The sequence below is a fragment of the Streptomyces beihaiensis genome (assembly GCF_026274175.1).
GTDB classification, from domain to species: Bacteria; Actinomycetota; Actinomycetes; order Streptomycetales; family Streptomycetaceae; genus Streptomyces; species Streptomyces beihaiensis.
Window position 1 is genome coordinate 1 of the sequence record NZ_JAPHNL010000135.1, and the last position, 56,854, is coordinate 56,854.

The window sequence follows — 56,854 nt, forward strand, 5'->3', positions numbered from 1 at the left end:
GTCCTTCGCGGTCACGTGCATGATGCCGTTGGCGTCGATGTCGAAGGAGACCTCGATCTGCGGGACGCCGCGCGGCGGAGAACGTCGACGCCCCGGTCCAGCAGCGGGCGACCGCGTCCCACCGCTCGCCGCTGTTGGGGTAGACGACGACCGGTCTGCCGGTGACCCGGGCCGCGACCCGCACCGCCTCGTCCGCGTCGTCCGGGGCACAGCAGTTGACGCCCACCGCGACGATCTCGTCGGCGTCGGCGACCGCCGCGAACGCCTCCTCAAGCGGCTGCCCGGCCCGCGTGCGCCCGCCCGCGACGGAGTACGACAGCCACGCCGGGACGCCGAGCCCGCGCACCGCCCGCAGCAGCGCCCGCGCCTCGTCGGCGTCCGGCACGGTCTCCAGGGCGAGGATGTCGGGCCGCGCGGCAGCGAGCACCTCGAGGCGCGGCCGGTGGAACGCCTCCAGGTCGGCGACGCTCAGTCCGTACCGGCCCCGGTACTCGGAGCCGTCCGCGAGCACCGCCCCGTACGGCCCCGCGGACGCGGCCACCCACAGTGGCCGCCGCACCGCGGCCGCGCGCGCCGCCTCCCGCGCCAGATCGACGCTCAGGGCCATGAGCCGGGCCGCCCGCTCCCGGGACGCGCCACGGCGCGCGAATCCCTCGAAGCCGGCCTGGTAGCTCGCCGTGATGGCCACGCTCGCACCGGCCTCGTAGTACGCCCGGTGCGCCGCGACGATCGCGGCGGGGTCCTCGTCGAGCAGGCGCGCCGACCACAGCGCGTCGCTCAGGTCGTACCCGGCGGACTCCAGCTGGTTGGACAGGCCGCCGTCGAGCACGACGGGCCCGGCGGCGATGGCGTCGAGGAGAGTGCTCATGCGCTGACGCTAGTCGACGGACTGTCCTGGCAGACGTGTTGACCTCCCCGTGACGCGCCCTTACGTTCTCGATGTTCGTCATCACAGATAGTGACCGAAATCTCGAACATCACGTGTCGAGCATCGAACGCCGTGGACCCCTGGAGGTCTCCCGTGAGCCGCCCCACCCCCGCGTCCCCCGAACTGTCCTCCCGCAGAGCCCTGTTCAAGGGCGCCATGGCCGCCGGAGCGCTCGCCGCGCTCCCCTGCCTCGCCCTGCCGGGCAGCGCCGACGCCGCGACGGGCGGCGGACTCGGCGGCCCCCGCTCCGCCGCCTACCGCAACCCGATCGTCGAACGGCGCGCCGACCCGCACATCCACCGGCACACCGACGGCTTCTACTACTTCACGGCCACCGTGCCCGAGTACGACCGCATCGTGCTGCGCCGCTCACGTACGCTCCAAGGGCTGTCCAGGGCCGAGGAGTCGGTGATCTGGCGCAAGCACGCCACGGGAGTCATGGGGGCGCACATCTGGGCGCCGGAGATCCACCGCATCGGCGGCAAGTGGTACATCTACTTCGCCTCCGCGCCCGCCGAGAGCGTCTGGGACATCCGGATCTGGGTCCTGGAGAACGGCAACCGCGATCCGTTCCAGGGGAGTTGGACGGAGAGGGGGCAGATCAAGACGGCCTGGGAGACGTTCTCGCTCGACGCCACCACGTTCACGCACCGGGGCGAGCGTTATCTCGCCTGGGCGCAGCACGAGCCCGGCATGGACAACAACACGGGCCTCTTCCTCTCCCGCATGGCGAACCCCTGGACCCTGACAGGCCCTCAGATACGCCTGTCCACACCGGAGTACGACTGGGAGTGCGTCGGCTACAAGGTCAACGAGGGGCCCTACGCGATCCGGCGGAACGGCCGCGTCTTCCTCTCCTACTCGGCCAGCGCCACGGACTACCACTACTGCATCGGTCTGCTGACCGCCGACGCGGACCGCGACCTGATGGACCCGTCCAACTGGTCCAAGTCCGCCGAGCCCGTCTTCACCAGCGACGACACGTCCAAACAGTACGGCCCCGGCCACAACTGCTTCACCGTCGCCGAGGACGGCCGCACCGACGTGCTGGTCTACCACGCCCGCCCGTACAAGGAGATAGAGGGCGACCCGCTGCACGACCCCAACCGCCACACGCGCGTCCAGCGCCTGGGCTGGCACGCGGACGGCACCCCGGACTTCGGCGTCCCGGTCGCCGACGCGACGCGGCAAAACGAAGGAGCCTGAGATGAGACGCGCCTACGCGATCCTGCTGGCCCTCTGCCTGTCCCTGGCCGGTGCCCTGCTCGGCGCGGGAACCGCCCAGGCCGCCCCGGAGAGCATCCTCAACGGCATCCGGTTCACCGACACGTCCGGCGGCCCCGTGCACGCGCACGGCGGCGGCGTGATCAAGGTCGGCCAGTACTACTACTGGTTCGGCGAGGACCGCAACAGCGACAACACCTTCCGGTCCGTCGACGCCTACCGCTCCACCGACCTGACGCACTGGGAGTTCCGCAACCACGTCCTGACCCAGAGCTCCGCCGCCGAGCTGGCCACCGCCGACATCGAGCGGCCCAAGGTCATCTACAACGCGGCCACCGGCGAGTTCGTGATGTGGATGCACAAGGAGAACGGCAGCGACTACACCGAGGCCCGTGCGGCCGTAGCCGTCTCGGACACGGTCGACGGGACCTACGCCTACAAGGGCAGCTTCCGCCCGCTCGGCCAGTACATGTCCCGTGACATCACCGCCTTCGTCGACTCCGACGGCACCGGCTACATGGTCTCGGCTGCCAAGAACAACTACGACCTGCACATCTACAAGCTCACCGCCGACTACACCGGCATCGCGAGTCTGGCCGCCAACCCCTGGGCGGGCGCCCACCGGGAGGCTCCGGCCCTCTTCGAGCGCGACGGCGTCTACTTCATGCTCACCTCCGGCTCGACCGGCTGGAACCCCAACCAGCAGCAGTACGCGACCGCCACCAGCGTCACCGGCCCCTGGACCGCCATGAAGAACGTCGGCGACTCCACCGCCTTCGGGTCCCAGACCGCGTACGTGCTGCCCGTCCAGGGCGCCTCCGGCACCTCGTACCTGTACATGGGCGACCGGTGGGGCAACTCCTTCGGCGGGACCGTCAACGACTCCCGGTACGTGTGGCTGCCGCTGGCCTTCCCGACCTCCACCTCGCTGTCGATGTCCTGGTCGCCGGAGATCACCGTCGACACGGCCGCCGGGACCGTCACCGGCACCGCGGCCACGTACGACACGCTCGTCGCCCGGCACAGCGGCAAGTGCGCCGACGTCACCAGCCGGTCGCTGTGGCAGGGCACCCGGATCAAGCAGTACGACTGCAACGGCGGCGCCAACCAGAAGTACTGGTTCAGGCCCGTCGGCAGCGGCTACTACCAGCTCGTCGTCGAGAACAGTTCCCTGTGCGTGCGGGAGAACGCGAGCGACGTCACCCAGGAGGACTGCGACACGTCCGATCCCGCCCAGCAGTGGGCGCCCGCCACGGCCACCGGCACCTACCTGAACATCACGTCCCGCGCGAGCGGCGAGTGCCTGGACGTGTCCGGCGCCTCCACCGCCAACGGCGCCGCCGTCATCACCTACAGCTGCAACGGCGGCACCAACCAGCAGTGGAAACTCGGGGCATGACGCTACATCAGCCGGTCATTCCAGCAGGTCGATCGCGTCGATCGCCGTGCCCGCGCTGAGGTAGGAGGTCGTACCGGAGCCGCTGACCACATAGATCCTCAGCGTGTTGTACGCACTGGCGTCCGTCTGCCAGGCGGACGCCGGGACGCTGTACGTGAACGTGTGGTTGTTGCCCCGGTACGACCCCACCGTCAGGGAGCGGGTGCTCGGCTGCGCCGGCGGGGAGGGGATCGCCGAGGTCCAGGAGTCGTTGACGACGACCTGCGGGCGGCCGTTCGCGTACGCGGTCGTCACGCCGATGCGCAGGGTGTGCGCCGCCGCCAGCTGCGCGGCGGTGAGCCGGAAGTAGACGATGATGCCGCTGTTGACGTCCTTCCACAGGTAGCAGGGGAACGCCGACGTCTCGCTTCCGCTGCCGATGACGACGTTGCCCTTCCAGGGCGCGGCGCGCACGTCGGACGGGTGGGCGTACGTCATCAGCTCCGCGTTCTTGAAGCCGCCCGGCGTGCCGTCCCAGTCGTTGATCCGCCAGATCGCGCTCGCGTTGGAGGGATCGTTCGAGGACGGGACCGTGATGGTGTGGAGCGTGGTCGTGCCGCCCGCCGTGACCGTCACCGAGCCGGTGTGCACGGCCAGTTCGCCCTTGTACACGGTGAGCGTGTAGGTGCCCGGCAGAACGCGTGTGATCGAGAAGTAGCCGTCCGAGTCGCGCGCCGAACCCCAGTACTGCGCGGCCGAGTTGGCCAGCCCGACCGTGTACGGGTACGACGTGTCACGGCCCGCGATCCCCACGCCTGCCACGCGCCCGCGCCCGCCCGCCGCGACATACCCCGAGATGCCGAGCGAGTCCGCCCAGGAGGTGTCGATGTTCGCGTGGTGGAGCGAGGACGAGGGCGCGCCGCCGTCCGTGAAGGCGATGACGTACGGGCCCTGGAGCCCGAACCGCTCGGCCTCCGTCTGGTTCTCCCCGTAGTAGAGGATCTCGTAGATGCCGCCGCCGTCCGCGCTCTGGTGGCGAAGCAGCGAGCGGTAGAACGGGCCGCCGGACGCCTTCTCGTGGTTGGAGCGCACCATGTACAGACCGACGCCGCCCGCGCTCCAGCCGATGTAGTCGTAGTCGATGACGCGCAGCTTCGAGTAGTGCTTCGACCTGGTCTGGCCGTCCGACTTCTCGAAGACGTCCTTGGCCTCGATCAGGGTGGGCGCGTAGGTGTACGAGTCGGGCTGGTCGTTGAGGAACTTGCCCGCCTGGACGCGGACGATGTAGCGCGTGGCGCTGACCGTGCCGTCGGCCTTGTTCGTCCAGATGTAGACGTTGTTCTCGCCGCTGCGGGCCGCGTAGTACAGCCTCAGCGTCTTGTACGTGACCGAGATCAGGATCGTCGGACCGGACTGCCTGATCGTGACCGTGGAGGCGCCGAGGCCCGACTCGATGTGCGAGTTCTTGCCGCCGTAGCCCTGGTACTCGGTGCCCTTGTAGACGAGCGAGGACAGGTCGCCGTTGGCCTTGCTGACCTTGAAGACGAGGCTCGCGCCGGTGTTCACCACGTAGTGCGAGCCGTCGTCGCCGTAGCCGAAGGCCGCCGCGGAGGCGGGAAGGGAGAGCGGCCCGGCGACGGCCGCCGCGGCGGCGGCCGAGGCCGCGGACGCCATGAGGGTGCGACGGCGCACGGTGTTCTCGGGCATGACGGTGCCCTTCTGTGTGGGGTGGTGGTGCGGGTGGTTCGGGAGCGTGACAGTCGAACGGCGTTCGCGAAACCCCCCGCTCAGAAAGGGAGTTGGGAAATCGGCCCATTTACTTGAATCGTTGCAAGAGGTCTAGAAAGCGCTTGCCCCCTCGGCTATGGTCCTGCGCCGGTGCCTGCCCGGGCGCCGTCGGCACTCGTGAGGAGCCCACAGTGAGACCGAGACGACGTCCCGCCGTCGCGTCCATGTCCGTGTCCCTGGCCACCGTCGCCGCCGTCGCCGCGATCGCCGCCGCGGGCGCGCTGACGCCCGTCCGTGCCGCCCCGGGGGCGGCCGCCGCCCGAGGGCTCCGCCACTGCACCGGAACCGCCCCCGTGACCTGCCACTTCGACGTGCCGCCCGGCGACTACGACGTACGCGTCGAACTGGGCGGCGACGCGGCGGGCAGCACCTCGGTCAGCGGCGAGACCCGGCGCGCCCTGCTCGCCGAGACGCCCACCGCGCCGGGGCGTACGGTCCACGGCTCCTTCACGGTGGACGTCCGCACCCCTGAAGGCGAGCCGACCGGTCCCGAGGGCAGCGACGGGCTCGACCTCACCTTCGCCGGAACCGCCCCCGAGCTTGCATCGATTCAGGTCAGGCCCGCCCGCCCCACCACACCGAAGATCTACGTCATCGGCGACTCCACCGTGTGCGACCAGCCCGCCGCCCCGTACACCGGCTGGGCGCAGGAGCTGCCCCAGTACTTCAAGCGGGGCGTGTCCGTCGCCAACTACGCCGACTCGGGCGAGAGCACGGTCACCTACCTCGCCGACCCGAGGCTCTTCGCCACCGTGAAGCCGCTGATCCGGCCGGGCGACCTCGCCCTGATCCAGCTCGCCCACAACGACAAGACGACCGACGAGGCCACCTACCGGGCCAACCTGGAGAAGCTGGTGGCCGGGGTGCGCGTGCAGGGCGGCAGGCCGGTCCTGGTGACACCGATCGTGCGCCGCTGGTTCAACAGGGACGGCACGCTCGACAACGGCATCGCGCTCATCGTCAACGGCCTCGGCGTCGACCTGCCCGGGGTCATGCGCCAGGTGGCGGCCGCCGAACGTGTGCCGCTGATCGACCTGACCGCGCGCACCAAGGCGGCCGTGGAGGCGCTCGGCCCCGAGGCGTCCAAGGGCCTGTACCTCTACGACGAGAAACGTGACAACACCCACACATCGGTCCGGGGCGCGACCGAATACGCCGGTTTCGTCCGGGACGCGCTGCGTGACCAGGGGCTCGTGGCGCGCCGGGTCGTGCGCTGAGCGCGCACGCGCTCCGGAGCCAACACGCCGTGCCGCAATGCCCGTTGCGCCCGGGTGCCGTCCTCGCTTCCGCGCGCTACGGTTGGCGGGTGGACTCCCCTCCCGAAAACCGGCTCGCCGCCGCGGTGGTCACGCTCGGCGGGCGCGTTCTGCTGGTCAGACGCAGTGAGACCGAGCGGTTCCTGCCGCGCGTGTGGGGCGTTCCCTGCGGAAAGCTCGAACCGGGGGAGCGTCCCGAGGACGGTGTGCTGCGTGAGCTCAAGGAGGAGACCGGGCTGCTCGGCGCGGTCGTGCGCAAGGTCGGCGAATCCTCCTTCGTCAGCCGATACCGAGGCCGAGAGGTGAAGAACCGGCAGGACAACTTCCTCGTCTACCCGCTCACCACCGACATCGCGCTGCCACTCGCCGACCAGGCCGCGGCGTGGCTGTGGCCCCACGAACTCGACACCGTGGAGGTCGACGACTACAACCGGGAGATCGTGGCGCAGGCCGGGCCGTATCTGCGTGATCCGCGTGACCACGCCTGACGCCGGTTGGCTCAAACCCGCTCACGGGCGCCTCACCCACGCGTGAGAAGAGCCGCCAGCGCCTCCAGTTCCGTCACGTACTCCGTGGCGTCCAGCGGCGTCTTCGCCACCTCGGCCGCGTGCGGGTCGGCGTCCGCGGCGAGGAAGACATCCGTGTGGCGGCGACGGCCCGCGCCCGTCTCCAGGAACAGCGTGACCGTCGGGGCCGCGGCCGTCGTCCGGACCCGGTGCAGGGTGTGGGACGGCAGGGCGTAACTGCTGCCCGCCGGGTACTCGGCGACGTGCGCCAGATCAAGGCGCGCCGCGCCGGCCGGTTCCAGGAGCCAGTCCGCGGCACCGTCCGACAGGGACTCGCGGTAGCGGGCCGCCGCCCGGCCGGCTCGCGGGTCGGTCGCGGGAGCGAAAAGCTCCATGCGCAGCGAGCCGCGCACCACGGACGAGGCGAGCGGTGAGCGGTGGTTGTGGATGTCCTCCGGCGCCCGCGCGCCCGGCCGCCACACGTGGGCGCGGAGCATGTGGTGCGGGCCGCCGTCGATGAGCAGCAGCTTGTCGAAGCCCAGGACGTGCCGGTACGAGAGCCGGGCGCGGCGCGCCGTGTCGTCGCCGCCCGCCGCGCCGTCCGCCGCGAGGTCCCGTACGAGACCGGCCAGCCGCTCCGGCGTGCCCAGGCGCGCGACCACGTCACGGGCCGCGCGGGTCAGATCCGCCTCGGGGGCCGCCACGTCCAGGGCCTCGCCGAGCAGCCGCCGCGCCGAAGCCACCAGTCGACCACCCGCCATACGCCCTCCCGGTACCGCCGCCTTATGGTTCATACATCCATAAGGCATGCGCACGCAGCGCCGAAAGACCTTGATAGGTCATCCATATCGGCCGTCTCAGCTGCGTGGAACCGTCCCTGACCCAGGTCCAGATCCCGTCCGTCTGCCCCCGCCACACGGCCGCGGCGGCGCCGGTGACGAGGCGGCGGCGCACCCGCTCGGTGCCGTCCGCGTGCGCCACCTCCCGCGCCCCCGGGGTCAGCAGCGCCCGCGTCACCCAACTCGACGCGAAGTGACGGACGTTGAGCACCTCCGTGTGGAAGGGCTCGTCGGTGCGCGGGCGGCGGATCTCCTCGCGGCTGTTGGTCAGGTCGGGGCAGTTGTCGTGGTGCACGCCCGGACAGGCGAGCAGCCAGCGCACCCCGCCCTCGCGGGCGGTACGCGCCTCGTCGGTCTCGCCCAGGACGTGCGCCGCGCGGTCGAGCGCCACCACGGCCTGCGCCGTGTACAGGGCGGACGGCGGGCCGTTCGGCGTGGTCAGGCGGTTGCCCCAGCGCGGGTGTCCCGCCCGGTCCGGGTCGGGCACGGCCCCGGCCACGAGCACGTCGCGCAGCGTGCTCAGCCGCTCGTGGTCGTCCGGCGCCGCGCGCAGCAGGCCGCGCAGCACCGTCGTCACGACATGCGTCAACTCATACCCGGTACGGTCGAGTTCGCGGGTGAAGCCGGATGTGCACAGGTCGGCCTCCGCCGCGATCCGGTCGGGGTCCGCGCCCGCCCTGGCCAGCGCGCCGAGGACGAGCGCGGTCACCTCGGGCCGCGCCTGCGTGCCCTGCGAGCGCGCCGACCAGCCGCCGTCCGCAAGACGCAGCGCCCACAGGGTGCGGGCCAGCTCACCGGCGCTCAGCCGCCCGTCGGGCATGCCGAGATCGAGCACGAGATGCAGGCCGTAGGCGGTGCCGACCGGCGTCGGCCGGTTCCGGCCCGGCTCGCCCAGTGAGTGCGTCCAGCCGGTCAGACGCCTGCCGGTGGCCGGGTCGTCCACCGTGCACAGCTCGTCCACCAGCGTCGCGTACGTCGCCGACACCAGCGCCGTCAGCCGCCCCGGATCGTCCGGCGGGAGCGGGGAACGGCCCGATCGCGCCGCCTGTTCGGCCTGCCGGGCCCGCAGCAGGGCCGCCGCCAGCCACACCACGGCGCCCGCCCCGACACCGCCGACCGTCGCCACCGCGTACCGCGCCGCCTCGGCGGACAGTCCGCTCGGCAACAGCCCGTACAGCCCCTGGAAGACGGCGTAGGCCGCGGCCAGCGCGCCGAATCCGCCCAGCCAGCCCACGAGTCGCTGCGGCGCCGATCCCCGCCGGGCGGGCGGTCGCGGCGCGGGGCGCTGCCGAGGCGGATTCCGGTTGAGCTGCTGCTGCGTCACGGCGGGCGGCCTCCCCCCAGGACATCACGTGGATCACGGACGACTCAAGTCCCTCCAGTCTACGTCCGGTTGACCCGCTGTACGCAGCCGATGACCGGCCGTTCAGTCCATGGTGAGGACCAGCTTCCCGGTGACGTGACCGGTCTCGCCCTCCGCGTGCGCCCGTGTCGCCTCGGCGAGCGGGTACGTGCCGGACACGTGGACGCGCAGCCGCCCGGACGCGACGAGGTCCGCGACGGCCGCCATCCCCGCCTGATCGTGCTCGACCAGCATGAACGTGGAGCGCACCCCCGACTTCGCGGCCTTCAGGGCCACTTCGCCGCTCATGTCGGGAAGGAGGGAGACGAGGATCGCGCCGGGCCGCAGCACGTCCAGGGAGCGCAGGCAGTTCTCGGTGCCCATGGGGTCGAGCACCACGTCCAGGTCGCCGGTCTCCCGAGTGAAATCGGCCGTCCGGTAGTCGATGACCTCGTCGGCGCCCAGGCTCCGCACCAGCTCGTGCTTGGCGGCGCTGGCCGTGGCCACGACATGGGCGCCCCGCGCCTTGGCGATCTGCACGGCGACATGCCCGACGCCGCCCGCCGCCGCGTGCACGAGCACCCGCTGTCCCGGCTCGACGCCCGCGGTGTCGACGAGGGCCTGCCAGGCGGTCAGGGCGGCCAGCGGCAGCGCCCCCGCCTCGATGTGGCTCAGCCCCATCGGCTTGGGCACGAACGCGCGGGCGGGCCCCGTCACGTACGCGGCGTGCGAACCGGCCCCGTGCGGGTAGGGCAGCATGCCGAAGACCTCGTCGCCGGGCCGGAACAAGGACACGCCCATCCCCACGGCCTCGACGACGCCCGACACGTCCCAGCCCAGCGTGTACGGCGGCTCGCCGAGGAAGATCGCCATCGCCCGGTGCTTCCAGTCGGTCGGGTTGACGCCCGCCGCGCGCACGGCGACGAGGATCTCGCCGACACCGGGCGCCGGACGCGGGACATCGACGAGTTCAAGGACTTCGGGCCCGCCGAACGCGCTCTGACGGACGGCCTTCATGGTGTTCTCGCTCATGGCCCCAAGCCTGCTGCACCCGTCCGGACCAGGACAGTGGCAAGGTCGCCACTCACCGATAGAATCCTGCCATGGCCGATCAGCACACCGCCCCGCACCGCGTCGTCGTGCTCGCCCTCGACGGTGTCTACCCGTTCGAACTGGGCATCCCCAACCGGGTGTTCGCCATGCTCCCCGACGCGTACGAGGTGGTGACCTGCACGGCGAGCGACGACCGCACCGTCACCACCGACGCCGACTTCACCGTCACGGTCGCGCATGGCCCCGAGGCGCTCGACGGCGCGGACACGGTGATCGTGCCCCCGTACGACATGGAACGGATCGCCGAGCCGCTGCCCGACGCGGTGCGCGCCGCGCTCGCCCGTATCCGGCCCGGCACCCGGCTCGTCTCCATCTGCACGGGCGCCTTCGCGCTCGCCGCCGCCGGGCTGCTCGACGGGCGGCCCGCGACGACCCACTGGGCCATGGCAGACGTCTTCCGCCGCCTGTACCCCCAAGTCGACCTGGACCCAGGAGTGTTGTTCGTCGACGACGGCGCCGTGCTGACCTCGGCGGGCGCCGCCTCGGGACTCGACGTCTGCCTGCACCTGGTCCGTGCCGACCACGGTGGTGAGGCCGCCAACTTCGTCGCCCGCTGCTGCGTCGTACCGCCGTGGCGGGACGGGGGCCAGGCCCAGTACATCAAGCAGCCGGTCCCCGAGGAGGGCTCCACCGGCACCGCCGCCACCCGCGCCTGGGCCCTGGAGCGCCTGGACCGCCCGCTGGCCCTGCGTGAACTGGCCGCGCACGCCCGGATGAGCGAGCGGACCTTCGCCCGCCGCTTCCAGGAGGAGACCGGTACGAGTCCGGGCCGCTGGCTCGTCCAGCAACGTGTGCACCGGGCCCGCGACCTGCTGGAGTCCAGCGACCTGCCGGTCGACCGGATCGCGGCCGAGGTCGGCTTCGCCACGGGCGCGTCACTTCGCCAGCACCTGCACGCGGCGATCGGGGTGTCACCGGCGGCGTACCGCAGGACCTTTCGGGCGGGGGAGCGGGTGACGGCCCGGGCAGGCGCGGGGGCGCCGGGCTAGGCCCTGTCTTCAAACTCCCGCCTGCCCGGCCTTGTCCTGCGGGCTCTGCGGCCACTCCCACCGCTCCAGATCCCGCAGCCACGCGCGGGCGTTGCCGTCGGACGGGGCGCGCCAGTCGCCGCGCGGCGAGAGCGAACCACCCGCCGACACCTTCGGCCCGTTCGGCATCGCGGACCGCTTGAACTGCGCGAACGCGAAGAAGCGACGGCAGAAGTACTCCAGCCAGTGCCGGATCTCGCCCAGGTCGTAGGCGACCCGCTTCGCGCCGGGGAACTCCGGAGGCCACGAACCGCCGTCCGCGTCCCGCCACGCGTGCCACGCCAGGAACGCGATCTTCGACGGCCGGAACCCGTGCCGCAGCACGTGGTACAGGGTGAAGTCGTGCAGCGCGTACGGCCCGATCTTCGACTCGGTGGACTGGAGTTCCTCGCCCGGCACCAGCTCGGGGCTGATCTCGGTGTCGAGGATCGCGGTGAGCGTCCGGCCGGTCTCGGCGCCGAACTGGTCGCTGCTGACGACCCAGCGGATCAGGTGCTGGATGAGCGTCTTCGGCACACCGGAGTTGACGTTGTAGTGGCTCATCTGGTCGCCGACGCCGTACGTGCACCAGCCGAGCGCCAGCTCCGACAGGTCGCCGGTGCCCAGCACGATGCCGCCGTGCTGGTTGGCGAGCCGGAACAGGTAGTCGGTGCGCAGACCCGCCTGTACGTTCTCGAACGTGACGTCGTAGACCGGCTCGCCCGCCGAGAACGGGTGGCCCATCTCCCGCAGCATCAGCCGAGCCGTCGCCGTGATGTCCAGCTCGTGCGCGGTGACGCCGAGCGCGTTCATCAGCTTGTGCGCGTTGGACTTGGTGTGGTCGCCGGTGGCGAAGCCGGGCAGCGTGTACGCGAGGATGTCGCTGCGCGGACGGCCCGCGCGGTCCATCGCCCGCGCCGCGACGATGAGCGCGTGCGTCGAGTCCAGCCCGCCCGACACCCCGATGACCACCTTCGGGTCACCGATCGCCGCGAGCCGCTGCTGCAACCCGGCGACCTGGATGTTGTACGCCTCGTAGCAGTCCTGGGCGAGCCGGTCGGCGTCGGCCGGGACGAACGGGAACCGCTCGACCCGGCGGCGCAGGCCCAGATCGCCGTCGGGCGCGCCGAGCCGGAAACCGACGCGCCGGAAGCCTGCCGTCCGCGCGGCGTGCGTGCGGCGGTTGTCGTCGAACGTGCCCATGCGGCGCCGCTCCTGCTGGAGCAGGTCGAGGTCGACGTCGGCCACGGCGTACCGGTCACCCCGCGGGAACCGCTCGGTCTCGGCGAGCAGCGACCCGTTCTCGTAGATCATCGTCTGGCCGTCCCACGACAGGTCCGTCGTGGACTCGCCGGCCCCGGCCGCCGCGTACACGTAGGCGGCGAGGCAGCGCGTGGACGCCGAGCGGCACAGCAGCGCGCGGTCCTCGGCCCGGCCGACGGTGATCGGGCTGCCGGAGAGGTTCAGCAGGACCGTCGCTCCGGCGAGGGCGGCCTCCGCGCTCGGCGGCACCGGCACCCACATGTCCTCGCAGATCTCGGTGTGCAGGACCAGACCGGGCACGTCGTCGGCGGCGAACAGCAGATCCGTACCGAACGGCACGTCCGTGCCGCCCACGCGGATGGTGCCGCCGCGCTCGTCGTCGCCGGGGGCGAGCTGGCGGCGCTCGTAGAACTCCCGGTAGTTCGGCAGGTACGACTTGGGCGCGACGCCCAGGACCCGGCCGCGGTGGACGAGGACCGCGCAGTTGTAGACGCGGTTGCGGTGGCGCAGCGGGGCGCCGATCGCGAGCACCGTCATGAGATCCTGCGACCCGGCCACGACGGTCGCGAGCGCCCCCTCGACGCCGTCGAGCAGCGCGTCCTGAAGGAGCAGGTCCTCGATCGAGTAGCCGGTCAGGCACAGCTCGGGGAAGACGGCGACGGCGACCCCGTCCTCGGCGCAGCGGCGCGCCTGGCGCAGGACCGCCTCCGCGTTGGCGGGCGGGTCGGCGATGGCGGCGTGGCCGGTGCAGGCCGCGACCCGGGCGAAACCGTGGCTGTAGATCGAGCGGAAGTTCACGTCCACATCATGTCAACCGCGCCGCTCCGTCGCCTGCCCGGGTACCCGGGCAGCGGGTGCCCGCCCGCCGCGCCAGGTGGGCGGGCGGCTCGATGCCCTTGTCCAGCAGTGGATCCGCTTCGAGCGCGCCCCACGCGGTGCGCAGCGGCAGCACGCCCGCCCACAGGCCGAGCTCGGCGTCAGGTCCTTCGCCGTCCTCGGGGGCGCCGGTGCGGATCTTGACGGAGACCTCGTCGAGCGGCAGGGCGAGCAGTGCCGTCGCGGCGAGTTCCTTGCGGCTGGGGCGGCGCGCGTAGTCCCACTGTCCCGGCGTGGACTGTTCGGTCAGGCAGCGGAGCCCAGCGAGTTTCTCGTCGGGGTCGCCGACGTGCCGGGGTGTGCCGAAGACCATGGCGCTGCGGTAGTTGACGCCGTGTTCGAAGACCGATCTGGCCAGCACCAGCCCGTCCACGTGGGTCACCGTCACGCAGACCTGGGTGCCGGGCGCGGCGGCCAGGCTGCGGCTGGCGACCGAGCCGTGGAAGTACAGCGTGGTCCCGTCGCAGCCGTAGACGGTCGGGACCACCAGGAGGTCTCCGTCGACCTGCACGCCGAGGTGGCAGACGAACCCGGCGCCGAGGATCGCGTCGAGCGCGTCCCGGTCGAGGCTGCCCTGCTCGCGCAGGCGGCGGTGCCGGGTCCGCTCGGTGACGGTCAGCGAGGCCATGAGGTCCCTCCTGGTGCGGCGCGTACGACATCGACCGCCCGACAGTACTAATTTCGTCGCCAGAGCGCCACTGCCCAGAGGAAACCAATAGTGATCAGCGTCCACCTCGACGAATTCCGCGCGACGGTGGTCTGGGTGACGGTCTGCGTGGCGCTCTGCGTCATGGCCTCGCCGCCCGGAACGTGAACGCGAACTCGGCGGGCGCCGCCGTCAGCCGGTAGCACGGCAGCGGACCGGGGCCGCAGGACTGGGAGCCGATGCCCTGCTGGCCGTGGTCGAGGTGGACCCACACCGTGCGGTCGGCGGCTCCGGCGGCTCCGGCGGCTCCGGCGGCTTCGGCGGTTCCGGCGGCAAGGTCGTTCAGGTGCTCGGCCGCGTCGAGCTGTTCGCTGGTCCAGCGGCGCGCCGTGAACCAGAACTCCGGCTCGCCCTCGATCCGCAGGCCCCCGATCTCGGCCCACCGGACGTCGGCCCGCGCCCCGTTCTCCTGCGGGCGCACATACGGGGTCTGCATCGCGTCCACGTCCGAGTGCCACACCGCGATCCGCGACGCGGCCCTGGTGTCCGGGTACGCCTCGCCGGGCCCGCCGCCGAACCAGCGGGTGGCGTCCGCGCCACCGGGCAGGCCGAGTCGTACACCGAGCCGCGGCAGCGGGACGCGCCAGTCACCCTCCGGGACCACCGACACCGCCAGCCGCACCCGCTCGGCGTCGGCCGTCCAGCGGTACACCGTCCGCAGCCCGATGTCACGGCCCGCCGGCGCGACCCGCGTCCGCACGGTCAGCGCGTCACCACTCAACTCCACACCGTCCAGCCGGTGTCGCATGCGGTGCAGCCCCACCGCGCGCCACGCGAACCCGAGTCGCTCGTCGCCCTGCCAGCTCGCCCCGTCGTCGTTGTCGGTGGTCGCCCGCCACACGTCCAGACGCGGGCCGACCACGTCCACGCCGCCGACCGTCCGCAGGGCGCCGGTGCGCGCGTCGAACGCGGCCGGACCGAACGTGATCAGCTGCCGCCCGCGCACCGGCTGGTCGGCCCGGCGCGGTCCCCGTCGGGGCGCGGGAAGCGCAGCCGACTGGGCCGACTGCCCCCACGCCACCTCATGGTCGTCGGCGTCGAGCGCCCGCACGGTCCAGCTCGTCGGCGCGCCCCGCCCGTCCTCGGGCGGCGCGGGCAGCTTCACCTCGCCGCACTCGCCGGGGCCGAGCGGCGGCACGGTGAGCGCGCCCGACCGCACCGTCTCCCCCTCCACCTGGAACGACCACTCGAACGACAGGTGCGACAGGTCACGGAAGTCATAGCGGTTGGTGACACGGACCGTGCCGGGTGCCCCGGCCGCCCCGAACGCGCCGGCCGTCCCGGTCCCACCGGCCGGAGCGTCCACGTCGATGCGGACCGGCTCGATCACCTTCTTGAACTCGGCGAGACCCGGCGACGGCGTCCGGTCGGGCAGGAGCAGCCCGTCACAGACGAAGTTCCCGTCGTGCAACTCCTCACCGAAGTCACCGCCGTACGCGTATCCGTACCGCTCGTCCGCGATCCCGTGGTCGATCCACTCCCACACGAACCCGCCCTGGATCCGCTCGTACGCCTCGAACAGTCTCTGGTAGTCGGCGAGCCCACCGGGCCCGTTGCCCATGGCGTGCGCGTACTCGCACAGGATGACCGGCAGTTCGCGCCGCCGGGCCGGGCCTCCGTCGAGCCGGGCGCCGAGCCGCTCGACCTCGGCGTGCTCGGCGTACATGCGCGAGTACACGTCGGTGTCACGGCAGTTCACGTCGCCCTCGTAGTGGACGAGCCGGTCCGGGTCGCGTTCGCGGATCCACTCCGCCATCGCGGTGAGGCCGCGCCCGGTCCCGGCCTCGTTGCCCAGCGACCACATCACCACCGACGGGTGGTTCTTGTCCCGCTCGACCGTGCGGGCGGCGCGGTCGAGCAGAGCCGGTGTCCACCGGTCGTCGTCGGACGGGTTGTCGTGCCAGCCCTGCTCGATGAATCCGTGGGTCTCCAGGTCGCACTCGTCGATCACCCACAGGCCGTACTCGTCGCACAGGTCCAGGAAGGCGGGGTGCGGCGGATAGTGGGAGGTGCGGACCGCGTTGATGTTGTGACGCTTCATCAGCTCGACGTCACGCCGCATGGTCGCCAGGTCCAGCGCACGACCGTGCTCCGGATGCCATTCGTGGCGGTTGACACCACGGAAGAGCACCGGCGTACCGTTGACCTTGATCAGGCCGCCCTCGACGGCGACCGTGCGGAACCCGATGCGCAGCGGCACCCGCTCCCCCTCGGTGGCCAGCTCCCCGTCGTACAGGCGCGGTGTCTCGGCGGTCCACGGCTCGACGGGCACGGTGACCGACATGCCCGTGGGCACGTCGATGCCGAGGTCCGGGACGGTCACCCGGCCGTCCACCTCACTGTCGACGCGCAGCGTCCCGTCGCCGGTCGTGTGGTCGTACGAGGCGTGCGTGAACCAGTCGCCGACGCAGCCCTCCGGGCGGTGCAGCAGCGTCACGTCGCGGAAGATGCCGGGCAGCCACCACTGGTCCTGGTCCTCCAGGTACGAGCCGGACGACCACTGGTGGACGCGGACCGCCAGGACGTTCCCGGCGGCCCGCAGGAGCGGGCCGACCGCGAACTCGTGCGGCAGCCTGCTGCCCTTGAACGTGCCGAGTTCGGTGCCGTTGAGCCACACCCGGGCGCACGACTCCACGCCGTCGAAGCGGAGCGTGGCCGAACCGTCGGCGAGCCAGTCGGCGGGCAGGTCGAAGGCGCGCAGATGGTCGCCCGTCGGGTTCTCGGTCGGCACGTGCGGAGGGTCGACCGGGAACGGGTAGAGGTGGTTCGTGTAGATCGGCTCGCCATGGCCCTGGAGCACCCAGTGGCCGGGCACGGTCACCTCGGCCCAGTCGTCGGTGTCGTACCCGTCCGGAGTGAGGGCGGAGGCGGAGGCGGAGGCGAAGGCGGAGTCGTGGGCGTCGGCGGTCGGCGACACACGCAGGCGCCAACTGCCGTTGAGCGAGAAGGAGGTGGCTGACGACCTGGCGTACCAGGCGCGGGGCGGGAGCGCTCCCGTGCCGGGCAGGACGTCTTCGACGTACGAGGTGTGATCCGAGGAGGACATACGGCTCCTAGGGCATCGGGCTGTGGGCTGATGGGCAGTGAGTTCTGAGTTCTGAGTTCTGGGCTCAGGGCTCAGGGCTCAGGGCTCAGGGTTCTGGCGGAGTCAGGCCGTCGTGCGGACGTGGCCCGCCGAGGCGAGCGCGCCCTCCAGGGCGAACGTGGCGGCGCCCAGGCTCACCGGATCGCTGGGGATCGGCGACAGCACGATCCGCGTCGCGGCGAGCGGGCCCGCGAGGGCGTGCCGGGCGACGGCCCGGCGGACCTCGGTCAGGAGAGGCCCGCCGAGCCGGCTCGCGACCCAGCTGCTGAGCACCACGACCTCGGGATTGAGCAGATTGACGAGGTCGGCTATCGCCGGGCCGAGCAGACGGGCGGTCTCCCGCACGACGTCGAGGGCGTCGGGCGCTCCCTCGGCGGCGGCGCGGGCGAGCGCCTCGATGGTGGCGGTCTGGTCGTCGGGGTGCAGGAGCGCGGAGCCGGGGCGCAGCTCCGCCAGCGTGCGCAGGATGCCGGGCGCCCCGACGTACGCCTCCACGCAGCCCCGGTTGCCGCAGTGGCAGGGGCGGCCGTCGAGCACGAGCGTCGTGTGACCCCACTCGCCCGCGCTGTTGGTCACGCCCCGGTGCAGCGCGCCGCCCAGGGCGAGGCCCGCGCCGACGCCGGTGCCGAGGTTGACCACGACCGCGTCGTCGGCGCCGCGCGCCGCGCCCGACCAGAGCTCGGCGACGGTGCAGGCGCGCAGCGGGTTGTCCAGGTACAACGGGTGGGCGACGTGCTCGGCCAGCAGCGACCGCAGGGGCCCGTCGCGGCGGCCAGCTCGCGGCGGGAGACGGCGGGGCGGGACAGGGCGCGGCGCAGCACTTCGTGGCGGTTGGCGGTCCTGATGTCACGCGAGGTACGACGCATCGACGACCGCCTCCTCGCCGCGGCTCGGCACCCTTGGCCCTGCCAGGCTAGGGACTTGGGAAACGGGTTGGAAGAAGGGGTGAGAAAAGTCCAACAGGCCGTACCGAAAGTCCTGTCGGCACTCAGAGGTGGAAGACGTCCCGCAGGAACCGGTTGGTGAACTTCCCCTCCGGGTCGAGGCGCCGCACCAGATCCACGTAATCGGGGGCCTTCGGGTAACGCGCGGCGATCCGGCCCGGGTCCGTGGTGATGACCTTGCCCCAGTGCGGCCGGGGGTCGAAGGGCCGAAGCCGGTCCTCGACGAGCGCCGCGACGGGCAGCGCGCGCCGCTTGTCCGCCACCCACGTGAAGTGGAAGGCGACGCTGTCGCGCCCGTGGGCGGGGCTGAGCCACTGGAGGTCGGCGGCGACGGTGCGCACCTCACACACCTGCAGCACGGGGGCGATCGACTCCCGCACGGAGTCGAGCGCGTGCAACGCGGCCACGGCGTGCTCGCGCGGCAGCAGAAGCTCCGACTGCAGCTCGTCGCCGTTGCTGGGGGTGAACTCGGGGCGGAAGTGCGGCAGCCGCTCGTGCCAGGGCCCGGGCTCGCCGAACTGCCGGGTGCAGTGGACAGCGGGCATGCCGGGCACGGGGTGCCGCGCCTCTCCCGCAGGTTCGGCCCACGGGAAGTCGACCGGCTCCGGGCAGCGCTGCTTGACCCACACCTGGTCGAAGCGCGGACCCAGCCACCGCGTGAACAGGCTGACGCTGTAAGCGGACCCGGACACGGCAGCGAAGTCGAGTCCGGCGAAGGGAAGTTCACCGAACACGTGCTGCGCCACGTCGAACGTCGGCCGCACGTCGAGGGTCAGCGACAGGACGACGCCGAGCCCGCCGAGCGAGACGACGGCTCCCTCGAACCCGGCGTCGCCGCGCGACAGGGTGACGAGGTCCCCGCCCGCGGTGACCAGTTCAACGGACCGTACGTGCTCGGCGAGCGAGCGGTTTCGCACCCCCGACCCGTGCGTACCGGTCGCCACCGATCCGGCGACCGAAATGTGCGGCAGGGAGGCCATGTTGGGCAGGGCGAACCCGTGCGCGTGCAGCGCGGCCGCCAGCTCCGCGTACCGCACCCCGCCGCCGACCCGCACGGTCCGTGCGTCCCGGTCGACGTCGATGCCACCGGGCATCGCGCCCAGCGACACGAGCACGCCGCCGCGCTCGGCGTCCACGTCGGCGACGGTGTTGAACGAGTGCCCGCTGCCGAGCACCCGTATGTGCGCGCTCGCGCGGACCAGTGCCCGCAGCTCGTCGAGCGACCCGGGCCGCTGGACCTCGCCGACGGAAAACGTGATGTTGCGGGCCCAGTTGGTGGGCACGCCGGACTGAACCTCGACCATGAAGGCTGCCTTTCGGAAGCTGTGTCAGTGCGGTTGCGGCCCGATTCGATCACGCGCAAGCCGTTTCGACCCGCCCTACTGCCAGGTAGCGGTGAGGGACGGGCGGCCCGCCGCGGCCGCGGACGCCGGCCGAACCCCTGTGCGGACTCCCGCCGCACCAACTCCGTGGGCAGTATCACGGCAGCGGGCGCCTCGCCCCCGATCTGCGCGAGCAGGACCCGGACCATCTCGGAGCTGATCCGGTCCCACGGCTGCCGCACCGTCGTGAGGCCCGGCTGACTCGAAAGCGCCGCGGGCGAGTCGTCGAAACCACCCACCGCGACGTCCTGCGGCACACGGCGCCCTGCCGCCCGCAGCGCGGCGAGCACTCCTTGCGCCATGAGGTCGGACGCCACGAACACGGCGTCGAAGTCGGGCGCCCCTCTGCGACCTCCAGGCCGATCTCGACGACCTGGCGCCGTGCTACGGCAAGCAGCTGTACGTCGCCGAGACCGCGTACCCCTTCACGCTCGCCGACGACGACGGCTGGGAGAACACGATCAACACCGAGGCCAAGCTGCTCGCCGGGTACGCGGCCACCCAGGCCGGGCAGGCGGCATGGTGGCGGGACCTGCTGAGCGTCGTCGAGACGGTGCCGGAGGGGCTCGGGCTCGGCGCGTTCTGGTGGGACGCCGCCTGGACCGCCGTCAAGGGCAACGGCTGGGACCCGGCCGACCCGAGCAGCAAAAACGCCTGGGAGAACCAGGTGATGTTCGACTACGACGGGGTTCCCACCCACGCCCAGACGTGGTTCGCCCACCCCTGACACCCAGGACCGGGACCCGGCGTCGGGCACGGGACATCCGGGGGCATACCGTGAGAGGCCGAAGCACGGCCCGGCAGCGAGCGAGGAGTGGATCGGGATGAGCACAGGCGACGGGGCGGGAAGCCGCACGGCACTGGTCGAGGACCTGATGGAGCGCTTCCCGCACGTGCCGAAGGAAGCGGTCTTCAAGGAGGACCTGCTGCGCGGCGGCATCGCCTTCGACGAGTCGGCGCTCACCGACACGGCGAACGAGGCGTCCGGCGAGGTCAAGCCGAAGTCGTACTTCATCTTCTCCTTCGACCACGGCACGCTGCCGGAGCTCGGCGAGGCCGCGCTGCGTCGCCCGCCCGAGGAGATCGTCCTCACCGGCGGCCCCTACGGCCTGCGCCGCACGGTCGTCTCGGTCCGTGTGAACCCCAACTCGCCGTACCGGGTGGCGGCGGGCGACGACGGCCTGCTCGGCCTCTACCTCGGCGGCAGGCGCATCGCCGACGTCGGCCTGCCGCCCATGCCCGACTACTACCGGCACAAGCTCGCCAACGGAAAGTCGGTCATGGAGGTGGCCCCCACCATCCAGTGGGGCTACCTCATCTATCTCACGGTCTTCCGCGTCTGCCAGTACTTCGGCGCCAAGGAGGAGTGCCAGTACTGCGACATCAACCACAACTGGCGCCAGCACAAGGCGGCCGGCCGCCCGTACACCGGCGTCAAGGACGTCGAGGAGGTCCTGGAGGCCCTCGACATCATCGACCGCTACGACACGGCGAAGGCGTCGACGGCGTACACCCTCACCGGCGGCTCCATCACCTCCCAGGTGCAGGGCCGCGACGAGGCCGACTTCTACGGGCACTACGCCAAGGCCATCGAGGAGCGCTTCCCGGACCGCTGGATCGGCAAGGTGGTGGCCCAGGCCCTGCCGCTCGACGACGTGAAGCGGTTCCACGACTACGGCGTGAAGATCTACCACCCCAACTACGAGGTGTGGGACCGGCGCCTGTTCGAGCTGTACTGCCCCGGCAAGGAGCGCTACGTCGGCCGCGACGAGTGGCACAAGCGCATCCTCGACTCGGCGGAGGTCTTCGGGCCGCGCAACGTCATCCCGAACTTCGTGGCTGGCGTCGAGATGGCCGAGCCGTTCGGTTTCACGTCGGTGGACGAGGCGATCGCCTCCACCACGGAGGGCCTGCGCTTCTTCATGTCGCAGGGCATCACGCCGCGCTTCACCACGTGGTGCCCCGAGCCGACGACGCCGCTCGGCAAGGCGAATCCGCTGGGCGCTCCGCTGGAGTACCACATCCGGCTGCTCGACGCCTACCGGTCGACCATGGACGAGTTCGGGCTCTCGTCGCCGCCCGGATACGGCCCGGCCGGGGCGGGCCGGGCCGTGTTCTCGGTGAGCTCGTTCATGGACAGCCTCGCGCCCGATGAAGAGGCCGTCGAGGCGTAGGCGCGACGGCGGGTTTCAGCGACGCGTCCCCGCAAGCCGCTCCGGCGTCAGCAGCTCCGCCAACTGATCAGGCGGCAACAGGCCCTTCTCAAGGGCCAGTTCCGCCACCCCGCGCCCGGTGGCGAGGGCTTCCTTCGCCACCGCGGTCGCGGCCTCGTACCCGATGTGCGGGTTGAGGGCCGTGACCAGGCCGATGGAGTTCTCCACGCTCGCGCGCAGCGCGGCCTCGTTGGCGGTGATGCCCGACACGCAGCGCTCGGCGAGCGTGCGGCACGCGGCGCTCAGCGACGTGATGCCGCGCGAGAGGGCGTGCAGGATCACCGGCTCGAACGCGTTGAGCTGGAGCTGGCCCGCCTCCGCCGCCATGGTGATGGTGACGTCGCTGCCGATCACCTCGAAGGCGACCTGGTTGACGACCTCCGGGATCACCGGGTTGACCTTGCCCGGCATGATCGACGAACCCGCCTGCACCGGCGGCAGGTTGATCTCGCCGAGACCGGCGCGCGGCCCGGACGAGAGCAGTCGCAGGTCGTTGCAGGTCTTCGAGAGCTTGACCGCGATCCGCTTGAGCACGCCGGACAGTTGCACGAACGCGCCGCAGTCCTGCGTGGCCTCGACCAGGTTCACCGACGTCACCAGCGGCAGGCCGGTGATGGCCGCGAGGTGGCGGCGGGCCGCCTCCGCGTAACCGGCGGGCGCGTTGAGCCCCGTGCCGATCGCCGTGGCACCGAGGTTGATCTCGTGGATCAGCTCGACCGCCTCCGCGAGCCGGCCCCGGTCCTCCTCCAGCATCACGGCGTACGTGGAGAACTCCTGGCCGAGCGTCATCGGCACGGCGTCCTGGAGCTGGGTGCGGCCCATCTTCAGGACCGATCGGAACTCGACGGCCTTCGCCGCGAACGCGTCCTGCAGCACCGCCATCGCCCGCAGCAGCCCGCGGGCCGACTCGATGGTGGCGATGCGCAGCGCGGTCGGGTAGGCGTCGTTGGTGGACTGGCCGAGGTTGACGTCCTCGTTGGGGTGCAGGTGCTGGTAGGAGCCCTTGGGGTGGCCGAGCAGTTCGAGGGCGCGGTTGGCGACGACCTCGTTGGCGTTCATGTTCGTCGACGTGCCCGCGCCGCCCTGCACGACGTCCACGACGAACTGGTCGTGCAGCTTGCCGGAACGGATCTCGCGGCAGGCCGTCACGATGGCCTCCGCCTTGGCCGGGGTCAGCAGGCCCAGCTCCTCGTTGGCCAGGGCCGCGGCCTCCTTCACGGCGGCGAGCGCGTCGATCAGGCGCGGGTGGACCGAGATCGGCGTGCCGGTGATGGGGAAGTTCTCCACGGCGCGCAGCGTGTGCACGCCCCAGTACGCGTCGGCCGGTACGTCGCGCTCGCCGAGCAGGTCGTGCTCGCGGCGGAAGGCGGGACCGGCAGGGGAGACAGCGGTGGCAGGGGAGGCCGGGGCGGCATTCGTCGTCATGCTGCGGTCTTCTCGTCGGTCTCGGCAGGAGTGTGGGCGGGGCTGTCGGCAGGGGCGTCGGCCACGTCGGCGGCCGGGCCGTGGGCGGCGTCCTCGGCGGGCGCGTCGATGAGGCGGCGCAGCAGCTGCGTGCGCTCGGCGCGGGTGGCGTCGGCGCTCGCGAGCAGGGCGGACAGGACGGCGATGCGCGCCTGGCCCGCGCGCAGGGTCCCGCTGAGCACGGCGCCCGCCGCGACGAGGTCGACGGCGCCGCCGCCGGTGTAGATCTCGGCGAGCGGGCCCGCGGGCACCCGCGTAGTGACGACGACGAGGATGCCGCGTGCGGCGGCGGCGCGGACCGCCTCGACGAACGCCGGGGTGGCGTTGCCCGCGCCGGTGGCGACGAGCACGATGCCGCGTGCCCCGGCGGCGACGGCCGCCTCGAACAGGGCCGGGTCGGCGTCGCTGTGGTGCATGACGATGTCGACGCGCGGCACGGCGGCGTCGGCGCCCGGCACGGGCAGCGGGGCCGGGCGGCGCGGGGCGCGGCGGACGTCGGCGCGGCCGAAGCCGAGGCGGCCCAGCGGCTCGACGGCCGACGGGTCGTCGAACGCGTTCGGGGCGAGGGTCTGCGTCTTCACGGTGCCGCGGGCGGCGTGCACGGTGCCGTTGAAGACGACGAGCACGCCCAGGCCGCGCACGGTCGCGGCGGCCTGGATCGCGTCGTGCATGTTGCCGGGGCCGTCGCCGTCGGCCGCGCCGAGCGGGAGCTGGGCGCCGGTGAAGACCACCGGGCGGGGGTCGTCGTGGTGGAGGTCCACCAGGAACGCCGACTCCTCCAGGGTGTCCGTGCCGTGCGTGACGACGATGCCGTCCACGTCCGGGTCGGCGAGCACGTCGCGCACGGTGCGGACGAGGGCCAGCTGGAGATCGCTGGTCATCCGGGAGCTGTTCACGTTGAACAGGTCGAGCACCCGCACCTCGACGCCCGCCGGCACGGCGGCGCTGGCCAGGACGGTGTCTCCGGCGGCGTCGGCGGCGTAACCGGTGCCCTGCCAGCGGCTGGCTATGGTGCCGCCGGTGCTGATGAGGGTGATGCGCCGCGGCTTGTCGGGCCGGATGCGTTCCATGGGGCCGCCTCGGGGGGAATCGGGCCGTCCGGTACCCGGGGTGGTGGGTGCCGGGCGGCGCAAGGGTGTTCGATGCCTCGCAAGGATAGGCGGAATCGCCCGCAATCGGATTGCCACTTCTGCTCGCGAGAGGGCGTCGCCGGGGCGCACAATTGCGTCATGGACGGGATTGACCTCAGTATCTTGCGCGAGCTTCAGAACGACGGTCGGCTGAGCAACCAGGAACTGGCCCATCGGGTGGGCCTGAGCCCCTCCCCGTGCCTGCGCCGGGTGCGGCAGCTGGAGAAGGACGGTGTCATCCAGGGGTACCGCGCGGTCGTCGACCCGGAGGCGGTCGGACGCGGCTTCGAGGTGCTGGTCTCCATCGAGGTGCGGCGCGACCGGGCCTGTGTCGAGGCGTTCGAGCATGCCCTGCAGGACATCCCCGACGTGATCGAGGCGTACCGCCTCTTCGGCAGTCCCGGCTGCCTGCTGCGGATCGCGGTCGCCGACCTCGCCGCGTACGAGCGCCTGTGGATCGAACGGCTCACCGCGCTCGAAGGGGTGACCGAGGTGAACTCACAGATCATCATGAAGCGGGTGAAGGAGCCGCGGGGGCTTCCCGTGTGAGGCGCCCCCCGCGGGCGGTGGTCCGCCGGACCGCCTCAGCTCCTCGCGGCGGGCGCCCGGCGGCCGCTCAGTGCCATCCGGTTCCACGTGTGACGGCGACCGCGGATCGCCACCGAGTACGCGTAGAGCAGCTCAGGGTCGCAGACGCCCGGAATGTAGGAGTCGCCGAAGTGGTGCGCGTCGATGCCCACTTCCTTCGCGTTCAGGGCGAGTTGGGCCACCACGTTGCGGTGTGAGCCCTCCTGGCTGGTGCCGATGGCGCCCATCACGACCGCGCCCGCGTCCTGTACGGCGGCGACGGCCTCGGCGGCGAGCTCCTTGGTGACACCGGGCAGGGTGCCCGGCAGCGGCATCACGACACCGTCGGCACCGGCGGCCGCCAGGTTCGTCAGCCGCTCGACGGTCACCCGCTCCGGGTGCCCGGCGTGGTGCATCTTGCCGGACCACAGCGCCGCGTCGTCGCCGAGTCCGGCCCGCAGTTCCTCGGTCACCCGCGCCATGCCGTCGAACGAACCGCCGGTGCCGGGGTTGGCGGTGATGCACAGCATGGCCGCCCCCCTGTCGATCAGGCGCTTGGCGTACTCCGGCTCGGCGCGCCGGATCTCGGGTACGTCGCCGGGCTCCAGATTGACGCCGACCGGCCGCCCGACGGCCTCGGCCAGCTCCGTGAACGTACGGAACGTGCCCAGGCCCGGCAGGTGGAGCCGGTCGCCGTCCCAGGCCCGCTCGATCAGGTTGAGCACCACGATGTCGGCGCCGAACGCCGCCACCAGCTCGGCGTTGTGCACGCCGCGCCCGTCCGGGTGCGGGGAGAGCGCGGCACGCTCGGCGAAGACCTCGCCGACCATGGTGCGGCCCTCGGCGGCGGCGACGGACGCGGTCAGGGCGCGGCCGCGCAGTGCGGCGAGGCCGTCGCGGTCGAGGTCGAGGATGCGCGTGGTCATGGGGAACCTTTCGCAGTGCGGTGGGGGTGGGGGTGTCGCGCGTCGGCGCGGTCACTTGGTGACCGAGTCGACCTCTTCCTCCGGTTCGCGGCCGGGCGTCGGGATGTCGAACTTCATGATGAGGAAGCGGAACAGCACGTAGTAGAGGACCGCGAAGGCGAGACCGATCGGGATGATCATCCAGGGGTTGGTGGCGAGCTTCCAGTTGAGCGCGTAGTCGATCAGACCCGCCGAGAACCCGAAGCCGTCCCTCACCCCGAGCGCCCAGGTCACCGCCATCGAGACACCGGTGAGCACGGCGTGGACCGCGTACAGGGCGGGCGCGATGAACAGGAAGGTGAACTCGATCGGCTCGGTGATGCCGGTCACCAGCGAGGTCAGGGCCAGGGAGAGCATCATCCCCATGGTGGCCTTGCGGCGGTGCGGCTCGGCGGCGTGCGCGATGGCGATGGCCGCGGCGGGCAGGCCGAACATCATGATCGGGAAGAAGCCGGTCAGGAACTGGCCCGCGGTCGGGTCGCCGTGGAAGAAGCGGGGGATCTCGCCGTGCCACACGTTGCCCGCGGCGTCGGTGAACGAGCCGACCTGCTGCTGGAAGAACGTGTTGAGGAACTGGTGCATGCCGACCGGGATGAGCCCGCGGTTGAAGACGCCGTAGAGGCCCGAGCCGAAGGCGCCCAGGCCGGTCAGCCAGTCGCTGAAGTGGCCCAGCGCGTCACCGATGGGCTGCCAGGCCAGGCCGAAGAAGACGCCGAAGACCACGCCGATGAAGGCCATGATGATCGGCACGAGTCGTCGTCCGTTGAAGAAGCCCAGCCAGTCGACCAGTCTGGTGCGGTGGTAGCGCTGCCAGACGACGGCGCTGACGAGCCCGAGGACGATGCCGCCGAGCACTCCGGGGTCCTGCGGCGTGCCCTTGGGCAGTGCCTCGGTGACCGACCCGGCGACGGGGAAGGCGGTCAGGACGTTCTTGTAGACGAGGAAGCCGACGAGCGCGGCGAGCGCCGTGGAGCCGTCGGCCTTCTTCGCGTAGCCGATGGCCACGCCGACACAGAACAGCAGCGGCAGGTTCTGGAATATCGCGCCGCCCGCGGCGTCGAAGACCGCGGCCACCTTGTGCCAGCCGAGTCCGTCGTCGCCGAACACGTCGGGCTGGCCGAGCCGGAGCAGGATCGCCGCGGCCGGCATGGCGGCGACGGGCAGTTGCAGACTGCGGCCGATCTTCTGCAGGGACGCCATCACGCCGGAGCGTCTGGTGCCGCCGGCCTCGGGCGGCGCGGTGGTGGCCGTGGTCATCGCAAGCTCCTCCTGGGGTGGTCTAAACCAGTGCCGGGGTTACTAGATGTAGCACGGCAAATCGACCAAAAACCCTGTATCACCCAGGATGGGAAACATTCGCCGCATATCAGTGACCAAGCTCCTTCGTGGTCACGGCGATCGGGGGACGTTGGTCCCTCCCGCTCGCGACCGAGGCCCTGAAACCGCCTCACGTGCCCGCTGCCCGTCCCACGCGTCGAACACGTCCTCTCCCTCGGCCCGGAACACGCCCCGGCGTGCGTAACCCGCGCACGCCCGGGGGAGATAGACGAGGGTGACCACCTCTGAGCCCACCGAGCCGATCCCCGCGCCGACCTTCTCTCGCCGACGGCTGTTCACGCTCGGCGCGGGAGCCGCACTCACCGCGGCCCTCGCCGCCTGCGGCTCCAACACCGGCCGTGGCAGCGGCAGTTCGGGCGGACACGGCGCTCCCGTCCTGTCCCAGTGGTACCACCAGTACGGAGAGGCCGGGACCGAACAAGCCGTCAAGCGTTACGCCGCCGCGTACACCGAGGCGAGGGTCTCCGTGCAGTGGCGCCCCGGCGACTACGACCGGCAGACCGCCGCCGCGCTCCTCACCGACGCGGGACCTGACGTCTTCGAGGTCAACGGCCCCACCCTCGACCAGATCCAGGGCCACCAGGTCGTCGACCTCACCCACGAGATCGCGGCCGTCCGCCCCGACTTCAACGCCGCGGTCCTCGCACCCAAGACCTACCGCGGCAAGGTGTACGGCATCCCGCAGACCATCGACATGCAGATGCTCTACTACCGCAAGAGCCTGCTGACCGCGGCGGGTGTCCGGCCACCGCGCACCCTCCACGAGCTGGTCGACGCCGCCCACCGCCTCACCACCAGGAACGTCAAGGGCCTCTTCCTCGGCAACGACGGCGGCGCCGGAGTCCTCGGCGGCACACCGCTGTTCGCCGCCGGTCTCGAACTCGTCACCGCCGACGGGCGCGTCGGCTTCGACGACCCCGCCGCGGCCGCCGCCCTCGCCGGACTGCACACCCTGTACGCGAACAAGTCCCTGCTGCTCGGCGCCCCCGCCGACTGGGCCGACCCGTCCGCGTTCACCCAGGGCCTCACCGCCATGCAGTGGACCGGACTGTGGGCGATGCCGCAGATCAAGAAGGCGCTCGGCGACGACTTCGGCGTGCTCCCGTTCCCCGCCGCCGGGAACCACGGCCGACCCGCCGTGCCGGTCGGCGCCTACGCCACCGCCGTCAGCGCCCGCAGCAAGCACGTCGACGCGGCCAAGGCGTACGCGAAGTGGCTGTGGGTCGACCGCACCGACGACCAACAGGACTTCGCGCTCTCCTACGGCTTCCACATCCCCGCGCGCGTCTCGCTGGCGAAGAAGGCCGCCAAGCTGCGCACGGGCCCCGCCGCCGACGCCGTCGGCTTCGCCACCGACCACGGCCACGCCAGCCCGCTGCTGTGGACCCCCAAGTCCCAGACGGCGCTCCAGGACGCCCTGACCAGGATCATCCAGGGCGGCGCCGACCCCTCGGCGCAACTCAAGTCGGTGGTGAGCACGGTCGGTTCGGAACTGAGCCGCGTACTGAAGAAGAGCGGGAAGGGCTGAGGAGGGCGGTGCCGTCCAGACTGCTCGGACCGCAGAACAGGTATCTGTGGTTCTGGGTCTTCACCGGCCCGTTCGTCGTCGGCCTCGGGGTCTTCGTCTACGTCCCGCTCCTGTGGAGCCTCGCCCTCAGCTTCTTCGACGCGCGCAACACCGTCACGCCCACGCACTTCGTCGGCCTGTCCAACTACACGTCGGTCCTGGGCGATTCGGCCTTCACCTCCAGCCTCGCCACATTCGCCGTCTTCTGCCTCTTCATCGTCCCGGCCACGTACGCCCTCTCGCTCGCCCTCGCCCTGATGGTGAACCGGCTGCGCCTCGCCCGCGCCTTCTTCCGGTCCGTGTTCTTCCTGCCGACCGCCTGCAGCTACGTCGTGGCGTCGGTGATCTGGAAACTCTCCCTGTTCAACGGAGTCCGCTTCGGCCTCGCCAACACGGTCCTGCGCTGGTTCGGCCAGGACCCGGTGGCATGGCTGTCGACGAGCCACCCGCCGTGGTACTGGCTGGTCATCGTCACCGTACGGCTGTGGCTGCAGGCCGGTTTCTACATGGTGCTCATCCTGGCCGGACTGCAACGCATCCCCCGCGCCCTGTACGAGGCCGCGGCCGTCGACGGCGCCCGCCCCGGCTGGCAGGTCTTCCGCCACATCACCTTCCCGCAGCTGCGCGCGACCTCCGTCGCCGTCGTCCTGCTCCTGGTGATCAACGCCTTCCAGGCGTTCGACGAGTTCTACAACCTGCTGTCCACCGCGCGCGGCTACCCGCCCTACGCCCGCCCGCCGCTGGTCTACCTGTACTACGTGGCGCTGGGCCAGGGGCAGGACCTCGGCATCGGCAGCGCGGGCGCCGTGGTCCTCGCGCTGATCATCGCCCTGGTCACGGTGGTGCAGGCCCGGTGGTTCGGCCTCGGCCGGAAGGAGGAGTGAGGAAACGTGAGGAAGAACGGCGAGGCGACGATCCAAGACGCCCATGTGCGGCTCGGAAGGGCGCTGCGCGCGGTGATCATCGGCGCGCTGGCGGTGCTCTTCCTGGTGCCGTTCTACCTGCTGGTGCGGGGCGGCCTGTCGAGCGAGTCCGACCTCACCTCGCCCGGCTGGACCTTCTTCCCCCGCACCCTGCGGTGGAGCAACGTGCGCGAACTGTTCGACGACCCGTCCGTACCGATGCTGCACGCCCTGTGGAACTCCACCCAGATCGCGGTCCTGACCACACTCGGCACGCTGCTCCTGGCGTCGCTGGCCGGGTACGGGCTGGCCCGCATCCCCTACCCGTACGCCAACCACGTCTTCTACGCGATCCTCGGCACGCTCATGATCCCGTCGGCGGTCACCTTCGTGCCGAGTTTCGTGCTCGTCTCCACCCTCGGCTGGATCTCCACGCTGCGCGGCCTGATCGTGCCGACGCTCTTCAGCGGCTTCGCCGCGTTCGTCTTCCGCCAGTACTTCCTCGGGTTCCCTAAGGAACTGGAGGACGCGGCCCGCGTCGACGGCCTGGGCCACTGGCGCACCTACTGGCGCGTCGTCGTGCCCAACTCGCGGCCCGTCTTCGCCGCGGTCGGCGCCATCGTCTTCATCGGTTCGTGGAACGCGTTCCTGTGGCCACTGGTCATCGGGCAGGACCAGCAGGCGTGGACGGTACAGGTCGCGCTCGCCACGTTCACCACCGCACAGGTCGTCAACCTGCACGAACTGTTCGTCGCCGCCGCCGTCTCGATCCTCCCGCTGGTCGTCGTGTTCGTGGTGCTGCAGCGGTACATCGTCGCCGGAGTGGAGCGGTCCGGCATCGACTGAACGGCGGCGCCGGTGGCTACGTGGCCGAGGGGCGGCGGGAGGCCCGCCGGTTCGCGCCGCCCCGTCGGTTCGAACCTCCGCGCCGGCTCGCGCTTCGGCCGCCGCCCGTACCGGCGGCGGGCTTGCGGCTCTGGCGGCTCGCGGCCGGCGCCGCCGCCCCGGGGACCTCGAGAGTGACGGGCACGCCCGACGGCTCGCGCGCCCCGGTGATGGTGGCCAGCTCCGCGTCGCCGGAGCGGACGCGGGCCGTGCGCGGGCGGATGCCCGCGTCCGCCATGAGCCGGGTGACGTCCCGCTTCTGCTCGGGCAGGACCAGCGTGACCACGCTGCCCGAACCACCGGCACGGGCCGTGCGGCCGCCCCGGTGCAGGTAGTCCTTGTGGTCGGCCGGGGGATCGACGTTCACCACCAGATCGAGGTCGTCCACGTGTATGCCGCGGGCCGCGACGTTCGTCGCCACCAAAGCGGTGACCTGGCCGTTCTTGAACTGCTCCAGGGTGCGGTTGCGCTGTGGCTGGGAGCGCCCGCCGTGCAGCGCCGCCGCGCGGACACCGGAGGCGAGGAGCCGCTTGGCGAGCCGGTCGGCGGACCGCTTGGTGTGCAGGAACAGGATGACCCGCCCGTCACGGGCCGCGATGCGCGTGGTGACGGCCTTCTTGTCGGTCTCGTCCAGCACATGCAGCACGTGGTGCTCCATGGTGGTCACCGCACCCGCCGCCGGGTCCACCGAGTGCACCACGGGATCGGTCAGGAACCGCTGGACCAGACGGTCGATGTTGCGGTCCAGGGTGGCGGAGAACAGCAGGCGCTGGCCGTCGGGACGCACCCGCTCGATCAGCTTGGTGATCTGCGGCAGGAAACCCATGTCGGTCATCTGGTCGGCTTCGTCGAGCACCGTGATCCGTACGCTGCCGAGCACGCAGTCCCCGCGTTCCACGAGGTCGCCCAGTCTGCCCGGCGTGGCCACGAGCACCTCGACGCCCCGCCTGAGCACACCGGCCTGCTTGGTGATGGACAGCCCGCCGACCATGGTGGCGAGGCGGAGGTTGACGGCCGTCGCGTAGGGCGTCAGCGCGTCGGTCACCTGCTGGGCCAGCTCACGCGTGGGCACGAGCACGAGGGCCAGCGGCGCCTTTGGCTCCGCGCGCAGCCCCGCGGTACGGGCGAGCACCGCCAGACCGAACGCGAGGGTCTTGCCGGAACCGGTGCGCCCACGTCCCAGCAGGTCACGCCCGGCGAGCGAGTTGGGCAGCGTGGCGGCCTGGATCGGGAAGGGAGTGGTGACACCCTGCGCGCCGAGCGTCTTCAGCAGCCCCGCGGGCATGTCAAGGCCGGCGAAGTCCTCGACGGGAGGAAGGGCGGGTGTCGTGTTCTGCGGCAGCCGGAATTCCCTCGGCGACGCCGCGGAGGGCGGGGGTGACGCGGGGCGCCGGTTCGGCTTCTGGGATCTGCGGGGCATGCGGTGGTCTGCCTTCCTGGAAACAGCACAAACCGGGGCCCGCACCATCGCGGTGCGAGCCCCGGTGAGCGAAATACGCGTCCGGTGATCAGGCCGGGACGATGTTCTCCGCCTGCGGGCCCTTCTGGCCCTGCGTGACGTCGAAGTTGACCCGCTGGCCCTCCTGGAGCTCACGGAAGCCCTGGGTCGCGATGTTCGAGTAGTGGGCGAAGACGTCGGGGCCGCCGCCGTCCTGCTCGATGAAGCCGAAACCCTTTTCGGCGTTGAACCACTTCACGGTTCCCTGTGCCATGACCTTCTCCGATCTGTAGGCAGAGGCCCCATCCGGAGATGCCGGAAACAAATAATGCGCCTGAAGGAGAAACATTCCCGTCAGGCGCACATAGGTTCATGGGTACCACAACTGCAACTCTGTAACCATAGCACAGCCGCGCGGACCGCTTTCCGGGCTCCGGTGGCCGCGCGCGTAAATCGCTGGCGCTCCGCCGACCGCCGCTCTAGTGTCATGACTGCTTCGTACGGCGAGATGCGCCGGGTTACGACGAGTGGGAAACGGGAGGTGTGACCGATGGCTGTCTCTGTGACGGGCGCTGCCCGCGACCGGAAGAACGTCCACTCCACCTCCGTGGCCTCCGGCTGACCTCTCTCACGGCGCACACCTGCGCGGAGCCGGGACCACCCTTGTGAAGGGTTCCCCTTGAATCTCGCTTCTCCCTCCTCCTCTTCTTCCTCCGCTTCCTCGGCTTCTTCGACCCCCTCGCACCCGCTCGCCGTCTACGGCTGGGACGAGGACTGGGAGGCCGAGTTCGCTTCCTACGCCGAACGGGGCCTGCTGCCCGGCCGTGTCCTGCGCGTCGACCGGGGCCGCTGCGACCTGGCCACGCCCGACGGGGTGGTGCAGGCCGACACCGAGTACGTCGTGCCCCGCGACCCCATGAAGGTCATCTGCACCGGGGACTGGGCGGCCGTGGACCCGGACGGCACCGACCCCCGCTACGTACAGGCGTATCTGCCGCGGCGCACCGCCTTCGTGCGCTCCACCTCCTCCAAGCGGTCGGAGGGCCAGATCCTCGCCGCCAACGTGGACCACGCCGTGATCGCGGTCTCCCTCGCCGGCGACCTCGACCTCGGCCGTGTCGAACGGTTCCTCGCGCTCGCCTGGGAGTCCGGGGCGACGCCGCTGGTCGTGCTCACCAAGGCCGACCTCGTGCCCGACCCGGTGACCCGCTCGTACCTCGTCTCCGACGTCGAGAGCGGCGCGCCCGGCGTGCGTGTGCTGACCGTCAGCGCCCTGTACGGCGACGGCACGGACGACCTGCGAGCCGCCATCGGCGGCGGCACCGCCGTCCTGCTCGGCGTGTCCGGCGCGGGCAAGTCGACCCTCGCCAACGCGCTGACCGGCACCGACGCGATGGACGTCCAGGCGGTACGCGACATCGACGGCAAGGGCCGGCACACCACGACCACCCGCAACCTGTTCGCGCTGCCGGGCGGCGGCGTCCTCATCGATACCCCGGGGCTGCGCGGCGTCGGTCTCTACGACGCCGAGGCCGGGGTCGGACGGGCCTTCGCCGAGATCCAGGAGCTGGCCGAGCGGTGCAGGTTCGGGGACTGCGCACACACCGTGGAGCCGGGGTGCGCCGTCCTCGCGGCCGTCGAGGACGGCACGCTGCACCTGCGCCGGCTCGACAGCTACCGCAAACTCCTGCGGGAGAACCAGCGCCTCGCCGCACGGACCGACGCCCGGCTGCGCGACGAGATGCGGAAGGTGTGGAAGCAGCGAGGTGCGCAGGGCCGGGCCGCCATGCAGGCCAAGCGGGGACGTCCGAGGCCGTGAGGTGAGGGACGGGCGACGGCCCTGACCGGCAGGGCCGTGTCCGATTTCCGCCAGCCCAGTGTGGGGCGGGACCCCACACTGGGTGTGTGACCACCATCGAAGCGACCGAAGCGGCCGAACCTGACACCCGCTACGAAGCCGTACGCAGCCGGGACGCACGGTTCGACGGCGCGTTCTTCTTCGCCGTCCGGACCACCGGCATCTACTGTCGGCCCAGCTGCCCCGCGGTCACCCCGAAACGCCAGAACGTGCGGTTCTACGCCACGGCCGCCGCCGCCCAGAGCTCCGGGTTCCGGGCCTGTCGGCGGTGCAGGCCCGACGCCGTGCCCGGGTCGGCCGAGTGGGACGGCCGCGCCGACGTGGTGGGGCGCGCCATGCGGCTCATCGGCGACGGCGTCGTCGACCGGGAGGGCGTGGGCGGGCTCGCCGCCCGGCTCGGCTACAGCGCACGGCAGGTGCAGCGGCAGCTCGCCGCCGAGCTGGGCGCCGGGCCGGTCGCGCTCGCCCGCGCCCAGCGCGCGCACACCGCCCGCCTCCTGTTGCAGACCACCACGCTTGCGGTCACCGAGATCGCGTTCGCGGCCGGGTTCGCGAGCGTACGGCAGTTCAACGACACCGTCCGTGCGGTGTACGCCCGCACCCCGACCCAACTGCGGGCCGACGCGCCAGGACCGGCCGGCGCGCGGCCCGCCGTCGCCTCCGCCGCCGGGATCCCGCTGCGCCTGGCCCATCGCGGCGCCTATCAGGCCGAACCCGTCTTCGACCTCCTCGACCGCGAACGCGTCGACGGGGTCGAGGAGGTGACCGGCGAACCCGGCTCCCGCACCTACCGGCGCACACTGCGGCTCCCGCACGGGACGGGCATCGTGTCGGTCGACGAGGCCGGGCACGAGCAGTCCGGCGCGCGGACCGAACACCGGGGCGGCTGGCTCGACGCGCGGATCCACCTCACCGACCTGCGCGACCTGACCACCGCCGTGGGCCGGCTGCGGCGCCTGTTCGACCTGGACGCCGACCCGTACGCCATCGACGAGCGGCTCGCCGCCGACCCTCGGCTCGCGCCGCTCGTCGCCGCCCGTCCGGGGCTGCGCTCGCCGGGCACCGCCGACCCGCAGGAGCAGGCCGTGCGGATCCTCGCCGGGCCCCATGAGTCCGGTCGGCTCGTGCGGCGGTACGGCAAACGGGTCGACGCGCCGTGCGGCGGCCTCGACCGGCTCTTCCCGGTGCCGGACGCACTCGTCGACGAGCCGGGAACCCTCGGCGCGCTCGCCCGCGCCCTCACCGACGGCGGCCTCCACCTCGACCCGGGCGCCGACCGCGACGCCGCCGACGAGGCGCTGCGCGCACTGCCCGGCATGGACGCGCGTACCGCCGCCCTGATCCGGCTGCGCGCCCTGGGCGACCCGGACGTCGCGGTCCCCGCGGACGCCGCTGACACGACTGCCCGCGGCCATGGCGACGCGTGGCGTCCCTGGCGGTCGTACGGACGCCAACACCTCATCGAGCAAAGGAAGTTGCAAGCATCATGACCGACACCGACACCGACACCGACACCGACACCGACACGGACACTGGCAACGCCACGGACACCGGCGGCAACAGCGGGACCGTCTACTGCGTCACCGTCGACAGCCCGCTCGGCCCGCTCCTGCTCACCGCCGACGCCACCGGCGCCCTGACCTCGCTCTCCGTGCCGGGCCAGAAGGGCGGGCGCACCGAGCGCGACGGATGGGTGCGCGACCGTGGACCGTTCACGGCGGCCGTGCGGCAGCTCGACGCCTACTTCGCCGGTGAGCTCAAGGAGTTCCAGTTGGAGTTGAAGCCCGAAGGCACCGACTTCCGGCGCCGGGTGTGGGACGCCCTCGACGACGTTCCCTACGGCGCCACCACCACCTACGGCGACATCGCCGCGCGCATCGGCGCCTCGCGCGCCGCCGTGCGGGCCGTCGGCGGTGCGGTCGGCGCCAACCCGCTGCTCATCGTGCGCCCCTGCCACCGCGTGATCGGCGCCGACGGCTCCCTGACCGGGTACGCGGGCGGCCTCGACCGGAAGCTGCGGCTGCTCACCCTGGAAGGCGCCGATGTCGCCCCGCAGGCGGGCCGACCGGCGCCCTGACCGGCTACGACTCGAAACCGACGTCGCCCGTCCCGGCCCCGGCTCCGGCCACGGCGACGGCCACCGCCGCCGTGTAGCCGTCGGGCACCCGCACGTCGCTCATCACCCAGCCGGGCGGGGCGGCGGGGGAATGCAGCGTGCCCACGTAGTCGGCGTCGGGGGAGCGGGAAAGGCCCGTGCCGATGCCCTTGAGGTAGGCCTCCTTGCGCACCCACGCGCGCGCGAAGGCGAGACGGCGGTCCTGCGGCGCGCCGAGGGCCGCCAGTTCGGCGCGTTCGCGCGCGTGCAGCACCGACCACAGCTCCTCGGTCGCCGCCTGGGACGGCAACTCCTCCACGTCGGCGCCGACCGGTGTGGCGGCGAGCGCGACCAGCGCCAGGCTGCCGCTGTGCGAGAGGGAGAAGTGCGGCCCCCGCCCGTCGGCCAGGGCCGGGCGACCGTGCGGCTCACCGCACCCGGGGCACGGTTCACGGACGAACCGTACGGCGCCGGGCGCGCGCCCGGTCCGCTCGCCGAGGATCCCGCGCAGCGCCACGTGCGCGGCGACGTACCGCCGCCGGTGCCCGTCGAACCGGAACGCCGCGGCGCGCCGCAGCTCGTCCGGGTCGAGCACGCCGTCGCCGTCGCCCTGATCGTCGTCGGTGTCCACGAGCCAGAGCCGCACCGGCCCGGCGGGCGCCAGCTCGCGCACGTGGTCCATCGGTCCCCCCGGTCATCGCGTCGAGTGCGCGGCGGCAGCTCCCGCCGACGGCCCTGAGCGTATCCCTCGACGGCCGGGCCCCGTGCTCAGCCCCGCTCGGTCCCAGATCACGACTCCCGGTCAGCCCCAGATCACGACCCCCACCCACGCCCCCGCGATCAGCAGGCAGGCGAACAGCTCCGCCAGAATGCTGGAGCCGCCCGCCCGCATGGCCGTACGGGTGGACGCCACCGCGTCCCCGTGCCCGCCGAGCCGCAGCCGTTCACAGACGTAGATCCCGGCGACGAACCCGGGAATCGCCCCGACGACAGGGATCACGCAGAACCCGACGACGGCGCCCACGCCCGCCCATATCTGGAGCTTCACGGTGGCTCCGGCCTGGCGCAGCCGCCGGGGCGGCAGGAGCCAGCGCGCCACCTGGCCGGCGAGCAGCACGGCGGTCGCGGAGACCAGGACCACCCAGGCCAGGCCGGTGCGGGCGCGCAGGGCCCAGACCGCGACCGCGGCCCACACCAGCCACGACCCGGGCACGCCCGGCACCAGCACCCCGCACAGGCCGAGCGCCAGGACGGCCCCGACCAGCAGGAGTTCCCACGCTCCCATGAGGCCAGGGTCCCCCACGTGCTTCGAACACGCAGGTCAGCCGAGTGCCGGATGGTACGTGTGGGGGACAAGGCACGGCGTGGGGCTCAGCGCGCCACCCAGTCCCGTTCGTACGCGTGCCAGCCCAGCTGCAACCGTGTGGTCACCCCGGCCAGCTCCATCAGGCGCTTGACCCTGCGCTGCACCGTCCGCAGCCCCAGGTCCAGCTGTTTCGCCACGCTCGCGTCGGTCAGACCGGCCAGCAGCAGCGAGAGGATCTCCAGGTCGGTGCCGTCGGGGCCGCCCTGGCCGTTCGGACCGCCGGGCTCCTCCTCGCGCACACCGCCGTCCGTGCCCAGCCGCAGCGGCAGCGCCTGCCGCCACACCGCCTCGAACAGACCGGACAGCGATTCGAGCAGGCCGCTGGCGTGCACGACGAGCGCCGCAGGTTCGGCCGTAGGGGCCGACAGCGGCACCAGCGCGAGGTTCCCGTCCGCGACGACCAGTTTGGTCGGCACCCGGTCCACGAGCCTGACCTGCTCGTCGCGGCCCATCGCCGCCGCCAGCTCGGACAGGCCACCGGGCAGTGCGAGCACCGACCGTTCGATGACGACGCGGTAGCGCACGCCCCGGCCGACGGCCCGCTCCTCGGCGTCGTTGTCGGCGCCCGGCACGACGTCCGGGCTGCCGGTGACGAGCGCGCACACCTCACGGGCCGCACCCAGTTGGATCTGCAGGAACCGCTGCGCCACGGCCGCCGCGCCGGTCACCACCTCCACCAGGTCGTGCGCGTCGGGTTCGACCGCGCCGGCCCGGTACTCCTCGGCGAGTTCCGCCGCCGCCAGCTCCGCCTTCTCCAGTTCGTGCCGTTGCTGGATGAGCAGCGCGCCCAGCGCGATACCCGGTGGCGCGGCCACCCAGCGGCCCGGATGCGCCGACGACCTCGCCGACAGGCCGCTGCGTTCCAGACGGCGCAGCGCGCGCTCGGTCTCCTGTTCGGCCTGCCCGAGCCTGCGCGCGAGATCCGGTACGTCGGCCGCCCCGACCGCCACCAAGGCGCGGTAGACCGTCTCGTGCTCGTCGTCCAGACCTATCGCGCTCAGCATCAGCTGATGCCCCTCCCCGGTTCCCGCCGAACGTTCTCGGCGGCTCTTGTCGGCCAGCCCCCGTGGCGGAAACCGGCCACGGCACATTCCCGCCGCGCTCATCTTCCCCGCTCAGGCCGTCGCTCTGCCAATGTGGCGCCACCACGGCACCAAGATCCGTGCGGATCGCGCCATTTTGTGCGAGCCGCCCGGACCCGCGGAGGGGATGGGTTCGGGCGGTGGGCGCCCGTGTGTTCGTACGGTCACTCGAACCGGTTCGCCGGGCGGCCTTCCCGTGGGGGGTGGCGCCGCCCGGCGGACCTCTTGTGCGGGAATTTCCCGTTGCACCGTTTTCGGGCGCCCTGTGCTGTGGACAATGAGGACATGAGCCAGCAGGGGGAGAGGCCCACCGGTCGTCGCACCCAGGAGGACGACTGGTGGGGGCAGTTGTACGACGAGGCCGCCGACGACACCGGACCGTCCCCGGCCCCTGACACCCTCGACGACCGCTTCGCCTCGGCGGGAGCGGTCGCCGCGCCTCCGGTGTCCGCGCCGCCGACACCCGTGCCGCCCACGTCCAGGGCCCCGCACGCGCCGACCGCGGTCGGCTCCGGTGTGTTCGGCCCGCCCCCGGAGGAACCCCGGGAACCGGCCGAGCGGGCCGGAGGCAGCGGCGTGCGGCTCACGAAGCCCACGGCGGACGAGCCGCCGCCCCCGCCGCCGGTGCCCGCGCCGTCGGGACCTGTGCCGCCGGTGCCCGCGCCCCCGGCACCCGCGCCGTCGGCACCCGCGCCGTCGGCACCCGCGCAGTCCGCGCCGCCACCGGCCCCGCCGGTCGGCTCCGTCACCCCGCTCCCGTCCGTCACCTACGTGGGCGACGGGCCGCCCACCTACGAGGCGGAGCCCACCGCTCTACCGGCCGCCGACCCCGACGCGCTCGGCACCCTCGTCGCCGACACCGTGCTCGACGGGGCGCGGTACGGCGGTTGCACGCTGCGGGCGGCCTCCGTACGGGGCGACTCCGCGCGCTACCGGGGCGAGCCCCGCCGCGACTGCCTGCTGACCGCGCGGTTCGGCGTCGGCACCGGCGCCCTCGTGCTCGTCGCCGTGGCGACCGGCGTCCGGGCGGCGCCCGGTGCCCACCTCGCCGCCGCCCAGGCATGCGACTGGATCGGGCGGGCCGTGGGGCGCAGCCACGCCCGGCTCGCCGATGACATCAGGGCCGACCGGCGCGGCGACCTCAAGTCGGGGCTTCACCGGCTCACCGACCGCAGCCTCGGCAAACTCCGCGCGGCCGCCGCCGACCAGGGCCTCGACCCCGAGGCGTACGCGGCCACACTGCGCTGCCTGCTGCTGCCCGCCGACCCGGAGTGCCGCACCCGCGTCTTCTTCGGTGTCGGATCGGGCGGCCTGTTCCGGCTGCGCGGCGGCGCCTGGCAGGACATCGAGCCGCAGGCCGACGAGGCCCTCGACGGCGACCGCCTCACCACGGGACTCGGCATCGCCACACCGCCGAGTCCCCGCGAACCGGCGGACGGACGGAGCGGCGCGCGGCCGCTGCCCGACCCGTTCCGTTTCCACGCGGCGGTGGCCCGCCCGGGTGACACGCTGCTGCTCTGCTCCGAGGGCCTTGCCGAACCCCTGCGCGGCCAGCCGGAGCTCGCCCGGCACCTGGCGCGGCGGTGGACGGCCGACACGCCGCCCGGCCTCGCCGGGTTCCTCGCCGACACGCAGGTCAGGGTGAAGGGATACGCCGACGACCGTACGGCTGTCGGCGTTTGGGAGGCGTAACGGCGCCCGTTGTGAATTCATGGAACCCAGCGAGTGGTCCGAGTGAGCCGAGGTTCCGAAGGGGCGCGTGAGTCAATGGCCAAGCAGAACGTCGCCGAGCAGTTCGTCGACATCCTCGTCCGCGCGGGCGTCAAGCGCATGTACGGCGTCGTCGGCGACAGCCTCAACCCGGTCGTCGACGCGATCCGCCGCAACAGCGCCATCGACTGGATCCACGTCCGCCACGAGGAGACCGCCGCCTTCGCCGCCGGTTCCGAGGCGCAGATCACCGGCACGATGGCCGCCTGCGCCGGATCGTGCGGGCCCGGGAACCTGCACCTGATCAACGGCCTGTACGACGCCCACCGCTCCATGGCCCCGGTGCTCGCCCTCGCCTCCCACATCCCCTCCAGCGAGATCGGCCTCGGGTATTTCCAGGAGACCCACCCCGACCGGCTGTTCGCCGACTGCTCGCACTACAGCGAGATGATCTCCAGCCCGCGGCAGATGCCGCGCGTCCTGCAGACCGCCATCCAGCACGCCGTGGGCCGGTCCGGCGTCAGCGTCGTCTCGCTGCCCGGCGACATCGCCGACGACCCGGCGCCGGAGCGGACCACCGAGACGGCGATCGTCACCTCACGGCCCAGCATCCGGCCCGGCGACGCCGAGATCGACAGGCTCGTCGAACTGATCGACGAGGCCGACCGGATCACCCTGTTCTGTGGCAGCGGCACCGCCGGCGCCCACGCCGAGGTCATGGAGTTCGCCGAGAGGATCAAGTCGCCGGTCGGGCACGCGCTGCGCGGCAAGGAGTGGATCCAGTACGACAACCCGTTCGACGTCGGGATGAGCGGACTGCTCGGGTACGGCGCCGCCTACGAGGCCACCCACGAGTGCGATCTGCTGATCCTGCTCGGCACCGACTTCCCGTACAACGCGTTCCTGCCGCAGAAGAACGTCAAGATCGTCCAGGTCGATGTGCGTCCCGAACACCTCGGCCGCCGCTCGAAGTTGGACCTCGCGGTGTGGGGCGACGTCCGTGAGACGCTGCGCTGTCTCACCCCGCGCGTCCGGGCCAAGTCCGACCGCCGCTTCCTCGACAGCATGCTCAGGGCCCATGCCGACGCGCTCGAAGGCGTCGTGAAGGCGTATACACGCAAGGTCGACAAGCACGTGCCCGTCCACCCCGAGTACGTCGCCTCCGTGCTCGACGAACTCGCCGCGGACGACGCGGTGTTCACCGTGGACACCGGAATGTGCAACGTGTGGGCCGCGCGCTACATCTCGCCCAACGGGCGGCGTCGCGTCATCGGCTCGTTCTCGCACGGTTCCATGGCCAACGCGCTGCCGATGGCGATCGGCGCCCAGTTCACCGATCGCGGCCGCCAGGTCGTCTCCATGTCCGGCGACGGCGGCTTCTCGATGCTGATGGGCGACTTCCTCACCCTCGTCCAGTACGACCTGCCGGTGAAGGTCGTCCTGTTCAACAACTCGTCCCTGGGCATGGTCGAGTTGGAGATGCTGGTCGCGGGCCTCCCCTCCTACGGGACCGCCAACAAGAACCCCGACTTCGCCGCGGTCGCGCGGGCCGCGGGCGCGTACGGCGTCCGCGTCGAGAAGCCCAAGCAACTCGCGGGTGCCCTCAAGGACGCCTTCGAGCACAAGGGCCCCGCCCTGGTCGACGTCGTCACCGACCCGAACGCGCTGTCCATCCCGCCGAAGATCAGCGCCGACATGGTCACCGGATTCGCGCTGTCCGCGTCGAAGATCGTGCTCGACGGCGGCGTCGGCCGCATGGTCCAGATGGCCCGATCCAACCTGCGCAACATGCCCCGCCCTTGACCTTGTCACCGACGGGACCACGAATGAACAAGAGTGGCGTCAAGAGCACGGGGGCATGCATTCCCGTGTACGCGTTCGACAGGGCGCGTACGGCAGTACGCACAGCAGCATGCACGACAGCACGGTCCTGACCGAGCAAGGCATGGGAACAGCGTGTGGGCGGGGGTCATGAAAAGGCAGGTACGAGGGGGCGGGCCGACGAGTGTGGCAGGCCCCGGCACGGATACCGGGACGGACGCGGGGGACGGAGCCGAGGACACGTCCGCCGACGGGGCGGGTCAGGCGGGCCGCCGACCGTTGGAACTCAGAAGAAGACTGGGCAGAGCCGACCTGCGGGCCGTACCGGAGACACGACGCGCGCTGCGCCGTCTGCTGCGGCACTGGGACGGGCCGGACAAGGCCGATGTCGCCGAACTGCTCACCTGCGAACTCGTCACCAACGCGCTGGTCCACACCGACCACGACGCGGTCCTGACCGCGACGGTCGGCCCGCGCGGCCTGCGGGTCGAGGTGACGGACTTCGTGGGGCGCAGGCCCACGCTGCACGTACCGCACGCCGACGACGGTACGCACGGCAGGGGCCTGTTCCTGGTGCAGACGCTCGCGGACGCCTGGGGCGTCGCGGCGCTCGGCGCGGGCCGCACCGGGAAGGTGGTCTGGTTCGAACTGGACGGCGGCGCCGCGTGAGCGCGCGGCGCCGCCGGGCACACCGGACCCTCAACCCAGCTGCTGCTCAAGGTCCTTGAGCTTCTGCTCCAGCGAGTCGAGCCGGGGGAGCGCCTGAGTGTCGTCCTCGGCCGTGAGGTCGACGGTCACCGGCGCCTTCCCGGCGCGCCCCGGCTCGGAGCCGGTCCGCACCGCCTGCAGCGAGGGCCGCGGGCGCACCGGAAGCTGCTCCTGGGGCGTCGGCGACGCCGCGTTCGGCCCGGATATGGCAGGCTCCGGACCGGAGGTGGACGAGCCCCCGGCGGTGACCGCGGGCATCGCCGCGCCGCCCGCCCCGGCCTCGACCTGACGGCCCGAACCGCGCCCGGCGAACGACCGGTGGCCGCGGCTGAGCGCGCGCAACTGCGCCCGCTCCAGCTTCTCGTGCTCGCGCCGCCGCATCCGGTTCTGCGCCTTCTGCCGCTTGTCCTCACGCACCTCGTCCACGGCCTCGTCCAGGGTGCGTACGTTCTCCAGGAGCATCAGCGACCAGGCCGAGTACGTCTCCCGGGGCGCGCGCAGCCACCGCACGATTCGGATCTGCGGCAACGGCCGCGGCACCAGACCCTGTTCGCGCAGGGCCGCGCGGCGCGTCTGCTTGAGCGCCCGGTCGAAGAGGACCGCGGCGGACAGGGACATCCCCGCGAAGAAGTGCGGGGCGCCCGCGTGGCCCAACCCACGTGGGGCGTGCACCCAGTTGAACCAGGCGGCGGCGCCCGCGAACGTCCACACGAGTATCCGCGAACCCAGCGCGGCGTCGCCGTGGCTCGCCTCGCGCACCGCGAGCACGGAGCAGAACATCGCGGCCCCGTCGAGCCCGAACGGCACCAGGTACTCCCAGCCCCCGGACAGGCTCAGGTTCTGCCGCCCGAAGCCGACCAGGCCGTGGAAGGAGAGCGCGGCGGCCACCGCCGCGCAGCAGAACAACAGCATGTACGAGGCCGTGCCGTAGACGGCCTCCTTGCGCCTGCGGCGCTCCTCGCTGCGCTCCCACGACTCGTCGGACAACGATCCCGCGGTCTTCTTGCCGCCCCCCGCGCGCCTGCTGCGCGCCAGCACCGCCACCGCCGCGAGCAGGCCCAGGAGCAGCACGGCGCCCGGAAGCAGCCAGTCCAGCGATATGTCGGTCAGTCTCATCTGGGGGTCCCTTGCGTAGCGATAGGGCGTTTGGGCGCCATAGTGGCCCAGTCGTCGCGGCTCGCAGGGGGTTTCGGGACAAGAGAACGCCATTGGAGTGCGAGGGGGCGCGCAAAGCGGCCGGACGCTCGAACTCCCATGTCATGGAAGGAAGTTGTGTTCTATTTATCGCACTCGAACGGGTGGTTCACGTGGTCGTGGACGGAGCGGTCCCGGTGAGCTTCGTGACGCGGTCCGCGTCGCAGGTGCGCGGGCAGGTCACACAGGTGTCCTCGGGACGCAGCGTGTAGTACAGGCAGCAACTGGCGCGGTCACGGGTCGGCAGCGGCGCGCCGTCCGGTCCGCGCAGCTCGCGGAACGCGGCCCGGCCGACGTACGGCGGCGTCGCGCCGGGCAGCAGCTCGCCGAGCTCGGTCATGGCACGCCGTTCCTCGCCGAGCAGATGCCCGACATACCACAGGCCCTCGACGATCTCGTCGGTCGCCATGCCCCACAGGGCGCGGGGCCCGCGCCGCATGCGCGGCCCGAATCCGGCCAGGACCGGCCGCAGGTGGTCGGCGACGGCCGCGCGCACCTCGGCCCGCAGCGCCTCCTCGTCGGCGACCACGCGGGCGCCGGGCAGCCGGACGGCCGGATCGCCGGGCAGGCAGGCGAAGTCGGTGACACGCACCGCCATCCGGCCGAGCGCCCGCTGGAAGGAGACGTGCGCGGCGGGGTACCGCGGCACGCGGCGGTGCAGGAACCAGGGGACCGTGATCAGCAGGCAGGCGGGCCAGGCGTAGCGGTGCAGGCCGAAGCTGGCGATGACGTCGGGGCGGGCCCGCTGCCCGTGGTCCCTGAGAACCTGCGCGTTGTCCCAGGCGAGGAAGGCGTCAAGTGCCGCGCCGCCCTCGGCCAGTCGGGTGGTTCCGGTCCAGCCCGCGCCCTCGGGCAGTGGCTCGCCGGGCGGTCGCTCGACGACGCGCAGGCCGGGGAAGACCTCGGTGAGGCGGGCGTACGCGGCCGAGACCGGGCTCGGCGCGGCCGCCGCGGGGGTGGGCGCGGGGGCGGACACCGGGGTGCTGAGGGGCATGCAGGGACCACCGAATCGCGATCGTTTGCAGGTAAGCCTTACCTTACCGGAGAATCGCGGGGTTTGAACTGCGGGCCGGGCCGCCTATGGTTCTGCGTTGGGCTTCGGACAAATGGGCGAGGAACGGCCGGGAACGGCGGCGAAAGGGATGACCGGGGTGGAGCAGGCCACAGCGCGCACGGCGCACGGCGCACCGGTGCCGCGCGGCATCCCCGAGCAGCGCGGCACCGAGCACAGCCGTGGCGACCACACGCACGGCGAACCGCCCGCCCCGCGCCCGCGCGGCACCGTCACCCGCAGCTCGGTGCGCGGCCAGGTCCTCGACGCCCTGCGCGCGGCCCTGCTCTGCGGTGACCTCGCGCCCGGCGGCGTCTACTCGGCGCCCGCGCTCGGCGAACGGTTCGGGGTCTCCGCCACTCCCGTGCGCGAGGCGATGCAGCAGCTGGCCAGGGAAGGCGCGGTCGAGGTCGTGCCCAACCGCGGGTTCCGGGTGACCGAGCGGACCACGCGCGACCTGGAGGAGCTGGGCGAGGTGCGGGCGCTGGTCGAGGTGCCGGTCGTGCTCCGCCTCGCCCGCACCCTCGCCCCGGCGCGCTGGGCCGACCTCGTGCCGCTCGCCGACGCGGCGGGCCGCGCCGCGGCCTCGGGCGACCGGGCGCGGTACGCGGAGGCGGACCGCGCCTTCCACCGCGCCCTGCTCTCCCTCGCGGGCAACGACCAGCTGGTCCGGGTCGCCGACGACCTGCACCACCGCGCGGGCTGCCCGACGACGGACCTCCTCGCGGACGCGGCCCAGCACACGGCCCTCCTGGAGGCCCTCGCCGCCCAGGACCTGCCCGCCGTACAGGCCATCGCGCGGGAGCACGTCGGCGGGGCCTGAGGAACTCGGTCCGGAAGATGCCGCCGGGGATATCCGGCCCCGCGGCGCCCGACCCCTCAAGCGGGCGCCGGCAGGGAACGGGCCAGCCAGGTCGGAACCCCGTCGAGCAGCCGCAGCAGCCGCATGGCCTCGGTGCGCAGGCGCTGGGCCACCGCGCGGTCCGGCTCCGCCTCGGCCAGGGAGACGAGGGCCGGGGCCGTGCCCACCAGGTAGCCCAGCTCCTCGCGCAGCCGCAAAGACTCCGCGAAGCCGTGCCGCGCCTCCGCCAGCTCGCCGTCGCGCAGCGCGAGCCCGGCCAGCTGGCGCCAGGTGAAGGAGAGCAGCAGCGCGTCCCCGTGCGCCGTGGCGCCCGCGTGGGCCCTGCGGTAGGCCGAGCGGGCCGCCTGCGGCGAATCCGCCAGGTTCTCCGCGAGCAGGCCCCGGCGGAAATCGAGCAACGCACGGCCCACCGCCCCCGGCGCGAGCAGCGCCGCCGCGCGCCCGAACGCCGAGCGCGCCTCGTCGGAACGGTCACGCACCTTCAACAGTGAGGAGGCGTAGGCGAGTTGGCCGCGCTCACAGGCGGCAGCGGCGCGCTCCTCGTCGGTGTGGGCGAGTGCCTCGGCGGACCGCAGCGCCTCCTCCGCCCGCGCCCACCCCGTCTCGGTGTACAGACAGCGCTCCACGAGCAGCGCCGCGCGCTGCAGCGCGGCGGCCGCGTCGCCCGCCGCGTGCGGTTCGAGGAGCGCTGCCGCGTCGACCCAGCAGCCGCGCGAGCGGAGCCGCCATACCGCGGTCTGGAGTGGATCGTCCGCTGGGTTCGTTCCGGTACCAGACACGGCGGTATGCGTCACATCGCCCTCCCCGAGCACGCCATCGAGCCGAGATGTCGAGGGGAATCTCAGCATGGATCACGGACCCGGCCAAGGGGGTAGGTGAAAGATTTCACAAAGGGATGGGGTTTCCGCCCGCGCGTCGAACGGGTAATGCGATCACTGGCCGTCAACTCATGCGCAGGGCCAGGAAGAAGTCCAACTTGTCCTCCAGACGCGAGAGATCACGGTTCGTCAGCTGCTCGATCCGGCCCACCCGGTAGCGCAGCGTGTTCACGTGCAGGTGCAGCCGGCTCGCACACCGCGTCCACGACCCGTCGCAGTCGAGGAACGCCTCCAGCGTCGGGATCAGCTCCGCGCGGTGCTTGCGGTCGTACGAGCGCAGCGGGTCGAGCAGCCGCGCGGTGAAGGCGCGCCGCACGTCGTCGGGGACGAACGGCAGCAGCAGCACGTGCGAGGCCAGCTCCTGGTGGCCCGCCGCGCACACCACGCCCTGCCTCGCCGCGGCGACCCGGCGGGCGTGCCGCGCCTCCTCCAGCGCGCCGCGCAGCCCCTCCGCCGAGTGCACGGCCGCGCTCACGCCGATGGTCAGCCGTCCGTCGTTGTCGAGGCCCGCGGTCAGCGGGGCCCGTACGGCCTCCAGGAGCGAGTCCGCGTGCAGCCCCTGGTCCGCGCCGTCCTCCTCGCCGGTCACCGCGGGCAGCGGCACCAGGGCGATGGCCTCGTCACCGGTGTGCGCCACGGCGATCCGGTCGGAGGGCTCCGGCCCGGACGAGAGCGGGTCGACGAGGATCTCCTCCAGCAGCGACTGGGCCACCCGGCCGCCCTCGACCGTCTCGCCCCCGGCCCCGGCGGTGTCCGTCAGGCCCGCCCACTCGACCCGCGCCACCACGACCTGCCAGTGCGGCGCCGCGCCGAGCCCCGGCAGCAGCACCGGAGCGGCCACCCGCAGACGCGCCGCGATCTCCGCCGGGGCCGCTCCGGTCTGGACCAGCTCGAGAACCTCCTGGGCCAGGCGCCGGCGCACCGTGCGCGCGGCGTCCCGCCGGTCGCGCTCGACCGAGATCAGCTGGGTCACGCCCTGCAGCAGGTCGAGCCGCTCCTCCGGCCAGTCGCCCGCGTCCGCCTCGACGGCCAGCAGCCAGTCCGACAGCACGGTCTCGCGCACGTCACGCCCGGCCGGGGCCGCGCCACGGGCGCCCGTACGGACGGGGAAGAGCGAGTACGTGGTGTTGTTCACCGTCACCCGGTGCGGCGGGCGGCGCCCGGAGCGGGTGGCCGCCAGGTGTTCGGCGGCCAGGCGCGTGGAGACGCTCGGCGGCAGCTCCGCACCGGCCGTGTTCGAGCCGGCGACGGCGCGGCCCGCCGGGGACAGGACCCAGGCCCGCAGATCCAGGTCGCTGCCGAGCAGGTCCAGGACGACGTCCGGGCCGCCGCCGGTCGGGCCCGACGTCATCAGGCGGCGGTGCCGGTCCACCACGGCCGCCAGATCGCCCGCGCGCTCGCCGGAGACCTGACGCACCACGTGCTCGGTGATCGTCGCGAAGGCGACCGACTCGTTCACCGCGAAGAGCGGGAGCCGGTGCCTGGCACACGCCTGGACCAGATCCTCCGGCACGTCGCCGAGTTCCGCCTCGCCCGCGGCGAGGGCGGCGACGCCCGCCGAGGCGAGGATCCGGACGAACGGCTCGGAGTCGTCGGCGTCGCGGCGCCAGGCCAGGCCGGTGAGGACCAGCTCGCCGCCGGAGAGGTACCGGCTGGGGTCCCGCAGGTCCGTGGTCATCACGCCACGGACCGTGCGGTCCAGCTCGTCCTCGCCGCCGAGCAGCCTGAGGCCCAGCGCGTCGGTGTCCAGCAGTGCGCGCAGCCGCATGGTGTCGTCGCCGCCGATCTGTCTCGAAAATGATGGTCTTGGTTCCGGTAGCCGGACGGCCCGGAAGGCCGGGCAAACAGTCCTTTTTGGTTTCCGGAGGAAAACAGAGGGGTTACCGGGCCCCTGTGTTCATACGAATCTACAAGACACCTGTCGTGGTCAGCCAACTCCTTCATGGTTTCCGTGACTGACCCTGGTGGGCGGCGGGGCGGTGTACTGAGCCCACTCCACGTGAACAGCACATGAACGAGCCCCTCGATCCGCACATCAGTTGGCTCGAACGCATCGCACGATCCACGAACGACGTAGAAGAGAGCCACTCATGGACTTCCTTCGCCCCGACAGCTGGGAGGAGGCGCTCGCCGCCAAGGCCGAGCACCCGACAGCCGTCCCGATCGCGGGTGGCACGGATGTCATGGTCGAGATCAACTTCGACCACCGGCGGCCCGAGTACCTCCTGGACCTCAACCGCATCACCGAGCTGAGCGAGTGGGAGGTGGGCGAGAAGACCGTCCGGCTCGGCGCCTCCGTCCCGTACACCAAGATCATGGAGAACCTGCGGGCCGAGCTGCCGGGCCTGGCGCTCGCCTCGCACACCGTGGCCTCTCCGCAGATCCGCAACCGCGGAGGCGTCGGCGGCAACCTCGGCACGGCGTCCCCGGCCGGTGACGCCCACCCGGCGCTGCTCGCCGCCGACTGCGAGGTCGAGGTCGAGTCGGTGCGCGGCTCGCGCCGCATCCCGATCGACGAGTTCTACACCGGTGTGAAGCGCAACGCGCTCGCGCCCGACGAGCTCATCCGCGCGGTGCACATCGACAAGGCCGACGGGCCGCAGCAGTACTCCAAGGTGGGCACCCGCAACGCCATGGTGATCGCGGTGTGCGCCTTCGGTCTGGCCGTGCACCCCGAGACCCGCACGGTGCGCACCGGCATCGGTTCGGCCGCGCCGACCCCGGTCCGCGCCAAGGAGGCCGAGCAGTTCCTGAACTCGGCGCTCGAAGAAGGCGGGTTCTGGGACAACGGCAAGATCATCACGCCGTCCGTCGCCAAGCAGTTCGCGGACCTGTGCTCCGCCGCCTGCAACCCGATCGACGACGTGCGCGGCACCGCCTCGTACCGCCGTCACGCGGTCGGTGTCATGGCCCGCCGCACGCTCACCTGGGCCTGGGAGTCCTACCGCGGCAACGCCGCGCGCACGGAGGGAGTCGCGTAATGCGCGTCAATTTCACGGTCAACGGCCGCAAGCAGGAGGCCGACGACGTCTGGGAGGGCGAGTCGCTGCTCTACGTGCTGCGCGAGCGGCTCGGCCTGCCCGGCTCCAAGAACGCCTGCGAACAGGGCGAGTGCGGCTCCTGCACGGTCCGTCTCGACGGCGTACCGGTCTGTTCCTGCCTGGTCGCCGCCGGGCAGGCCGAGGGCCGCGAGGTCGTCACGGTCGAGGGCCTGGCCGACTTCGCCAAGAACCGCGCCTGCGGCGGCCACGACGGCGAGGGCAAGGGCGGGGCCTGCGGCACCACCCTCCAGGAGGCCCAGGGCTGGAGCGCCAAGGGCACCGACTCGCAGACCGGCGAGGGCGGCGAGCTCTCCCCGATCCAGCAGGCGTTCATCGACGCCGGCGCCGTCCAGTGCGGCTTCTGCACCCCGGGCCTGCTCGTCGCCGCCGACGAGATGCTGGAGCGCAACGCCAACCCGAGCGACGCGGACATCCGCGAGGCGCTGTCGGGCAACCTGTGCCGCTGCACGGGCTACGAGAAGATCATGGACGCGGTCCGGCTCGCCGCCGCGCGCCAGTCCGAGACCGCATCGAGCCAGGGAGTCTGACGCCATGGCCGACACACGCACCACCGGCGTTCCCGCCAACGTCACCCAGGGGTCCCAGACCAAGGGCGGCATCGGCGAGTCCACACTGCGCCCCGACGGCACCCTCAAGGTCACCGGCGAGTTCGCGTACTCGTCCGACATGTGGCACGAGGACATGCTCTGGGGCCAGATCCTGCGCTCCACCGTCGCGCACGCCGAGATCGTCTCCATCGACACCAGCGAGGCCCTCGCCACGTCCGGTGTCTACGCCGTGCTCACCTACGACGACCTGCCCACCGACGTGAAGAACTACGGCCTGGAGATCCAGGACACCCCGGTTCTCGCGCACGGCAAGGTCCGCCACCACGGCGAGCCGGTCGCCCTGGTCGCCGCCGACCACCCGGAGACCGCGCGCCGCGCCGCCGCCAAGATCAAGGTCGAGTACCGCGAGCTGCCCGTCATCACCGACGAGGCATCCGCGACCGCGCCCGACGCGATCCTCGTCCACGAGGGCCGCGACGACCACCACGCGGGCCACGTGCCGCACCCCAACATCGTGCACCGCCAGCCGATCATCCGCGGCAACGCGGACGAGGCCGCCGAGCGCGCCGACGTGATCGTCAAGGGCGAGTACACCTTCGGCATGCAGGACCAGGCATTCCTCGGCCCCGAGTCCGGCCTCGCCGTGCCCTCCGAGGACGGCGGCGTCGACCTGTACGTGGCCACCCAGTGGCTGCACTCGGACCTCAAGCAGATCGCCCCGGTCCTCGGCCTGCCCGAGGAGAAGGTCCGCATGACGCTCTCCGGTGTCGGCGGTGCCTTCGGCGGCCGCGAGGACCTGTCGATGCAGATCCACGCCTGCCTCCTCGCGCTCCGCACCGGTAAGCCCGTCAAGATCGTCTACAACCGCTTCGAGTCGTTCTTCGGGCACGTCCACCGGCACCCCGCCAAGCTCTACTACGAGCACGGCGCCACCAAGGACGGCAAGCTCACGCACATGAAGTGCAAGATCGTCCTGGACGGCGGCGCCTACGCCTCCGCCTCCCCGGCGGTCGTCGGCAACGCCTCGTCCCTGTCGGTCGGCCCGTACGTCGTCGACGACGTCGACATCGAGGCGTACGCGCTCTACACCAACAACCCGCCCTGCGGCGCCATGCGCGGCTTCGGCGCGGTCCAGGCGTGCTTCGCGTACGAGGCGCAGATGGACAAGGTCGCCGACGAACTGGGCATGGACCGCATCGCGTTCCGCCAGCTCAACGCCATGGAGCAGGGCACGATCATGCCGACGGGCCAGGTCGTCGACTCCCCGGCCCCGGTCGCCGAACTCCTGCGCCGCGTCAAGGCGATGCCGATGCCGCCCGAGCGCCAGTGGGAGGACAGCGAGGGCGCCGACGTCCGGCAGCTGCCCGGCGGCCTGTCCAACACCACGCACGGTGAGGGCGTCGTCCGCGGTGTCGGCTACGCGGTCGGCATCAAGAACGTCGGCTTCTCCGAGGGATTCGACGACTACTCCACCGCCAAGGTGCGCATGGAGGTCATCGGCGGCGAGCCCGTCGTGACCGTGCACACCGCGATGGCGGAGGTCGGCCAGGGCGGTGTCACCGTCCACGCGCAGATCGCCCGCACCGAGCTGGGCGTCGGCCAGGTCACCATCCACCCGGCCGACACCCAGGTCGGCTCGGCGGGATCGACGTCCGCGTCCCGCCAGACCTACGTCACCGGCGGCGCGGTCAAGAACGCCTGCGAGCTGGTGCGCGAGAAGGTCCTGGAGATCGGCCGCCGCAAGCTGGGCACCTACCACCCGGCGTGGGCCACCGCCGAACTCCTCCTGGAGGGCGGCAAGGTCGTCACCGACGGCGGCGAGGTCCTCGCCGACCTCGCCGACGTGCTGGAGGACGAGGTCGTCGAGATCGAGGAGGAGTGGCGCCACCGGCCCACCGTCGCCTTCGACCTCAAGACCGGTCAGGGCGACGGCCACGTCCAGTACTCGTTCGCCGCGCACCGCGCCGTCGTAGAGGTGGACACCGAGCTCGGCCTCGTCAAGGTCGTCGAGCTCGCCTGCGCCCAGGACGTCGGCAAGGCGCTCAACCCGCTCTCCGTGGTCGGCCAGATCCAGGGCGGCACCACGCAGGGTCTCGGCGTCGCGGTGATGGAAGAGATCATCGTCGACCCGAAGACTGCCAAGGTCAGGAACCCCTCCTTCACGGACTACCTGATCCCCACGATCCTCGACACCCCGACCATCCCGGTCGACGTGCTCGAGCTCGCCGACGAGCACGCCCCGTACGGGCTGCGCGGCATCGGCGAGGCACCGACCCTGTCGTCCACCCCGGCCGTCCTCGCGGCGATCCGGAACGCGACGGGTCTCGCGCTCGACCGGACCCCGGTCCGTCCCGAGCACCTGACGGGCACCGTCCCGGCGTAGCAGTACCCAGCAAGTACCCAGCGCAGTACCCCAGCTCTCCGGGCGGTGTGTGCCTCCCAGGAACGTCACACTTCCGCCGCCCACACCGCCCGGAGCATCCAGAGCAGCAGTCGTCTCGGGCCGTCCCCCGGGTCGTGCAGCCGAAACCCATCCCAAATCCCGCACAACTGAGCATCGCCGCGGGTGCCCCTTTGAACCTTGGGAAACGAGGCACCATGACCCAGCAGTCTGTGGAGCCCAGGACGACCGCCGAGGACGCGGGCTCCGGCTCGAGAGTCCCCGCCGGCCGTTCCTGGCTCGACCGGTACTTCCACATATCCGAACGAGGATCCTCCGTCGCCCGTGAGGTGCGCGGTGGCGTCACGACCTTCATGGCCATGGCGTACATCCTTCTGCTCAACCCGCTGATCCTGTCCGGGAAGGACGCCGCAGGGGACACCCTGGGCCAGAAGGCGCTCATCACCGCGACCGCCTTCGCCGCGGCGTTCACCACGCTCCTCATGGGCTTCGCCGGCAAGGTGCCGCTCGTGCTCGCCGCGGGCCTTTCGGTCTCCGGTGTGATCTCCTCGCAGGTCGCCCCCGCCATGACCTGGCCGCAGGCCATGGGCATGTGCGTGATGTACGGCGCAGTGATCATGCTGCTAGTCGTCACCGGCCTGCGCGAGATGATCATGAATGCGATCCCGCTCGCGCTCAAGCACGGCATCACCATGGGCATCGGCCTCTTCATCGCCCTGATCGGCCTGTACAAGTCCGGCTTCGTCCAGCAGGGCAAGGCCACCCCGCTCACCCTCGGCCCGGCCGGGCAGCTCGTCGGCTGGCCCGTGCTCCTCTTCGCGGGCACACTTCTTCTGATCTTCATGCTCCAGGCGCGCGGCACCCCCGGCGCGATCCTGATCGGCATCATCTCCGGCACCGTCGTCGCGGTCATCCTCAACGCAGCCGGTGTGATCGACCCCAAGCAGTGGAGCCACGGCGCACCGGAACTGCACGGCAGCGCCGTCTCGATGCCTGACTTCTCACTCTTCGGCCATGTCGAGTTCGGCGGCTGGGGCCATGTCGGCGCCATGACCGTCACCATGATCGTCTTCACGCTCGTGCTCGCCGGGTTCTTCGACGCGATGGCCACCATCATCGGCGTCGGCACCGAGGCCGGTCTCGCCGACGACAAGGGCCGTATGCCGGGCCTGTCCAAGGCGCTGTTCATCGACGGCGCCGGCGGCGCGATCGGCGGCCTCTCCGGCGCCTCCGGGCAGACGGTGTTCGTGGAGTCCGCCACCGGCGTCGGCGAGGGCGCCCGCACGGGCCTGTCCTCCGCCGTCAGCGGTCTGTTCTTCGCCGCCTGCCTCTTCTTCACCCCGGTCACCGCGATCGTCCCGCAGGAGGTCGCGTCCGCCGCCCTCGTCGTCATCGGCGCGATGATGATGATGAACGCCCGGCACGTGGACTGGTCGGACCGCGCCACCGCGATCCCGGTGTTCCTCACCGTGGTCCTGATGCCGTTCACGTACCAGATCACCGTCGGTGTCGGCGCGGGCGTCATCTCGTGGGTCGCCATCAAGATCGCCCAGGGCAAGGCGCGGGAGATCGGCGTCCTCATGTGGGGCATGACGGTGATCTTTCTCGTGTACTTCTGCCTCCACCCGATCGAGGCATGGCTGGGCGTCCACTGACCCCCGTCCGTCACCTCGCACACAACCGCTAAGGAGACCGCACATGCTGGACATCGCCGAAGAGCTGCACCGGTGGGTCGAGCAGGGACGCGACTTCGCCGTGGCCACCGTGGTGGCCGTCGGCGGCAGCGCGCCCCGGCAGCCGGGCGCGGCGCTCGCCGTCGACAGCGAGGGCACCGCGATCGGATCGGTCTCCGGCGGTTGTGTGGAAGGAGCGGTCTACGAGCTGTGCCGGCAGGCGCTCGAGGACGGCATCACGCACGTCGAGCGCTTCGGCTACAGCGACGACGACGCCTTCGCCGTGGGTCTGACCTGCGGCGGCGTCATCGACATCCTCGTCACGCCCGTCCGGTCGGCGGACCGGACGGTGCGTGAGGTCTTCACCGCGGCGCTCGGCGCCGCCGCCGTCGGGGAGGCGGCGGCGCTGGCCCGTGTCGTGGACGGTCCCGCGGAGCTGATGGGCCGGGCCCTGCTCGTCCACGCCGACGGCGCCACCGAGGGCGGCTTCGGCGCCCACCCCGAACTGGACCGAACGGTGGCCGACGAGGCCGCCGCCTACCTGGACGCCGGCCGCACCGGCACGCTGGGGATCGGCGAACAGGGCTCGCGCTGCGGCGCCCCGCTCACCCTCCTGGTCGAGTCGTCGGTCCCCGCCCCCCGCATGATCGTCTTCGGCGCCATCGACTTCGCGTCGGCCCTGGTCCGCATGGGCAAGTTCCTCGGCTACCGCGTCACCGTCTGCGACGCCCGACCGGTCTTCGCCACGGCCGCGCGCTTCCCCGACGCCGACGAGATCGTCGTGGAATGGCCCCACACGTACCTTGAGCGCGAACGCGACGCCGGTGCCCTCGACGGCCGCACGGTGCTGTGCGTGCTCACCCACGACGCCAAGTTCGACGTCCCGCTGCTCCGGCTGGCGCTGCGCCTCCCGGTCGCGTACGTCGGCGCCATGGGCTCGCGCCGCACCCACCTGGACCGCAACGAGCGGCTGCGCGAGGTGGGCGTCACCGAGCTCGAACTGGCCCGCCTGCGCTCGCCGATCGGGCTCGACCTCGGAGCCCGTACGCCCGAGGAGGTCGCGGTCTCCATCGCATCGCAGATCGTGGCGAACCGGCGCGGCGGCAGTGGCCTCTCGCTGACCGGCGCGCACACCCCGATCCACCACGAGCCGGGCGCGGCCCGCACGATCGGCTCGGTGGCCTGACCCGCACGCCGAGGGCGGGGCGTCAGGGCTTGTAGATCTTGCCCGGCTCCGCCTTGCCCGGAGCGAGGAGTTGAGGGACCGTCACGAAGACGTACCCCTTCGCCTTGAGCGCGTCGATGATGCCCGGCACGGCCGGGACGGTGTTCTTGTACAGGTCGTGCAGCAGGATGATCGAGTCGCGGTGGGTCTGCTTCAGGGTCCGCTCCCTGATCGTCCGCGCCGGCGGCTCCTTGTAGTCCTTCGACGTCACGTCCCACAGGATCTGCGCGAGCCCCTCCTGCTTGGCCAGCTTGCTGACGTGGTCGTTCGTCCGCCCCTGCGGCGGCCGCATCAGAGTGGGGCGCTTGCCGGTCAGCTTCTCGATCGCGTCGTCCGTGCGCTTGAGCTCCTGGCGGATCTGGTCGTCGCTGATGTCCGTGAGGATCTTGTGGTCCCACGTGTGGCTGCCCAGCTCGTGACCCTCGCGCGCCATCCGCTTGACCAGGTCCGGATGCTTCATCACGTGGTTCTTGCCGAGCAGGAAGAACGTCGCGGGGACCTTCTTCTCCTTGAGGATGTCGAGCAGCCGGGGCGTGTTCTCGCTCGGCCCCGCGTCGAAGGTGAGCGCGACGCACTTGGCCTTGCGGCAGTCCACGGTGCCGAACTTCGCGCCCGCGTCGGTCTTCCGGACGGTGCTCGGGGCGGTCGTGTCGTACTTGGTGCAGCCCGTCAGGCCGAGGGAGAGGGCCCCGGCGGTGACGAGGACGGCGGCCGCGCGGAACCCCTTGCGGATTTTCATCATCTTTTCAGGTGAGGCAGGCATGCGAGCACTATACACAGTATGTATAACGTGGGTTTATAGCGGCCCGGTCTGCGGTTTTGCATGTCAGCTGCGTGCTGCTGCTCCGTACTGCTGGGGTCGCGGGCTGTCGGCCGTGGGTCACACCGTGTCGCTGACGCCGAGCAGCGCCTGCAGCAGATGCGAGGCGGTGATCACGCCGAGCAGCCGGGTGCGGCCGTTGTCCGAGGGTTCGGCGACGGCGACGAGCGGGCTGCGCACCTGCGCCATGAGCGCCGCCACCTCAAGGGCCGTGTCGTCGGGCGCCGCGATCGGGGGCGTCGCCGCCTTCGACGACAGGCAGTCGCCGACGCTGCGGCCCTTGAGCGCCTGGCACAGCCGGTCGGCGTGCCGCTCGTCGACGACCGCGGCGAGCGCCGGGTCCTCCACGACGTAGGCGGGCACGAGCACCTTCACCAGCTGCGACGCCGGAAGG

Annotated in this window: 46 protein-coding genes and 4 pseudogenes (1 of these 50 cut by a window edge); 23 read left to right on the forward strand and 27 right to left on the reverse strand. The window is 72.1% G+C overall.

What is annotated here, in order from left to right:
- Positions 1 to 75, reverse strand: a pseudogene (locus OFY01_RS32570) (Hsp70 family protein); the annotation flags it as partial.
- Positions 68 to 868: pseudogene (mmuM, locus tag OFY01_RS14110) on the reverse strand (homocysteine S-methyltransferase); the annotation flags it as partial. The pseudogenes OFY01_RS32570 and mmuM, both read right to left, overlap by 8 nt.
- Positions 869 to 1,084: 216 nt before the next feature.
- Between mmuM and OFY01_RS14115 the strand changes: the two are divergent.
- The gene (locus OFY01_RS14115) at positions 1,085 to 2,134 is read left to right on the forward strand and encodes a glycoside hydrolase family 43 protein (RefSeq protein WP_266599893.1); all 1,050 of its coding nucleotides are present in this window, start codon (positions 1,085 to 1,087) and stop codon (positions 2,132 to 2,134) included.
- Between the two features lies 1 nt (position 2,135).
- Positions 2,136 to 3,551, forward strand: coding sequence for an RICIN domain-containing protein (locus OFY01_RS14120; RefSeq protein ID WP_266599808.1), 1,416 nt, complete (start codon positions 2,136 to 2,138; stop codon positions 3,549 to 3,551).
- A gap of 15 nt (positions 3,552 to 3,566) precedes the next feature.
- Here the strand turns inward: OFY01_RS14120 and OFY01_RS14125 are convergent, their stop codons facing one another.
- Complete coding sequence (locus OFY01_RS14125) at positions 3,567 to 5,237, reverse strand: rhamnogalacturonan lyase B N-terminal domain-containing protein (RefSeq protein ID WP_266599810.1); 1,671 nt, start codon at positions 5,235 to 5,237, stop codon at positions 3,567 to 3,569.
- A 245-nt stretch (positions 5,238 to 5,482) separates the two neighbouring features.
- Here OFY01_RS14125 and OFY01_RS14130 point away from each other — a divergent pair, with 245 nt between their 5' ends.
- Together OFY01_RS14130 and OFY01_RS14135 are read left to right on the forward strand one after the other, a co-directional pair.
- Positions 5,483 to 6,535: a rhamnogalacturonan acetylesterase gene (locus tag OFY01_RS14130; RefSeq protein WP_266599812.1), complete on the forward strand. Its 1,053-nt coding sequence runs from the start codon at positions 5,483 to 5,485 to the stop codon at positions 6,533 to 6,535.
- Between the two features lie 89 nt (positions 6,536 to 6,624).
- Entirely contained in the window at positions 6,625 to 7,062 is a 438-nt protein-coding gene (locus tag OFY01_RS14135; protein ID WP_266599814.1) for an NUDIX hydrolase, read from the forward strand.
- Between the two features lie 32 nt (positions 7,063 to 7,094).
- Here the strand turns inward: OFY01_RS14135 and OFY01_RS14140 are convergent, their stop codons facing one another.
- The 3 genes from OFY01_RS14140 to OFY01_RS14150 form a co-directional block, all read right to left on the reverse strand.
- Positions 7,095 to 7,841, reverse strand: coding sequence for a cupin domain-containing protein (locus OFY01_RS14140; RefSeq protein WP_266599816.1), 747 nt, complete (start codon positions 7,839 to 7,841; stop codon positions 7,095 to 7,097).
- A 22-nt stretch (positions 7,842 to 7,863) separates the two neighbouring features.
- A complete protein-coding gene (locus OFY01_RS14145) occupies positions 7,864 to 9,243 on the reverse strand; it encodes a prenyltransferase/squalene oxidase repeat-containing protein (RefSeq protein ID WP_266599818.1) in 1,380 nt (459 codons plus the stop codon).
- A gap of 102 nt (positions 9,244 to 9,345) precedes the next feature.
- On the reverse strand, positions 9,346 to 10,278 hold the full coding sequence (locus OFY01_RS14150; protein ID WP_407700340.1) for an NADP-dependent oxidoreductase: 933 nt from the start codon (positions 10,276 to 10,278) through the stop codon (positions 9,346 to 9,348).
- Between the two features lie 86 nt (positions 10,279 to 10,364).
- Here OFY01_RS14150 and OFY01_RS14155 point away from each other — a divergent pair, with 86 nt between their 5' ends.
- Positions 10,365 to 11,363 (forward strand): GlxA family transcriptional regulator, encoded by a 999-nt coding sequence (locus OFY01_RS14155; RefSeq protein WP_266599822.1) that lies wholly within the window; start codon positions 10,365 to 10,367, stop codon positions 11,361 to 11,363.
- A 9-nt stretch (positions 11,364 to 11,372) separates the two neighbouring features.
- Here the strand turns inward: OFY01_RS14155 and OFY01_RS14160 are convergent, their stop codons facing one another.
- The 6 genes and pseudogenes from OFY01_RS14160 to OFY01_RS14185 form a co-directional block, all read right to left on the reverse strand.
- The gene (locus tag OFY01_RS14160) at positions 11,373 to 13,442 is read right to left on the reverse strand and encodes an NAD(+) synthase (RefSeq protein WP_266599824.1); all 2,070 of its coding nucleotides are present in this window, start codon (positions 13,440 to 13,442) and stop codon (positions 11,373 to 11,375) included.
- 7 nt (positions 13,443 to 13,449) lie between these two features.
- Entirely contained in the window at positions 13,450 to 14,148 is a 699-nt protein-coding gene (locus OFY01_RS14165; RefSeq protein WP_266599826.1) for a pyridoxamine 5'-phosphate oxidase family protein, read from the reverse strand.
- 160 nt (positions 14,149 to 14,308) lie between these two features.
- Positions 14,309 to 17,272 carry a glycoside hydrolase family 2 TIM barrel-domain containing protein gene (locus tag OFY01_RS14170; protein ID WP_266599828.1) on the reverse strand — a complete coding sequence of 988 codons (2,964 nt, stop codon included), beginning with the start codon at positions 17,270 to 17,272 and terminating at the stop codon, positions 14,309 to 14,311.
- A 102-nt stretch (positions 17,273 to 17,374) separates the two neighbouring features.
- Positions 17,375 to 18,076: pseudogene (locus OFY01_RS14175) on the reverse strand (ROK family protein); the annotation flags it as partial.
- 223 nt (positions 18,077 to 18,299) lie between these two features.
- Complete coding sequence (locus OFY01_RS14180) at positions 18,300 to 19,559, reverse strand: FAD-binding protein (RefSeq protein WP_266599830.1); 1,260 nt, start codon at positions 19,557 to 19,559, stop codon at positions 18,300 to 18,302.
- 143 nt (positions 19,560 to 19,702) lie between these two features.
- Positions 19,703 to 19,978: pseudogene (locus tag OFY01_RS14185) on the reverse strand (substrate-binding domain-containing protein); the annotation flags it as partial.
- 56 nt (positions 19,979 to 20,034) lie between these two features.
- Between OFY01_RS14185 and OFY01_RS14190 the strand changes: the two are divergent.
- Entirely contained in the window at positions 20,035 to 20,364 is a 330-nt protein-coding gene (locus tag OFY01_RS14190) for a glycosyl hydrolase 53 family protein (RefSeq protein ID WP_407700341.1), read from the forward strand.
- Positions 20,365 to 20,461: 97 nt separating this feature from the next.
- Entirely contained in the window at positions 20,462 to 21,811 is a 1,350-nt protein-coding gene (locus tag OFY01_RS14195) for a radical SAM protein (RefSeq protein WP_266599832.1), read from the forward strand.
- A 15-nt stretch (positions 21,812 to 21,826) separates the two neighbouring features.
- Here OFY01_RS14195 and aspA read toward each other — a convergent pair whose 3' ends face one another.
- A complete protein-coding gene (gene aspA, locus OFY01_RS14200) occupies positions 21,827 to 23,275 on the reverse strand; it encodes an aspartate ammonia-lyase (RefSeq protein WP_266599834.1) in 1,449 nt (482 codons plus the stop codon).
- Complete coding sequence (locus tag OFY01_RS14205) at positions 23,272 to 24,384, reverse strand: asparaginase (protein WP_266599835.1); 1,113 nt, start codon at positions 24,382 to 24,384, stop codon at positions 23,272 to 23,274. Before OFY01_RS14205 ends, aspA begins: the two co-directional genes overlap by 4 nt.
- Positions 24,385 to 24,543: 159 nt before the next feature.
- Here OFY01_RS14205 and OFY01_RS14210 point away from each other — a divergent pair, with 159 nt between their 5' ends.
- Positions 24,544 to 24,993 (forward strand): Lrp/AsnC family transcriptional regulator, encoded by a 450-nt coding sequence (locus tag OFY01_RS14210; RefSeq protein WP_266599836.1) that lies wholly within the window; start codon positions 24,544 to 24,546, stop codon positions 24,991 to 24,993.
- A 35-nt stretch (positions 24,994 to 25,028) separates the two neighbouring features.
- Here the strand turns inward: OFY01_RS14210 and OFY01_RS14215 are convergent, their stop codons facing one another.
- The gene (locus OFY01_RS14215; protein ID WP_266599837.1) at positions 25,029 to 25,937 is read right to left on the reverse strand and encodes a DUF7916 family protein; all 909 of its coding nucleotides are present in this window, start codon (positions 25,935 to 25,937) and stop codon (positions 25,029 to 25,031) included.
- 51 nt (positions 25,938 to 25,988) lie between these two features.
- Positions 25,989 to 27,233 carry a PTS transporter subunit EIIC gene (locus tag OFY01_RS14220; RefSeq protein WP_266599839.1) on the reverse strand — a complete coding sequence of 415 codons (1,245 nt, stop codon included), beginning with the start codon at positions 27,231 to 27,233 and terminating at the stop codon, positions 25,989 to 25,991.
- Between the two features lie 295 nt (positions 27,234 to 27,528).
- On the opposite strand from OFY01_RS14220, the gene OFY01_RS14225 reads away from it, so the two are divergent.
- From OFY01_RS14225 to OFY01_RS14235, 3 genes are read left to right on the forward strand one after another with little or no spacing between them, the layout of a single operon-like run.
- Positions 27,529 to 28,842: an ABC transporter substrate-binding protein gene (locus tag OFY01_RS14225; protein WP_407700337.1), complete on the forward strand. Its 1,314-nt coding sequence runs from the start codon at positions 27,529 to 27,531 to the stop codon at positions 28,840 to 28,842.
- A gap of 8 nt (positions 28,843 to 28,850) precedes the next feature.
- On the forward strand, positions 28,851 to 29,765 hold the full coding sequence (locus OFY01_RS14230; RefSeq protein ID WP_266599840.1) for a carbohydrate ABC transporter permease: 915 nt from the start codon (positions 28,851 to 28,853) through the stop codon (positions 29,763 to 29,765).
- Positions 29,766 to 29,795: 30 nt separating this feature from the next.
- Positions 29,796 to 30,629 (forward strand): carbohydrate ABC transporter permease, encoded by an 834-nt coding sequence (locus tag OFY01_RS14235; RefSeq protein WP_266599897.1) that lies wholly within the window; start codon positions 29,796 to 29,798, stop codon positions 30,627 to 30,629.
- A gap of 16 nt (positions 30,630 to 30,645) precedes the next feature.
- Here the strand turns inward: OFY01_RS14235 and OFY01_RS14240 are convergent, their stop codons facing one another.
- Both OFY01_RS14240 and OFY01_RS14245 read right to left on the reverse strand, forming a co-directional pair.
- Entirely contained in the window at positions 30,646 to 32,088 is a 1,443-nt protein-coding gene (locus OFY01_RS14240) for a DEAD/DEAH box helicase (protein ID WP_266599841.1), read from the reverse strand.
- A gap of 88 nt (positions 32,089 to 32,176) precedes the next feature.
- The gene (locus OFY01_RS14245; RefSeq protein WP_266599842.1) at positions 32,177 to 32,380 is read right to left on the reverse strand and encodes a cold-shock protein; all 204 of its coding nucleotides are present in this window, start codon (positions 32,378 to 32,380) and stop codon (positions 32,177 to 32,179) included.
- A 405-nt stretch (positions 32,381 to 32,785) separates the two neighbouring features.
- On the opposite strand from OFY01_RS14245, the gene rsgA reads away from it, so the two are divergent.
- The 3 genes from rsgA to OFY01_RS14260 all read left to right on the forward strand — a co-directional run bounded on the left by rsgA (position 32,786) and on the right by OFY01_RS14260 (position 36,041).
- On the forward strand, positions 32,786 to 33,925 hold the full coding sequence (gene rsgA / locus OFY01_RS14250) for a ribosome small subunit-dependent GTPase A (protein ID WP_266599844.1): 1,140 nt from the start codon (positions 32,786 to 32,788) through the stop codon (positions 33,923 to 33,925).
- Positions 33,926 to 34,011: 86 nt separating this feature from the next.
- Positions 34,012 to 35,454, forward strand: a complete 1,443-nt coding sequence (locus OFY01_RS14255) for a DNA-3-methyladenine glycosylase 2 family protein (RefSeq protein WP_266599846.1) — start codon at positions 34,012 to 34,014, stop codon at positions 35,452 to 35,454.
- Positions 35,451 to 36,041 carry a methylated-DNA--[protein]-cysteine S-methyltransferase gene (locus tag OFY01_RS14260; RefSeq protein WP_266599848.1) on the forward strand — a complete coding sequence of 197 codons (591 nt, stop codon included), beginning with the start codon at positions 35,451 to 35,453 and terminating at the stop codon, positions 36,039 to 36,041. Before OFY01_RS14255 ends, OFY01_RS14260 begins: the two co-directional genes overlap by 4 nt.
- A 4-nt stretch (positions 36,042 to 36,045) precedes the next feature.
- Here the strand turns inward: OFY01_RS14260 and OFY01_RS14265 are convergent, their stop codons facing one another.
- The 3 genes from OFY01_RS14265 to OFY01_RS14275 form a co-directional block, all read right to left on the reverse strand.
- Entirely contained in the window at positions 36,046 to 36,741 is a 696-nt protein-coding gene (locus OFY01_RS14265; protein WP_266599850.1) for a 4'-phosphopantetheinyl transferase family protein, read from the reverse strand.
- 120 nt (positions 36,742 to 36,861) lie between these two features.
- On the reverse strand, positions 36,862 to 37,344 hold the full coding sequence (locus tag OFY01_RS14270; protein ID WP_266599852.1) for a DUF456 domain-containing protein: 483 nt from the start codon (positions 37,342 to 37,344) through the stop codon (positions 36,862 to 36,864).
- An 86-nt stretch (positions 37,345 to 37,430) separates the two neighbouring features.
- Entirely contained in the window at positions 37,431 to 38,429 is a 999-nt protein-coding gene (locus OFY01_RS14275; protein WP_266599854.1) for a helix-turn-helix transcriptional regulator, read from the reverse strand.
- A 363-nt stretch (positions 38,430 to 38,792) separates the two neighbouring features.
- Here OFY01_RS14275 and OFY01_RS14280 point away from each other — a divergent pair, with 363 nt between their 5' ends.
- From OFY01_RS14280 to OFY01_RS14290, 3 genes are all read left to right on the forward strand, one after another.
- Complete coding sequence (locus tag OFY01_RS14280; protein ID WP_266599855.1) at positions 38,793 to 40,199, forward strand: protein phosphatase 2C domain-containing protein; 1,407 nt, start codon at positions 38,793 to 38,795, stop codon at positions 40,197 to 40,199.
- A 75-nt stretch (positions 40,200 to 40,274) separates the two neighbouring features.
- Positions 40,275 to 42,020, forward strand: coding sequence for a pyruvate dehydrogenase (locus tag OFY01_RS14285; protein ID WP_266599856.1), 1,746 nt, complete (start codon positions 40,275 to 40,277; stop codon positions 42,018 to 42,020).
- Positions 42,021 to 42,188: 168 nt separating this feature from the next.
- Entirely contained in the window at positions 42,189 to 42,707 is a 519-nt protein-coding gene (locus OFY01_RS14290; protein WP_266599857.1) for an ATP-binding protein, read from the forward strand.
- A gap of 30 nt (positions 42,708 to 42,737) precedes the next feature.
- Here OFY01_RS14290 and OFY01_RS14295 read toward each other — a convergent pair whose 3' ends face one another.
- Positions 42,738 to 43,862, reverse strand: a complete 1,125-nt coding sequence (locus OFY01_RS14295; protein WP_266599859.1) for a DUF2637 domain-containing protein — start codon at positions 43,860 to 43,862, stop codon at positions 42,738 to 42,740.
- Between the two features lie 187 nt (positions 43,863 to 44,049).
- On the reverse strand, positions 44,050 to 44,934 hold the full coding sequence (locus OFY01_RS14300; RefSeq protein ID WP_266599861.1) for a (2Fe-2S)-binding protein: 885 nt from the start codon (positions 44,932 to 44,934) through the stop codon (positions 44,050 to 44,052).
- A gap of 148 nt (positions 44,935 to 45,082) precedes the next feature.
- Between OFY01_RS14300 and OFY01_RS14305 the strand changes: the two genes are divergently transcribed.
- Complete coding sequence (locus OFY01_RS14305; protein WP_407700342.1) at positions 45,083 to 45,814, forward strand: GntR family transcriptional regulator; 732 nt, start codon at positions 45,083 to 45,085, stop codon at positions 45,812 to 45,814.
- A 56-nt stretch (positions 45,815 to 45,870) separates the two neighbouring features.
- Here the strand turns inward: OFY01_RS14305 and OFY01_RS14310 are convergent, their stop codons facing one another.
- Positions 45,871 to 46,647, reverse strand: coding sequence for a hypothetical protein (locus tag OFY01_RS14310; protein ID WP_266599863.1), 777 nt, complete (start codon positions 46,645 to 46,647; stop codon positions 45,871 to 45,873).
- Positions 46,648 to 46,795: 148 nt separating this feature from the next.
- A complete protein-coding gene (locus OFY01_RS14315) occupies positions 46,796 to 48,499 on the reverse strand; it encodes a PucR family transcriptional regulator (protein ID WP_266599865.1) in 1,704 nt (567 codons plus the stop codon).
- Between the two features lie 322 nt (positions 48,500 to 48,821).
- Between OFY01_RS14315 and OFY01_RS14320 the strand changes: the two genes are divergently transcribed.
- The 5 genes from OFY01_RS14320 to OFY01_RS14340 all read left to right on the forward strand — a co-directional run bounded on the left by OFY01_RS14320 (position 48,822) and on the right by OFY01_RS14340 (position 55,601).
- On the forward strand, positions 48,822 to 49,712 hold the full coding sequence (locus tag OFY01_RS14320) for an FAD binding domain-containing protein (protein WP_266599867.1): 891 nt from the start codon (positions 48,822 to 48,824) through the stop codon (positions 49,710 to 49,712).
- Positions 49,712 to 50,320, forward strand: coding sequence for a (2Fe-2S)-binding protein (locus OFY01_RS14325; RefSeq protein WP_266599869.1), 609 nt, complete (start codon positions 49,712 to 49,714; stop codon positions 50,318 to 50,320). The genes OFY01_RS14320 and OFY01_RS14325 overlap by 1 nt, the downstream gene beginning before the upstream one ends.
- 4 nt (positions 50,321 to 50,324) lie before the next feature.
- Complete coding sequence (locus OFY01_RS14330) at positions 50,325 to 52,724, forward strand: xanthine dehydrogenase family protein molybdopterin-binding subunit (protein ID WP_266599871.1); 2,400 nt, start codon at positions 50,325 to 50,327, stop codon at positions 52,722 to 52,724.
- Between the two features lie 215 nt (positions 52,725 to 52,939).
- The gene (locus OFY01_RS14335) at positions 52,940 to 54,397 is read left to right on the forward strand and encodes an NCS2 family permease (protein WP_266599873.1); all 1,458 of its coding nucleotides are present in this window, start codon (positions 52,940 to 52,942) and stop codon (positions 54,395 to 54,397) included.
- A gap of 43 nt (positions 54,398 to 54,440) precedes the next feature.
- Positions 54,441 to 55,601, forward strand: a complete 1,161-nt coding sequence (locus tag OFY01_RS14340; RefSeq protein ID WP_266599875.1) for an XdhC family protein — start codon at positions 54,441 to 54,443, stop codon at positions 55,599 to 55,601.
- Between the two features lie 22 nt (positions 55,602 to 55,623).
- On the opposite strand, the gene OFY01_RS14345 is transcribed toward OFY01_RS14340, so the two are convergent.
- Positions 55,624 to 56,403 carry a polysaccharide deacetylase family protein gene (locus OFY01_RS14345; protein WP_407700338.1) on the reverse strand — a complete coding sequence of 260 codons (780 nt, stop codon included), beginning with the start codon at positions 56,401 to 56,403 and terminating at the stop codon, positions 55,624 to 55,626.
- 117 nt (positions 56,404 to 56,520) lie between these two features.
- A protein-coding gene (locus OFY01_RS14350; protein ID WP_266599877.1) for a CBS domain-containing protein crosses the window boundary here: on the reverse strand, positions 56,521 to 56,854 show its 3' portion. It continues 137 nt past the right edge of the window; the window shows 334 of its 471 coding nt (coding positions 138–471); its start codon lies off the right edge, out of view; it ends in the stop codon at positions 56,521 to 56,523.

Bases quoted from the DNA above. Each gene is read 5' to 3' on its own strand.
- OFY01_RS14115 (WP_266599893.1), top strand. From the start codon at position 1,085: ATGGCCGCCGGAGCGCTCGCCGCGCTCCCCTGCCTCGCCCTGCCGGGC.
- OFY01_RS14120 (WP_266599808.1), top strand. From the start codon at position 2,136: ATGAGACGCGCCTACGCGATCCTGCTGGCCCTCTGCCTGTCCCTGGCC.
- OFY01_RS14125 (WP_266599810.1), bottom strand. From the start codon at position 5,237: ATGCCCGAGAACACCGTGCGCCGTCGCACCCTCATGGCGTCCGCGGCC.
- OFY01_RS14130 (WP_266599812.1), top strand. From the start codon at position 5,483: ATGTCCGTGTCCCTGGCCACCGTCGCCGCCGTCGCCGCGATCGCCGCC.
- OFY01_RS14140 (WP_266599816.1), bottom strand. From the start codon at position 7,841: ATGGCGGGTGGTCGACTGGTGGCTTCGGCGCGGCGGCTGCTCGGCGAG.
- OFY01_RS14150 (WP_407700340.1), bottom strand. From the start codon at position 10,278: ATGAAGGCCGTCCGTCAGAGCGCGTTCGGCGGGCCCGAAGTCCTTGAA.
- OFY01_RS14155 (WP_266599822.1), top strand. From the start codon at position 10,365: ATGGCCGATCAGCACACCGCCCCGCACCGCGTCGTCGTGCTCGCCCTC.
- OFY01_RS14165 (WP_266599826.1), bottom strand. From the start codon at position 14,148: ATGGCCTCGCTGACCGTCACCGAGCGGACCCGGCACCGCCGCCTGCGC.
- OFY01_RS14170 (WP_266599828.1), bottom strand. From the start codon at position 17,272: ATGTCCTCCTCGGATCACACCTCGTACGTCGAAGACGTCCTGCCCGGC.
- OFY01_RS14180 (WP_266599830.1), bottom strand. From the start codon at position 19,559: ATGGTCGAGGTTCAGTCCGGCGTGCCCACCAACTGGGCCCGCAACATC.
- OFY01_RS14195 (WP_266599832.1), top strand. From the start codon at position 20,462: ATGAGCACAGGCGACGGGGCGGGAAGCCGCACGGCACTGGTCGAGGAC.
- aspA (WP_266599834.1), bottom strand. From the start codon at position 23,275: ATGACGACGAATGCCGCCCCGGCCTCCCCTGCCACCGCTGTCTCCCCT.
- OFY01_RS14205 (WP_266599835.1), bottom strand. From the start codon at position 24,384: ATGGAACGCATCCGGCCCGACAAGCCGCGGCGCATCACCCTCATCAGC.
- OFY01_RS14210 (WP_266599836.1), top strand. From the start codon at position 24,544: ATGGACGGGATTGACCTCAGTATCTTGCGCGAGCTTCAGAACGACGGT.
- OFY01_RS14215 (WP_266599837.1), bottom strand. From the start codon at position 25,937: ATGACCACGCGCATCCTCGACCTCGACCGCGACGGCCTCGCCGCACTG.
- OFY01_RS14220 (WP_266599839.1), bottom strand. From the start codon at position 27,233: ATGACCACGGCCACCACCGCGCCGCCCGAGGCCGGCGGCACCAGACGC.
- OFY01_RS14240 (WP_266599841.1), bottom strand. From the start codon at position 32,088: ATGCCCCGCAGATCCCAGAAGCCGAACCGGCGCCCCGCGTCACCCCCG.
- OFY01_RS14245 (WP_266599842.1), bottom strand. From the start codon at position 32,380: ATGGCACAGGGAACCGTGAAGTGGTTCAACGCCGAAAAGGGTTTCGGC.
- OFY01_RS14260 (WP_266599848.1), top strand. From the start codon at position 35,451: ATGACCGACACCGACACCGACACCGACACCGACACCGACACGGACACT.
- OFY01_RS14265 (WP_266599850.1), bottom strand. From the start codon at position 36,741: ATGGACCACGTGCGCGAGCTGGCGCCCGCCGGGCCGGTGCGGCTCTGG.
- OFY01_RS14270 (WP_266599852.1), bottom strand. From the start codon at position 37,344: ATGGGAGCGTGGGAACTCCTGCTGGTCGGGGCCGTCCTGGCGCTCGGC.
- OFY01_RS14275 (WP_266599854.1), bottom strand. From the start codon at position 38,429: ATGCTGAGCGCGATAGGTCTGGACGACGAGCACGAGACGGTCTACCGC.
- OFY01_RS14280 (WP_266599855.1), top strand. From the start codon at position 38,793: ATGAGCCAGCAGGGGGAGAGGCCCACCGGTCGTCGCACCCAGGAGGAC.
- OFY01_RS14285 (WP_266599856.1), top strand. From the start codon at position 40,275: ATGGCCAAGCAGAACGTCGCCGAGCAGTTCGTCGACATCCTCGTCCGC.
- OFY01_RS14290 (WP_266599857.1), top strand. From the start codon at position 42,189: ATGAAAAGGCAGGTACGAGGGGGCGGGCCGACGAGTGTGGCAGGCCCC.
- OFY01_RS14295 (WP_266599859.1), bottom strand. From the start codon at position 43,862: ATGAGACTGACCGACATATCGCTGGACTGGCTGCTTCCGGGCGCCGTG.
- OFY01_RS14300 (WP_266599861.1), bottom strand. From the start codon at position 44,934: ATGCCCCTCAGCACCCCGGTGTCCGCCCCCGCGCCCACCCCCGCGGCG.
- OFY01_RS14305 (WP_407700342.1), top strand. From the start codon at position 45,083: ATGACCGGGGTGGAGCAGGCCACAGCGCGCACGGCGCACGGCGCACCG.
- OFY01_RS14315 (WP_266599865.1), bottom strand. From the start codon at position 48,499: ATGCGGCTGCGCGCACTGCTGGACACCGACGCGCTGGGCCTCAGGCTG.
- OFY01_RS14320 (WP_266599867.1), top strand. From the start codon at position 48,822: ATGGACTTCCTTCGCCCCGACAGCTGGGAGGAGGCGCTCGCCGCCAAG.
- OFY01_RS14325 (WP_266599869.1), top strand. From the start codon at position 49,712: ATGCGCGTCAATTTCACGGTCAACGGCCGCAAGCAGGAGGCCGACGAC.
- OFY01_RS14330 (WP_266599871.1), top strand. From the start codon at position 50,325: ATGGCCGACACACGCACCACCGGCGTTCCCGCCAACGTCACCCAGGGG.
- OFY01_RS14335 (WP_266599873.1), top strand. From the start codon at position 52,940: ATGACCCAGCAGTCTGTGGAGCCCAGGACGACCGCCGAGGACGCGGGC.
- OFY01_RS14340 (WP_266599875.1), top strand. From the start codon at position 54,441: ATGCTGGACATCGCCGAAGAGCTGCACCGGTGGGTCGAGCAGGGACGC.
- OFY01_RS14345 (WP_407700338.1), bottom strand. From the start codon at position 56,403: ATGCCTGCCTCACCTGAAAAGATGATGAAAATCCGCAAGGGGTTCCGC.